This is a genomic window from Pseudomonas sp. YJ42 (genome assembly GCF_047225135.1).
GTDB classification, from domain to species: Bacteria; Pseudomonadota; Gammaproteobacteria; order Pseudomonadales; family Pseudomonadaceae; genus Stutzerimonas; species Stutzerimonas stutzeri_E.
On sequence record NZ_CP178378.1, the window covers coordinates 3445235 to 3502391 of the forward strand.

Here is a 57157-nt window from a genome sequence, read left to right on the forward strand (position 1 = left end):
GGCGGCGCGCCTTGCTGAAGAGGATCAAGGCCAGTTCGGCGGTGACCAGTGCATCGGCGCTGGCGTGATGACGCTGCAGCACCTGCAGACCGAAATGGCTGCACCACTCGTTCAGGCCATTCTCCCGTGGCCGGTTGTCGGGGCAGAGCATCGGCGCGAGCTCGGCCACGTCGATAAATGGATGGCGCAGCTTGTAGCCGAGCGCCTGTCGCAGGGCGCGGGCCAGCATGCGCTGGTCGAATACCGCGTGGTACGCCAGGATCGGACTATCACCAACGAACTCCATGAAATCCAGCAGCGCGTCGACCGGATCATCGCCAGCCTCCAGTTCGCTGGGGGCTATGCCATGGATCAGCACGCTTTCGCTGATCTTCTGCGCCGGCCGCAGCAGGGTCGACAACTGATCGCCCAGGTCGATGGCGCCGTCCTCGATCACCACCGCGCCGATGGACAGGACGATGTCGCGGCGCATATCCAGGCCACTGGTTTCCAGGTCCAGCACCACCAGGCGCTGCTCGCGGAGCGGACAGGTGCCGAGTGCCGCCGGCTCGGGCAGCTGATCGCGTCGTTGCAGTTGTTCCAGGCCGAGGATCGGGCCTCGTAGTTTGAACCAGGGCATATTCATAACTGATAACGCAGGGCCAGGCTGCTCTGCAGGCGCTGGGCCTGACGGAAGGATTCGCGCAAGATGCGTCGATCCAGGTGGTTGAGGCTATCCGGGTCGAGCCGGTTGGAATAGGGCTGTCCGTCGCGTGCCTGCTGCTGGTGCTGCTGCATGCGCGTCTGCTGGATGAAATGGTAGGCCTCTTCATAGGCCGCACCATCCTTTGCGTCGATGACGTCCTTTTCGACCAGTTGGCGCAGCCGGTCGAGGGTATTGCAGGTGGCGATGCCGTGACTCAGCGCGAGTAGGCGTGCACCGTCGACGAAGGGTGTCAGGCCCTGCACCTTGAGATCCAGGGTCGGCTTGCCCTCGCCCTTGCGGGTCACCACGAAATCGCGGAAGCGACCCACTGGCGGTCGGTGGCGCAAGGCGTTGTCGGCGAGCATGCGCTGGAACAGGCGGTTCTCGCCGATTTCCTCGAGCAAGTCGTGACGCAACTGCTCGTAACCTTCACACGGCCCCCAGATAGCCCGCAGGTCGAAATAGATGGTGCTGCTGAGTAGGTTCTCCGGCGTTGACTCGCGAATGAACGAATTGAAGCGGCGTTGCCATTCCTGCCTCGAGAGGCACAGCTGGGGGTTGCTGGCCATGATATTGCCCTTGCACAGGGTAAAGCCGCAGGTGTCCAGGTCCTGGTTGATACGCTCGGCCAGCGGTAGAAGGCGTCCGCGGATATGTGCAGCCTCGGCGGCGTCGGCGGCTTCGAACAGAATGCCGTTGTCCTGATCGGTGTGAAGTGTTTGCTCTCTGCGCCCTTCGCTGCCGAAACACAGCCAGGTGAACGGGACGCCGGGATCGCCGAGCGCGTCGATGGCCAGTTCGATGACGCGGCAGACCGAGTGATCATTGAGCAGCGTGATGATGTGGGTGATCTGCGTCGAGGAGGCGCCGTGCGCCAGCATGTTGTCGACCAGTGGCAGGATGCGGCTGCGGATGATCACCAGCGTCTCGACGCTGTCGGCGTGGGAGATCGCCTGGGCCAGATGGACCAAATCGACCCGCTGCAGGGAGAACAGGTCACGCTCGGAAATCACGCCGCGCAGCGTACCATTCTCGACAATGCAAACGTGGGCGATATGCCGCTCGGTCATAGCGATCGCCGCGTCGAATGCGCTGGCGTCCGGCGGCAGATGGAAAGGGTTTGGCGTCATGAATCGGGAAATCGGCGCGGATAGCTCGGTGGTGCCGTTGGCGATCACGTGCCGGAGATCGCGCAAAGTGAAGATGCCTTGCGGATGCAGTGCCTCATCGGTGATCACGATGCTGCCGACGTTGCTGTCGTTCATCAGGCCGACCGCTTCGGGTAACGGCATGGAGGGCAGGCAGGAAACCGGATGGTGCAACGCCAGCTCGCCGATACGGGTATCCAACGAATACTGCGCGCCGAGGTTTTCCACCGCGCGCATCTGCGCCTGCTGGTTGACCAGGTCCAGCAGGCTGCTGACCCCGCGCATGGCGAAGTCGCGGAACGCGGCGGATTTGGACACCAGCTTGATGAACGCAGGCTTGTTCAACAGGAAACAGAAGGTGTCTTCCGCGGCGAAATGGCCGGTACGGGTGGCGCGCTCGCCCATCAGCGCCGCCATCGGAAAGCATTCGCCGACGATCACTTCGAACGTGGTCTCGGTGCCGCGCTTGCTGGTATGCGGACGCTGACCGTGCACACGCCCCTGCTTGACGATGTAGAAATGCTCGACGACGCCATCATCGGGCGAAATGATGCAGTCGCCCTCACTGTAAAAGCGCAGCTGACAGTTTTCGACCAGGTAGGCGAGATGGCCCGGCTCCATTTGATTGAATGGAGGAAACTTTCGCAGAAACTCCATGGTTCCATGGATGTTCTGCATGACGGCGGTCTTGCCTGCCTCGGCGAAAGCATCGGCTTTGCTCATGGTTTTTGCGTCCATTTTTTGCGCCCAATGGTGGGCTGCAGGTCCGAAGGGGCCCATTGGACGTAAGTCTAGTCGCGGGCAAGGCGCTTTGAGCTGCCAGGCATCAGCTGTATCAGCCGGGTGTGCAGGCAAGAAGCCGCCTGAAGCCGGTTTTCTCGTATGCCACATCGGACCGCAACGGCGCCTTGCCGCGCCTGGGTTGAGGCGCCACGGGTGTCTAAAGCAGCCACGTTATTTGTCGCATGCCGAACTTCAATGCGATTCACGGACTTCAGACATAATAAACCGCCCCGAAGGGCGGTTTATTTGCGGCTGGTCAGCTGTTACAGGCCGTTCTTGGCCTTGAACTCGCGACGGCGGCGGTGCAGGACCGGCTCGGTGTAGCCGTTGGGCTGCTTGGTGCCTTCGAGCACCAGTTCCAGCGCGGCCTGGAAGGCGACGTTGTTGTCGAAGTCCGGGGCCAGGGGGCGGTAGGTCGGATCCCCGGCGTTTTGACGATCCACCACCGGTGCCATGCGCTTGAGGCTTTCGACGACCTGCTCCTCGGTCACCACGCCATGACGCAGCCAGTTGGCCATGTGCTGGCTGGAGATGCGCAGGGTGGCGCGGTCTTCCATCAGTGCGATGTCGTTGATGTCCGGCACCTTCGAGCAACCGACGCCGGCGTCGATCCAGCGGACCACGTAGCCGAGGATGCCCTGCGCGTTGTTGTCCAGTTCGTTGCGCTTTTCCTCGTCGCTCCAGTTGGTGTGCTGTGCCAGCGGAATGGTGAGGATGTCATCGACCGAGGCTTTTTCGCGCTTGGCCAGCTCAGCCTGACGAGCGAACACGTCGACCTTGTGGTAGTGCATGGCGTGCAGCGTCGCGGCGGTAGGCGAGGGGACCCAGGCGGTGTTGGCGCCGGCCATGGGATGACCGATCTTCTGCTCGAGCATGCTCGCCATCAGGTCGGGCATGGCCCACATGCCCTTGCCGATCTGCGCCTTGCCCTGCAGACCGCACGCCAGGCCGACGTCGACGTTGTTGTTTTCGTAGGAGCCGATCCACTTCTCAGTCTTCATCGCCGCCTTGCGAACCACAGGGCCAGCTTCCATGGAGGTGTGAATTTCGTCGCCGGTGCGGTCTAGGAAGCCGGTGTTGATGAACACCACACGCTCGCGCGCTTCCTTGATGCAGGCCTTGAGGTTGACCGTGGTGCGGCGTTCCTCGTCCATGATGCCGACCTTCAGGGTATTACGCGGCAGGCCGAGGACGTCTTCGACGCGACCGAACAGCTCGGTGGTGAAGGCGACTTCTTCCGGGCCGTGCATCTTCGGTTTGACGATGTACATCGAGCCGGTGCGGCTGTTCGCGCGAGTGGTGTTGCCCTTGAGGTTGTGCATCGCGGCCAGGCTGGTGAACAGGCCGTCCATGATGCCTTCGGGCACTTCGTTGCCGTCCTTGTCGAGGATGGCGTCGTTGGTCATCAGGTGGCCGACGTTGCGGATGAACAGCAGGGAGCGGCCATGCAGGGTCAGCTCGCCGTTGCCATCGGCCTGGGTGTAGACGCGGTCCGGGTTCATGGCGCGCGTGATGCGCTTGCCACCCTTGTCCAGCTCCTCGACCAGGTCGCCTTTCATCAGGCCGAGCCAGTTACGGTAGACGAGGGTCTTGTCGTCGGCGTCGACCGCGGCGATGGAGTCTTCGCAGTCCATGATGGTGGTCAGCGCCGATTCCATCAGCACGTCTTTGACACCGGCCGCGTCGGTCTGGCCGATGGGGCTTGCCGGGTCGATCTGGATTTCGAAGTGGATGCCGTTGTGCTTGAGCAGCACCGCGATCGGTGCGTCGGCGGCGCCCTGGAAGCCACGCAGCTGGGCGGGATTCCGCAGACCGCTGGTATTTCCGCTCTTCAGCGCGACGACCAACTTGCCTGCTTCGATGCGGTAGCCGGTGGAGTCGGCGTGCGAGCCGCTTTCCAGCGGCGCGGCCTCATCGAGGAAGGCGCGAGCGTAGGCGATGACCTTGTTGCCGCGGATTTCGTTGTAGCCCGGACCCTTGGTGGCGCCGTCTTCTTCAGAAATCGCATCGGTGCCATAGAGCGCGTCGTACAGCGAGCCCCAGCGGGCGTTGGCCGCGTTCAGGGCGAAGCGCGCGTTCATGATCGGCACCACCAATTGCGGGCCGGCCATGCGGGCGATTTCTTCGTCGACGTTCTGTGTAGTGGCCTGGAAGTCTTCGGCTTCCGGCAGCAGGTAGCCGATGTCCTGCAGGAAGGCCTTGTAGGCCACCGGATCGTGGGCTTGACCGGCGCGGGCCTGGTGCCAGGCATCGATCTGCGCCTGCAGGTCGTCACGCTTGGCCAGCAGCGCGCGGTTCTTCGGCGCCAGGTCGTGGATGACGCTGGAGGCGCCGGCCCAGAAGGCATTGGCATCAACACCAGTACCGGGAATCGCTTCGTTGTTCACGAAGTCGTACAGGACTTTGGCGACCTGCAGGCCACCGACTTCAACGCGCTCAGTCATTACTCGCCTCACTTGGTTCTTCTTCAAATCCGTCGGACAGTTCTTCTTGTAGTCCGGGTCGGCGGATACTACATGAAGCGGTTTGGAAAATCAGTCCGCCAAATGGACCGCTCTTCAACCTCGCGGCGAGCGAGTCAATGCCTGAGTCGGCGGGTTTGAAATGGCTGGCTCGGCGCGGCGACGGCGGTAGATTGTTCTATACCTATGGAGCCGGACGCCACGAGTGAGGTCCATAGCATTCGTTTCCCGGACGACCCGCAGGGGGCGTCCATCCATCATTTGAGGAGCCCAAAATGGATCATCTCGTCCTAACCGTCATTGCCGAAGATCAGCCCGGGCTGGTCGAGCGCGTGGCCAAGTGCATCGCCGAGCATGGCGGTAACTGGCTGGACAGCCGCATGTCGCGCATGGCTGGCCAGTTCGCCGGGATTTTGCGGGTCGCGGTACCGAAGGACGCTCACGCCGGGCTGACCGATGCGCTGCAACGGCTGGAGCAGCAGGGTATTCGGGTGGTGTTTGCGCGCAGCGGCGAGGTGCCCGAACGCAGCTGGCGAATGATCCAGCTTCAGCTCGTAGGCAACGATCGCTCGGGTATCGTGCGCGACATCACCCGCCTGCTGGCGGGGCACGGCATCAATGTCGAAAGCCTGAACACCGACGTCCTGCCCGCGCCGATGACCAACGAGCTGCTGTTTCATGCCGACGCTCGGCTGGCGGTGCCAGCCGAGCTGTCGCTGGATGAACTCCAGCAGCACCTGGAGACATTGGCCGATGAGCTGATGGTGGAATTGAAACTGCAGTCAGCCGAGTAAACGCCTTACCTCACCGACACTTGGCGCATCAGCCGCCAGGCGTCGTAGCTGTATACCGCCAGGCCGGCCCAGATGCAGATGAACGCGAGCTGGCGGTCAGCGGGGAAGGGCTCGTTGAACACCCATACCGCCAATATCAGCAGTAGGGTTGGCGTGATGTACTGCAAGAATCCCAGCGTCGAATAGGGCAGGTGGCGCGCGGCGGCGTTGAAGCACAGCAGCGGCAACAATGTCACCGGCCCGGCTGCGACCAGCCAGAGAGCCTGTGGATCGGTCCAGAACGACCATTCGGTGCTCGGTCCGCTGCCGAAGAAGAACAGCCAGCCCAGGGCGATCGGTAGCAGTAGCCAGGTTTCGACCACCAGGCCCGGCAGCGCCGCCACCGGCGCCTGTTTGCGCAGCAGACCGTAGGTAGCGAAGCTCAGTGCGAGGGCGATCGACACCCAGGGGAAATCCCCGAGCGTGATCAACTGCAGGAGCACACCGACCACCGCCATCGCCACCGCCAGCCACTGCAGCGGTCGTAGCCGTTCGCGCAGTACGATCAACCCGAGCAGCACATTGACCAGTGGGTTGATGTAATAGCCCAGGCTCGCTTCGAGCATGTGGTCGTGATTGACCGCCCAGACGTAAATCAGCCAGTTGGTCGCGATCAGCACGCTGGAGATCATCAGCACGCCGATTCGCCGCGGGTGAGCGAGCAGTTCCTGCCACCAGCCCGGGTGGCGCCACAGCATGAGCACCAGCGTACCGAACAGCGCCGACCAGATGGCGCGCTGGGTGACGATCTCCAGCGCCGCATACTGTTCGATTGACTTGAAGTAGAGCGGAAACATGCCCCAGATGCAGAAGGTCGTCAGACCCAGTAGATACCCTTTACGCAGATCGGCAGTGGCCATGGAAATTCCGAAACGGTGCGGCGGAGAGCCGGCCATTCTGCGCCTCTGCGATGGCATTTGTCTGCCGCGTCGACCAATCCCGGATGTTCTGAAACGTTCACAAACAGGCGGCATTGAACGGAGCCGGTAACAGCCCGTCTCAGGAGGATGATCGAAGGCCGCGGTAGCGGCCCGTCCGCCACGAGGGGAATCGATGAAATTGCAGAACAAAGTCGCACTGGTCACCGGCAGCTCCCAGGGTATCGGTCGTGGCATCGCCGTGCGTCTGGCCGAGGAAGGCGCCGATCTGGTCATCAATGGCCGGCACGATGACGACGAATCCCAGGCAACCCTCGAGCAGGTTCGTGCGCTGGGTCGCCAGGCCTGTTTCATTGCTGCCGATGTCGGGGTCGCCGCCGAATGCCGGCGGCTGGTGGCGCAGTCAATCGAGCAGATGGGGCGTCTCGACATACTCGTCAATAACGCCGGCGTGCAGCGGCATAGTCCGTTTCTCGAGGCCGGCGAAGGCGATTACGACCTGGTGCTCAACGTCAACCTGCGTGGCCCGTTCTTTCTCGCCCAGGCGTTCGCGCGGCATCTGCGCGATGCCGGCCGAGGCGGGCGGATCATCAATAACAGCTCGGTGCATGAGGAGTTGCCGTTTCCCAACTTCACCAGCTACTGCGCCAGCAAGGGTGGGCTGAAGTTGCTTATGCGCAACCTGGCGATCGAGCTGGCGCCGCTGGGGATCACGGTCAATAACGTGGCACCGGGGGCGATCGAGACGCCAATCAACCGGGCCCTGATGAATCAACCCGAGAAACTGGCCGGCCTGCTCGCCAATATTCCCACCGGTCGCCTCGGGCAGCCACGCGATGTGGCTGGTGCGGTGGCGTTTCTCGCCTCGGACGAGGCCGATTACATCACCGGTACTACACTGGTGATTGATGGCGGACTGCTATGGAACTACAGCGAGCAATGACCGACACCGATCTGAGCCCTTTCGATTACGACACCCGTGCGGTTTCTGACGCAGACACCCTGACCCCGGCGGACCGCTATCAGGAATTGTTCGTGGCGGTGCAAACGCAGCGCGTGTTTCCCGACAGCAAGACCTTCGTCGACTGCGCGCCACGCCAGCATCCAGAGCGGATTCTGGACAGCTATCGGACACGTAGCGGCGAGCCCGGTTTCGATCTGAAAGCCTTCGTGCTGGAGCATTTCGAGGTCTACCAGAGGGCACCTACGGAGTTCGTGGCCAACCCCGACGACAGCCTGAGCGAGCACATCGACCGGCTCTGGCCGATACTCACCCGACAGCCGCGGCAGCATCCGGAGTTCTCCTCACTGCTGCCCTTGCCGCACGACTACGTCGTACCGGGCGGCCGTTTCACCGAGATGTACTACTGGGATTCCTACTTCACCATGCTCGGCCTGGACGAGAGCGGGCATTGCGAGTTGCTACGGTCGATGGCCGACAACTTCGCCTACCTGATCGATACCTACGGGCATGTACCAAATGGCAATCGGTCCTATTACCTGAGTCGATCGCAGCCGCCGGTTTTCGCGCTGATGATCGATCTGTTCGAGGATACCGGCGTGCATCGCGCGAGCGATTACCTGCCGCAACTGCGTAAGGAATACGCCTTCTGGACCGAGGGCGCCGATCATCTGCGTCCCGGTGAGGCGCATCGGCGCTGTGTCTGTCTGCCCGACGGCAGCGTGCTCAACCGCTACTGGGACGAGCGCGACACCCCCCGCGAGGAGTCCTATCTCGAAGACGTGGAAACCGCGCGTTCATCGAGCCGGCCGGCGCACGAGGTCTATCGCGACCTGCGCGCCGGTGCCGAATCGGGCTGGGATTTCAGCTCACGCTGGCTGGGCGACCCGCAGCGCCTGTCGAGTATTCGCACCACCAACATCATTCCGGTGGATCTGAACAGCTTCCTGCACAAGGTCGAATGTCAGATTGCTCGACTCAGTGATCAGAAAGGCTGGCATGCATGCGCCAAGACGTTCCGCCAGCGCGCCGATGCGCGCCTGGCGGCGATCAACCTGTATCTGTGGAGCGATCGGGACGGCGCCTATTTCGACTACGACTGGACGCTGCAACAGCAGCGCGACAACCTCACCGCCGCGACCCTGACGCCACTGTTCCTCCGGCTGGCCAGCGATCAACAGGCGGGGCGGGTGGCCGATATCGTTCGTGAACGGCTCCTGGCACCTGGCGGGCTGTCGACCACTGAAATTGCTGACACCGGTGAACAGTGGGACCGCCCCAACGGCTGGGCGCCGTTGCAGTGGATGGGCATTCGCGGGCTGCAGCGCTACGGGCACAACGCCTTGGCGCTGCAGATCGAAGAGCGATGGCTGAAGGTCGTCTCGCTGCTGTTCGAACAGGAAAGCAAGCTGGTGGAGAAGTATGTGCTGCGCCCCAGCGCCGAACATGCCGGCGGTGGCGAATATCCGTTGCAGGATGGTTTCGGTTGGACCAATGGCGTGATCCGCAAACTGATGCAGGATGACCCCAACCACGAGGCCCATCGCTGCCGAGCCGGCCGATGCCGGGCGGAGTGGGCGCCAGAGTGATATCTGTTCGAAGCCCAGCTTGACGTTGGGCTTGTCGGTGGCCGTCGGTAGTGCAATCGACGCGGTGGTTTGACCTCCCATGAGCGTGCGGGGTCCTGGCGCCCACGTTCGACGATCGGTGGGCCGTCAGTTCGCCGTAATTTGGCCTCCACCCATGTGGCGTTGAGTGCTGGCCGTTCCGCCTGTGAAGTTGCTGCACATGGTTTGGCGCATCTTGTACAGACTCGGCGCGTTACGAGGGGCGCCAACATCATCGCGTGGCCGAGTCGAGTCAGCTCAACAATCTTCTAGCTCAGTTGGTTGGCCGAATGGCCAATCCGGTTCGCACCTGCACTTAACCCTTGCGTAGTTGGCCGCTTGTGTCGGTCGTCCCTCATGGGCCAAGCGCTGCCGCACGTAGCGCCAAGGTTCCATCCGAGTACTCAATCCGGTTCGCTGAATGGCCGATGCTGAGCCTGGTGGTTGGTATCCCGTTGCATCTATCAGCTCGAACGAAGCCGGCCGGACGAGGTACCGATCGCAGGCCGAGGCGCTGCGATGCTCGGGGCAGCAGCGGGTCGCCACACCAGCAATCGCACTCAACAGCGTTTAACGAGCTCGTGAAGAACTGGTTCTAGCCTCTTCTAAATAAAAACATTTATCAATATCATGCGCATTAACGTTATTTGAAGGGTTGGTCCCATGAGCCTCGTTGTCGCTTCGCCGCCGTTTTCTTTGCGCCCACTGGCGCTTGGTCTGCCAGTTCTGATTGCCTGCTTCGCCGCCGAGGCTCAGGATACGGTTGAGCTGGAGGCACAACAGATCACTGCGCCACGCGAAGTCGAGCGGGGCAATGGCCCGGTCGAAGGCTATGTCGCAAAACGCAGCGTCAGCGGCACCAAAACTGACACACCAATCGTCGAGACCCCGCAGTCGATCAGCGTGATCACCGCCGACCGCATCCGCGATCAGGGTTCGCTGACCATCCAGGACTCGCTGCGCTATGTCGCCGGCATGCGCGGCGAGGCCTATGGCTTCGACAGTCGTGGCGACTCCGCACTGATTCGCGGTGTGTCTCCGACGACCTTTCTCAATGGCCTGCAGCTGAGCGTCGGTAACTACAACAACACACGCACCGATCCTTTCACGCTGGAACGCGTCGAGGTGATCAAGGGACCGTCGTCCATGCTCTATGGGCAGAGTTCGGTCGGCGGCTTGCTCAATTTCGTCAGCAAGCGTCCGCAGGCCGAACAGAAGAGCGAGCTGCAGCTGCAGTACGGCAGCTTCGACCGCAAGCAGATCGCCTTCGACAGCACCGGTCCGCTGGATGAAGACGGCACGTTGCTCTATCGCGTGGTCGCGATCCAGCGTGACAGCCAGACCCAGGTCGATCACACCAAGGACAACCGCCTGCTATTCATGCCGTCGCTGACCTGGCGTCCCAACGAGCAGTTCGAATGGACTCTGATGGCCAATGTGCAGAAGGACGACGGCGGCACCACCAGCTCCTTTTTGCCGCACCGCGGCACGGTGCTCAGCGCGCCCTATGGCGAGATTGGCAGTGAGCGCTTCGTCAGCGAGCCGGGCTTCGATGAGTACGACAGCGAGCAGAAAGCGCTGACCTCGCAGATGGCCTGGCAGCTTGATGACACCTGGACGCTGCGGCAGAACCTGCGCTGGCAGAAGAGCAAGGTCAGCTATCAGACCATGTACGGTTGGCCGCCGGTACTCGGCGCCGACGACCGCACGGTCAACCGCGTCTGGTCCATTTCCAAGCCGGAAGTCACCATCTGGACGGCCGACCATCAGGCCGAGTCGCGCTTCGACACTGGCGCGCTGCAGCACACCGCGCTGGTGGGTATCGACTACCGGCACGCCGTCACCGATAGCCGGACCGCTCGCGGCGTGGCCACCCCGCTGGACCTCTACGATCCGGTGTACGGCACCTTCGATCCGTCCGGCATCACGCTTTCCGACGTTCCGCAGCAGCGCGTCGCCCAGCAGGGCCTGTACGCTCAGGACCAGATCCGCTACCAGAACTGGCTGATGACCCTCGGCCTGCGCAAGGATTGGGCGGACACGCGAGTCGAGGAGGGCACTCGGCAGAAGGATGACGCGGTCACCGGTCGCGTCGGTCTGACGTACCTGTTCGACAATGGCGTGGCGCCCTACATCAGCTACAGCGAATCCTTCACGCCGATCATCGGTCTGGATAACTTCACTCAGCAGTCCTACAAACCGCTCGAGGGCGAGCAGTGGGAGCTCGGTGTGAAATACCAGCCGGCTGGTAGCAACACGCTGCTCACGGCCGCGGTGTTCGATCTGCGCGAGAAGAACCGCCAGATGCCCAACCCGGCGAATCCTCTCAGCACCATCCAGGCCGGCGAAGCGCGGGTCAAGGGACTGGAGCTCGAAGGGCTGGTCGAGATGAACCCGAACTGGGATCTGATCAGCACCTACACCTACCTGGACAGCGAAGTGGCCAAGGGCCCCTCCGCCCAGCAGGGCAAGCGCATCGCCAGCGTGCCTGAACATATGGCCTCGCTGTGGTCGCAGCACCGCTTCAGCATCGCCGGCATTCCCGGCTTCAGCGCTGGTGCCGGTGTGCGTTACGTCGGCGCCAGCTGGGATGGCACCGATACGCTGAAGACGCCATCGACGACGCTGTTTGACGCCATGCTCGGCTACGCCTATCAGGACTGGGCCTTCACCGTTAACGCCACCAACCTGGAAGACGAGACCTACTACACCACCTGCCTGTCGCGTGGCGACTGCTTCACGGGCAACCGCCGCACCGTGGTGGCGACCGCGAGCTACAGCTTTTGAACGTCGCTGAGCCGCGCGCCGCTTGCCGGCCAGCAAGGGAGGATTCGAGGTGAGTCGCAACGTATCCATAAACCGCTGGAACATCGCGTCGCGTGTGCTCGCGGCGCTGGTCGGCGGCTATGCGGTCGCCTACGCGGTGACCGCCTTTCTGGCGGTCTACCTGCCGCTGGCCCGGCCTGATCGTGTGGTGTTTTCCAGCCTCGCCAGCTTTGCCGTGTGGACGGCGGTGGTGATCTACGTGTTCGCCGCCCGCAGTGCCACGCGGGTATGGCTGTTGATCGTCGGCGTGACCGCGGTGCTGTGCCTGGCCGCGTTCTTTTCCGGCGACTGGAGGGTTCGTCCATGAAACTGCGCCAAAGCATGGCCGGCTTGCACACCTGGGGCGGACTGCTGCCGAGCTGGCTGCTGTTCGTGATCATCTTCGCCGGCACTGTGGCCTGCTTCGACAAAGAACTCACCCGCTGGATGCGCCCCGCGCTACATGATGGTGTGGTCTCGAGCCTGGGCGCGGACGATGTGCGCGGCTGGCTGCAGCAGAACGTCAGCGAAAAGCTCCACGCGTTCTGGATGCACGGCCCGACCGAGCGCGAGCCTTACTGGCGGCTCGGTTGGGAAGTCGATGGCAGCGAGACCTTCAACAACGTCGCCTTCGATCCGCGCGGTACGCAGGCCGTACCGATGCCGGAAACGGTCGGCGGCGAGTTCTTCTTCAAGCTGCACTACAACCTGCACGCCGGCGACATCGGCATGTACATCGTCGGCCTGGCCGGCATGTTCATGCTCGTCGCGCTGGTGTCGGGGGCGATCATCCACCGGCGCATCTTCAAAGACTTTTTCACCCTGCGGCCCAAGGCCAACGGCCAGCGTGCCTGGCTCGATGCGCACAACCTGTTCGGCGTGGTCGGTTTTCCATTCCATCTGGTACTGGCGTATACCGGTGTGGCGATCTTCGCCGCGACCTACATGCCGGCCGCCGCCCAGGTGAGCTATTCCGGCAATGTCATGCAGTACTTCAGTGAGGTGATGGGTAGCTTCGAGCGCGAAGAAGTGCACCAGCCGCCGGCTACCCCGGTGTCCCTCGACGCGCTAATCGCCGAATCGCGCCAGCAATGGGGCGGTGGCGAGGTGGGTTGGGTCAGCGTGCATCATCCCGATGATGCCTCGGCCGTGGTCGACGTCCGCCTTCGTGACCGTTCGCGTATCGGTTCGCCGCAAGACACCCTCAGCTATGACGCCAGTACCGGTGAGCTGCTCAACCGCCAGGACGCCTCCACGGGCTATCGCGCCTACCTCTGGCTGGCGGGGCTGCACATGGCGCAGTTCGGCGGCACGCTGGTGCGTCTGCTTTATCTGCTGATGGGGCTTGCCGGTTGCGCGATGCTGGTCGGCGGGCTGCAGGTCTGGCTGGCTAAACGCGAGCAGCGCGGTGATGCGAGTGTGGTCTGGGTGCGCGCATTGAACGCGTCGGTGTTCGCCGGTCTGCCGCTGGCCAGTCTGGCGCTGCTGTGGGGTAATCGGCTGATCCCGGCGACATTAGCCGAACGTGCCGTGGCCGAAGGCTGGGTGTTCGTCGGCGTCTGGTTGCTGGCTGTGCTCTGGGCCGTTCTGCGCCGCCATCAGAGCCGTCGCCTGCTGCGCGAGCAACTGCTGCTCGGCGCCGTGCTCGCGCTCGGCTTGCCGGTCGTCAACGCGCTGACCTCCGATGGTCATCTGATCGCCAGCGTCGGACGCGGTGACTGGGCCTTGGCGTCGGTCGATCTGTTCATGATCGTCGTGGGGCTGGTCTGTGCGGCCTGCGCCTGGCGCTTGAACACAACGCCGGTTGCCGCTGCGGCGCGCGGTCGGACCACTCGCGTGCAAGAGGCCTGACCATGCTGCTATTGGCTTTCGCAATGGCCTACCTGGGCATGACGCTGCTCTGCCTGGCCATGAACCGCCACCGTGGCGTGCTGTTGCGCGCCGATACGCATCTGCTGGGGATAAGGGGGCTGCGGACGCTGGCTGCGGGCTGCTTCGGCGTTGCTCTGTGGCTATGCATCGCCAGCGAGGGCGGTGAGATGGGAGCGGTTGTCTGGCTTTGCCTGGTGATGCTGGCCGGCATCATGCTGGCGTTGCTGCTCGCCTGGCGGTCACGTTGGGTACTGCCTGTGGTGCCCCTATTGGCGGTCTGCGGCGTTTTGCTGGTGATGTACTAGCGCTGTACCCGGCACTCGTTGAAATCGGTTTCCCGCGTTTCATTCCGCTGGCAGCCGATTCCCCGGATGTCGGCAAATGACTCAAGGCCGGCGATAGGGCGAAGTTACCGCCGGGGACAGATCCAACGTGCCCTTCTCGACGAAGCGCTGCGTGCCGAACAACCCACCGGCCAGCTTGCCGCGCAGCACGTAGGGCACTTCGTTCATGCCGATGTTCTCGGCCAGCCCCAACGCTTGGCGCGCCGCCGAGAAGGCGGAAACCGTCACCGGCACGCCCAGCACGGCTTCGCCGAAGCGCGGCACGCTGCCGCTCGCGTCGCTGACGCCGCTGGCCAGACGCCGGCCGTTGACGTCCAGATCGAGCGCGACCCCGTTGTAATCGAGCGCCATGTCGTTGGGGTTCTGTATTCGCAGCTTGACCTCCATGCGCAGCTCCAGCCCTTCGCCCGGCAGGGGCTGGATGCCGGCGACCTGGACGTTCAGCGGATCGCGCTGGCCGAAGGCCGCGCAGCCGGCCAGGCTCAGTACCAATAGGAACGTGGATAACAAAGAGACAGCGGGTATCGCTCGGTGTATGTGCATAAGGCGTTCTACTCGGATTTCCTGGTGAGGCTGCCCAGGCCCTGCAGCAGCTCCATGGGCAGCGGGAAGACGATCGTCGAGTTCTTGTCGCCTGCGATGTTGCTCAACGTCTGCATGTAGCGCAGCTGCATCGCACCGGGCTGGCGGCCGAGCATCTCGGCCGCCTGCATCAGTTTCTCCGATGCCTGCAATTCGCCCTCTGCATGAATGACCTTGGCGCGCCGCTCGCGTTCCGCCTCGGCCTGGCGCGCGATGGCGCGGATCATCGACTCGTCGAGGTCCACATGCTTGATCTCGACGTTGGCGACCTTGATCCCCCAGGCGTCGGTCTGGGCGTCGAGCACCTGCTGGATGTCGTTGTTGAGCTGCTCGCGCTCGGCCAGCATGTCGTCCAGATCATGCTTGCCCAACACCGCCCGCAGGGTGGTCTGGGCCAACTGACTGGTGGCCGAATGATAATCCTCGACCTGAATGATGGCTTTTTCGGCATCCAGTACCCGGTAATAGACCACGGCGTTGACCTTCACCGACACGTTATCGCGGGAGATCACGTCCTGGGTCGGTACGTCCAGTACCAGCGTGCGCAGATCGACCCGCACCATTTGTTGAATGCCCGGGATGACCAGAATCAGCCCGGGCCCTTTGACTCTCCAGAAGCGGCCCAGCTGGAATACCACGCCACGTTCGTATTCACGCAGGATACGAAAGGCTGATGCCAGCAATGCGATCAGTAGCACCAGCACCGCTATGAAGCTCATTTCAAAACCCATGATTCACCTCTTCTCGATGGGCGGCGCGTCGGCCGCAGTGACGTCCAGTTGCAACCCGCGTCTGGCCACGACGCGGACCTGCTGACCCAGGTGCAGGGGCGAGGGGCTCACCACCTGCCAGTGTTCGCCCTGCAGCTGCACCCAGCCGCAGGCGGGGTCGTTCGTTTCGATTCGGGTCACCGGCGCCAGGCTGCCGACCAGCTCGGCGTCACCACTGACCAGGCGTTGCCGACGTGCCTTGAGCGCCATGCTGACGATGGCGAACAGCAGCAGCGCACTGAGTGCTGCCAGCGTGCCGATCAAGGCCAGGGGAATACCGTAGCCCGGCACGTCGGTGTCGAACAGGATCACCGCGCCGGTGACGAAGGCGGCCACGCCACCCAGACCGAGCACGCCGAAACTGGGTATGAAGGCCTCGGCAACCATGAAGCCCAATCCCAGCAGAATCAGTGCCACGCCGGCGTAGTTCACCGGCAGCAGTTGCAGCGAGTACAACGCCAGCAGCAGGCAGATACCGCCGACCACACCGCCACCGCCGGTGCCCGGGTTGGAAAACTCGAATATCAGGCCGTAGATACCGATCATCATCAGGATCAGTGCCACGCTGGGGTTGGTGATCACCGCCAGCAGGCGCACGCGCCAGTCCGGATCGTAGCGGTCGAGCGTGGCGTTGGCGGTGTGCAGCGTTCGCTCTCCTGCACCGGTCCGAAGGGTCTTGCCATCGAGTTGGGCAAGCAGGTCCGAGAGATCGGTCGCCAAGTAGTCGACCACCTTGAGCTTCAGTGCTTCGTTGGCCGACAGGCTGACTGCTTCGCGCACCGCTTGCTCGGCCCACTCGGCGTTGCGTTCGCGCAATTGCGCCAGGCCGCGAATGTAAGCAGCGGCATCGTTGACCTGTTTGCGGCTCATGGCGTCGCCGTGCTCGGCCCCCGCTGGGGCCGCGTCGGGTTTTTTCTCGGGGGGCGCGCCCGGCGTGCCGCCAATCTGCGCGGGCGTGGCAGCGCCGAGGTTGGTGCCCGGACTCATCGCGGCGACATGGCTGGCGTAGAGCATGTAGGTTCCGGCACTGGCCGCGCGCGCGCCGCTGGGCGTGACATGGGTGGCGATGGGCACGGGGCTGGCGAGAATTTCCTTGATGATCGCGCGCATCGAGCTGTCCAGGCCGCCCGGCGTGTCGAGCTGCAGCACCAACAGCTGCGCATTGGTTTGCGCTGCGCGCTGGATGCCCCTGATGAGGTAGTCGGCACTGGCCGGCCCGATGACCCCATCGACTCGCAGGACGGTGACTGGCGCTGCAGCCAGAGCCGTGCCGGTGCATCCCAGCCACGAGATCAGCAGCAGCGACAGCAGCCTAGCCAGGTGGTCGAAGCGGCGGTGGCGCATGGGCGTGATCCTCCGTGGGCGGCGATTGTCATGACAGTGATCGCGGCAGCACCAAAGAGGATAGTTCAGCTGGCGCGGGGCTCCTGTCGCGTAGCCGATCATTTACCGACCGGATGGAAACGGCCTGAACTCTATCGCGCTATCGGGCCTCACAATTCATAAGGTCGTTGCGCACGAAATATCCTGTCGGCTCGCCATTGAGGAGTATCCATGCGTATTCATCATCTCAACTGTGGCTGCATGTGTCCGCTGGGTGGGCGCCTGTTTGACGGTTTCAGCCCTGGACTGACGGCCAGTCTGGTGTGCCACTGCCTGTTGATCGAGACCGAGCGGCACGGGCTGGTACTGGTCGATACCGGCTTCGGCAACTGCGATGTGTTGGAGCCGCGCAAGCGACTCAGTTCTTTCTTCATTGCGCTCAACAACATCAAGTTCGAGCGTCGTTTAACGGCACTGGAGCAGGTTCGCCAACTGGGCTTCGCCCCTGAAGATGTCCGCCACATTCTCCTGACTCACCTGGATTTCGATCACGCCGGCGGACTGGAGGATTTCCCTGAGGCGCAGGTTCATGTGTTGCAGCGGGAAATCGACGCGGCGCGTGGCACCCATAGTTTCATTGGTCACCAACGTTATCGTCAGCGCCAGTGGGACGCGGTGCGCAACTGGCAGTTCTATCAGCCGGGAGGCGACAGTTGGTTCGGCTTTCAGGCCGTCAGGGAGCTGCGCGGGCTTCCTCCGGAGATTCTGCTGATCCCGCTGACGGGGCACACACATGGACATGCGGGCGTCGCACTGCAGAGCGGCGACGGTTGGTTGCTGCACGCCGGCGACGCCTACTTCTACCGCGACGAAGTGGGCCAGAACGAGCGTCATTGCACGCCGGGACTGCGCTTGTATCAACGCATGATGGAGGTGGATCGTCCGGCGCGCCTGGCCAACCAGCATCGCCTCTGGGCCTTGTCATTGGAGCACAAGGGTGAGGTAACGCTGTTCTGCAGCCACGATGCCAAAGAGTTCGAGCGCATGCATGCGGGAGGGCGCTGATGTCGCCGCAAGACGACCGCACCGGCGGGGCGGTGCGCGCCATGATGGGCTATGTACGCTGGATCGGCCTGGTGGCCTGCTCGCTGGCCGGGCTGGGTTATTTGCTGGTGGGGCATTTCAATATGGCCGGTCTGATGCTCGCTTTGGCGGTGCTGTCGTGGATCAACATCCGGCGCAAGCGCGGTGCGCGACCCGGCTCACCCCCGGCCGACCATTAGCGGGCCGATGGCGAATGCGCTCGCGGCGATACAGACGCGCCACCGGTTTCGACGCCTGCTGCCTGCCTGTCCGCTTCGGTCGCCGCTTAATTCGGTGCCTTTATTGGCCGGTTGGCACGCCAACGCCAAAGGAACCCCCAGGGTTCGATCGGGTCGATTCACAGTAGGCGTTAAGCCAGAACCAGACCTTAGGGGACCATGATGGACCTGATCCGAATCATCTTCGCGATACTGCTGCCTCCGCTGGGGGTGTTTCTACAAGTCGGCTTCGCGGGCGCCTTCTGGCTGAATATCCTGCTGACCCTGCTGGGTTACATCCCGGGGATCATTCACGCAGTGTGGATCATCGCGCGACGCTGAGTCGGACGTTGGTACAAAGCCCGGCCATTCAGCCGGGCTTTTTGTGCTTGTAAGCGGGGCGGTGTAAAGTCCACGGTCGACCGCGTGCGTGAGGCTATCTCACGCGAATCACTTTGAACTTGACGGGATCGGAGCGTTCGTTTCTGCGACGCAGCTCCCGCGCTGCCGTGGGTCACTGCCGCTGCGCAGCACCTGGGAAGGAACCAGATGGGCAACTCTTTCATCGATCAGAACCACTTCAGGCGCATCCTCAACCGCAACGTGGCGGTTCCCCTCGGGTTCGGTTTCCTCAGTGCGTTTTTTTTCAGCGTCATCGTCTATTTCCTGTTGAACGTCAGTCATTGGGTAGAGCGCTCGGTGCTGGGTGTGTCCTACGCCCATGAGATGCTGAAATCGATCGGCGAGCTGGAAGCCTCGATGCGCGGCTATCTCGTGGCCGGCGAGGAGATTTTTCTCGAGCCCTACCGCAGCGAATTACCGGCATTCGGAGACCAGCTCCGGAAGATCAGGCGATACGCAGAAGATGATCCGGTGCAGCTGGGACGTATCAAACGCGTCGAGGAGCTGCATGACCAGTGGGTCGGGTTCGCCGAGGAGGCGATCACCCGTCGCGCGCGGAACGAGCCGGTCTTGGACTACGTGCGAAGCCAGCGCGGACTGGAACTCAAGCGAGAGCAGCGGAGACTGCTCAACGATTTCATCGCCTATGAACGACAGGTTCGCGCCGAACGCACCGATACCGCAGAGTTGGTCACCACCGCGCTGATCGGCGGTTTTCTGCTGTTTAGCCTGATATTCAGCGGTCTGCTGGTTTACTTCGGGCGGCGCGATCTGCTCAGCCTGTCGGATAGCTATGCGCAATCGCTCGAGCAACAGCAGGCGCATGCCGCGGCGTTGGAACAGCAGGCCTGGTATCGCACCGGCCAGACGCTGCTCAGCGAGTCGATGCTCGGCGAGCAAGGGTTGACGACCCTGGGGCAGAACATTCTCAGTTTTCTCGCGCGCTACCTCGACGTGGCCGTCGGGGCGCTTTACGTCGTTCAGGACGGCAAGCTGCAGCGGATCGCGGAGTTCGGTTGGGACAAGGACAAGCTGCACAGCGATCGCACCCTGGTGCTCGGCGAGGGGTTGGTGGGGCAGGTGGCGCTGGAACGTCGGATGATGGGCCTGGACAGCTTGCCGGCTGGGTACCTGAAGGTCAGCTCGGCGCTGGGCAGCACCGATGCCAGGTCCGTGCTGATCGCTCCGGTGGAAGACAGCGGCATGCTCAATGCGGTGTTGGAGATTGGTTTCCTGCGGCCGTTGCGAGATGACGACAACGAGTTGCTGCGGCGCGTCAGCGGCAGCATCGGCTCGGCCATCGAAGCCGCGCGCTATCGTCAGCGGCTGCAGCGAGCCCTGGCCGAAACCCAGCAGCTCAACGAGGAGTTGCAGGTGCAGCAGGAAGAACTGCGCGCCGCCAATGAGGAACTCGAAGAACAATCGAGCGCGTTACGCGAATCGCAAGCACACATGGAAGAACAGCAGGCCGAGCTGGAACAGACCAACGAGCAGCTCGCCGAGCAGGCTCTGGAGCTTGCGCGGCAGCGTGACGAGATGGATCTGAAGAATCAGCGTCTGCATGAAGTCCAGCTGATGCTTGAGGAACGTGCTGACGAATTGCAACGCGCCAGCCGTTACAAGTCGGAATTCCTGGCCAACATGTCCCATGAATTACGTACGCCGCTGAACAGCTCGCTGATTCTCGCCAAGCTGCTGGCCGACAACCCCGAAGGCAACCTGCGCGACGACCAGGTGCAGTTCGCCCGTTCCATCTACTCGGCCGGCAACGATCTGCTCAACCTGATCAACGATATCCTCGATATCGCCAAGGTCGAGGCCGGCAAGCTCGACGTGCGTCCTGAGCTGGTCATCCTGGCGCGAATGGTCGACGGGCTGAAGAGTCTGTTCCTCGCCCAGGCGCTGGACAAATCGCTGCAGTTCGACGTCGAGCTGGGCGATGGCCTGCCGGCCAGCCTCTATACCGATCGTCAGCGGCTCGAACAGGTGCTCAAGAACCTGATGGCGAATGCCTTCAAATTCACCGAAAAAGGCTCGGTCACCCTGCGCGTGACGCGGCATGACGATCGTCAGCTCGCCTTCGCCGTGCAGGATTCAGGTATCGGTATCGCCAAGGACCAGCAGGCGGTGATCTTCGAAGCGTTCCGCCAGGCGGACGGCACCACCAATCGGCGTTACGGTGGGACCGGCCTGGGGTTGTCGATTTCCCGCGAGCTGGCTCAACTGCTGGGCGGCACCATCGAAGTGCACAGCGAACCAGGCGCCGGCAGCGTGTTTACCCTGATCGTCCCGGAGCACTACAGCGAGCCCGTTGCCGATGAGTCAACGACGCGGTTGCCGCCTCCGTCTCTGCCGGAGTCGACCGCCGCTGCGGCCCAGCCCCAGTCCACAGCGCTGGCGGCCGCACCGGCATGGCTAGGCGAACCGTCGGTACCGACGCTGGCTGACGATCGCAACAGAGCACCGTTCAGCGAGCGCTCGGTGCTGGTCATCGAAGACGATCCGCATTTTGCCTGCATCCTGCGCGACCTCGCACACGAGCTGAAGTACAACTGCCTGATCGCGCAAAGCGCCGATGCCGGTTTCGACACCGCCGTGGAGTATCGCCCCGATGCCATCCTGCTGGACATGCGACTGCCCGACCATTCCGGCCTGACCGTGCTCGAGCGTCTCAAGGAAGATCCCATCACCCGGCATATCCCGGTGCATATCGTCTCCGTCGAGGACCGCAAGGAGGCTGCCCTGCAAATGGGGGCAATCGGCTACGCGGTCAAGCCGACCAGCCGAGACGATCTCAAGCAGGTCTTCAGCCGGCTGGACGCGAAGTTGGCGCAGAAAGTGAAGCGCATCCTGTTGGTCGAGGACGATGCCCGGCAGCGCGAAAGCGTGTCGCGGCTGATCGAGGACATCGACGTCGAAATCACCGCGGTGGAATTCGGCGAGCAGGCCCTTGAGCTGCTGCGCTCCACCGTTTTCGACTGCATGATCATCGACCTCAAGCTGCCTGACATGGATGGTTACGAGCTGCTCGAACGCATGGCACGCGAGGAAATCTGTTCTTTTCCACCGGTCATCGTCTACACCGGGCGCAACCTGACACGCGACGAGGAAGCCGCGCTGATGAAGTATTCGCGCTCGATCATCATCAAGGGTGCGCGCTCGCCGGAGCGGCTGCTCGACGAGGTCACGCTGTTCCTGCACAAGGTCGAGTCGGACATGCCACCAGAGCGGCAGAAGATGCTCAAGAGCGTGCGCAGCCGTGAAAAAGCCTTCGAGGGCCGCAAGATCCTGGTGGTCGATGATGACGTGCGCAACGTCTTCGCGCTGACCAGTGCGCTGGAGCAGAAGGGTGCGCTGATCGAGATCGCCCGCAACGGTCACGAAGCCATCGCGCAGTTGCAGAGCGTCGATGACATCGACCTGGTGCTGATGGACATCATGATGCCCGAGATGGACGGCTTCACTGCTATGCAGGAAATCCGCAAGGATTCGCGCTTTGCCAAGCTGCCGATGATCGCGGTGACCGCCAAGGCCATGAAGGACGACCAGGACCGTTGCCTGGTCGCCGGTGCCAATGATTACCTGGCCAAACCCATCGATCTCGATCGCCTGTTCTCGTTGATTCGCGTCTGGTTGCCTAAAGTGGAGCTGCTGTGACATGCCCGAACGCTCCCAGGCCATCGAGCTGAAGCTGCTGATCGATGCGATCTATCTGCGCTACAGCTACGACTTCCGCGATTATTCCGGCGCCTCACTCAAGCGCCGGATACTCTTGGCGCTGAAGCAAATGCGCTGCGATAGCATTTCGGAGCTGCAGCACAGAATCCTCTATGATCCGCAGACGTTCATGGAGCTGCTGCAATTTCTCACCATCCCGGTGAGCGAGATGTTTCGCGATCCGAGTTATTTCCTGGCGCTGCGCGAGCATGTGGTGCCGGTGCTGCGTACCTATCCGTCGTTGAAGATCTGGATCGCAGGTTGCAGCACTGGGGAAGAGGTCTACTCGATGGCGATCCTGCTCAAGGAAGAGGGCTTGCTCGAGCGCACCATTCTCTACGCTACCGATATCAATCCGCGTTCGCTGGAGCAGGCGCGCCGGGGTATTTTCGATATCGGCGACATGCGTCAGTACACCGAGAACTACCAGCGTGCCGGCGGCAAACACAGCCTCAGTAACTACTACACTGCAGCCTATGATTCGGCGATCATGGATAAGTCATTGAAAGAAAAGGTGACTTTTGCCGATCATAGCCTGGCGACGGACAGTGTGTTTGCCGAAACCCAATTGGTTTCCTGCCGCAATGTCCTGATCTACTTCAACAAACCATTGCAGGATCGGGCCTTTGGCCTGTTTCACGATTCTCTGTGTCACCGCGGTTTTCTCGGGCTGGGCAGCAAGGAAACCGTGGAGTTCTCCGGCTACGCTGGACGCTACGAAGCGTTCGACAAGCAGGAAAGGATCTTCCGTAAGCTATGAAACTTAGGGTCATCGACACTTCAACCAATCCCCTGGTCCGGCGCATCGATGCCGTGGTGATCGGCGCCTCCGCGGGTGGTCTGGCCGCGTTGAGTATGTTGGTCGAAGGGCTGACGAGCGATCTGCGCCAGCCGCTGTTGATGGTCCAACACGTGCCGCCGAGCGGGCCGACTCAATTGGCTGAAATCTTTCAGCGAAAGACGGCACTGCGGGTCAAGGAAGCGGATGACAAAGAAGTGGTGCGCGGTGGGACCCTGTACTTCGCGGCGCCTGGTTACCATTTGCTGGTCGAAGCGGATCTGTCCCTGTCGCTCAGCCAGGACGATGCGGTTCATTTTTCTCGTCCCTCGATCGACGTGCTGTTCGAGTCGGCCGCCGATGCCTGGGGCGATCGCGTCGCCGGCATCCTGCTGACCGGCGCCAATGAAGATGGCGCTGCCGGCCTGGAGGCGATCAGGCGCTCCGGCGGCGTCACCATCGTTCAGGATCCCGAGGAAGCCGAGGTTCCGACCATGCCGCTTTCCGCACTCCAGCGCTTTGCGCCGGATTACATCTTGCCCTTGCGCGATATCCATAATTTGTTGCGCGAACTGGAGTGACCCATGCCTGACCACACCGATGAAGCGAACCTGCTGATCGTCGATGATTTGCCGGAAAACCTGCTGGCGCTGGATGCCATTCTCAGGAGTCCGGGCGTTCGCGTTCATCAGGCTGAATCGGCGGAGCAAGCGCTCGAGCTGCTGTTGCAGCATGAGTTCGCGTTGGCCATTCTCGACGTCCAGATGCCTGGCATGGACGGCTTCCAGCTGGCAGAGCTGATGCGTGGTACTGAGCGCACCAAGCACATCCCCATCGTTTTCGTCAGCGCCGCGGGTCGCGAATTGAATTACGCCTTCAAGGGCTACGAGAGCGGTGCGGTGGATTTCATGCACAAGCCTCTCGATACCCATGCGGTGCGCAGCAAGGTCAGCGTGTTCGTCGATCTCTATCGCAATCGCAAGCGAATGGCGCGTCAACTCGAAGCGCTCGAGCTCAGCCGCCGGGAGCAGGAGGTGCTGCTCAACGAACTGCGCAGCACCAAAGCTGAACTGGAAGACGCGGTGCGCATGCGCGATGACTTCATGTCGATCGTTTCCCACGAGCTGAAAACGCCGCTTAACACGCTGATTCTCGAGGTCCAACTGCGCAAGCTGCAGCTTGGCCGAAACAATCTCGCTGCCTTCACTGAAGACAAGCTGCGGCAGATGGTCGACAAGGACGAGCGGCAGATTCAAAGCCTGATCCGCCTGATCGACGACATGCTCGATGTGTCACGGATCCGCACCGGAAAGCTGTCGATCCGCCCCAGCCGCGTCGATCTGGGCAAGCTGACCGCCAGCGTCGTGGAGAACTTCGCGCCGCAAATGGAGGCCAGCGGCTGCACGCTGCTGTTCCAGCGCCCGGAGCCGATCATCGGAGTTTGGGACGAGTTTCGTATCGAGCAGGTGCTGGCGAACCTCCTGACCAATGCGATGCGCTACGGTGCAGGCAAGCCGGTGCAGGTCAACGTTAGCGCCAGCCCGACGACTGCCTGTATTGAAGTGCGCGACCAGGGCATCGGCATCAGCCAGAACAGTCTCGAACGAATCTTCTGCCAGTTCGAGCGCGCCGAAGGCAGCGAGAGCAGTGCCGGGCTCGGGCTTGGATTGTTCATCGCCGAGCAGATCGTCAAGGCGCACGACGGTCGCATTCAAGTGGAAAGCGAAGAGGGCAAGGGCGCGCTGTTTCGCGTCCTGCTGCCGCTGAACGCCGAGGCCTGAGGCGGCCCCGGCCGGCCTTTCAGCGCCAGGTTAGTTGCGGCCAGCCCCTGGCCTCGGCTTGCTCGCGCAGCAGCGGGTCGGGGTTCACTACGTAGGGATGCGCCACCTGCTCGAGCAGCGGCAGGTCGTTGATCGAGTCGGAGTAAAAATGCGCGCCGTCCAGCGATTCGCCGGCCGCGTCGGCCCACTCGCGTAGCCGTGCCACCTTGCCCTCACGGTAAGTCAGAACCCCCCGTGTATTGCCGCTGTAGAAGCCGTGCTGCTCCTCCAGTTGGATCGCCAGCACCTCGTCGATACCGAGCCGTTCGGCGACGGCTCCGACGAGAAATTCCGCTGAAGCGGATATCACCAGAATGCGGTCACCGGCTTTGCGATGCTCGGCGATATGGCGCATAGCATCGCTGTAGATCAGCGGTTCGATCACGTCCTCGACGAACGGCCCGACCACATGGGCGACCTCTTCGGCGGTGCGGCCCACCAGCGGTGCCAGGCTGAACGCCATGTAGTCCTCCATCGCCAGCCGGCCGAACGCGTACTCGGCCATCAATTCGGCGTCCTTGCGCAGGAAGGATTCAGCGTCCACCCAGCCGATCTTGGCCATTTCCTGCGACCAGAGGCTGGCGCAGTCGCCGTCGATCAACGTTTCGTCCAGGTCGAATATCGCCAGTGCCATCAAGCCACCTCGTGAATTGCGGAAGCGTCGATGGTAAGGCCTACCTGGCGGCCGTGGGGATGAAGATCGGCGGCGGAGCGATTGAGCACGTCCACCAATAGCTCGACGCCACGCGCTTCGACCCGATAGCGGATCACATTGCCGAGCAGACTGTGACTTCTGATCACGGCCGCGATCCGGTCGCTACCCTCGGCTGCATTGACGAGAGCGATGGCCTCCGGACGGATCGCCACCTGAGCGTTGATCGGACGCTGCAGTAGTCGTGAGGCCACGTCTGCCGCGAGCAGGTTGTAGTTACCGATGAAGCCCGCCGCAAAGGCATCCACCGGTGATGTGTAGAGCGTCTCGGCGTCGGCGCTCTGGACGATCCGCCCGGCGTTCATCAACAGGATGCGATCCGAGAGGGTCAACGCTTCTTCCTGATCGTGGGTGACGAAGATGGTAGTCAGCCCCAACTCTTTCTGGATGGCACGGATCTGTTCACGCAGATGCTTGCGGATGCGCGCATCGAGCGCCGACAAGGGTTCGTCGAGCAGCAGTAGGCGAGGACGTGTGACCAATGAGCGTGCCAGTGCCACACGCTGGCATTGCCCGCCCGAGAGCTGGCTGGGGTAGCGTCGGGCAAACTCGCCGAGCTCGACCATTGCCAACACCTCGTTTACCCGCCGGGCGCTTTCGTCTCTGGCGACCTTCTGCATGCGCAGGCCGAAAGCGACGTTCTGCTCGACCGTCATGTTGGGGAACAACGCGTAGCTCTGGAACACCATGCCGATCTGGCGCTTCTGCGGTGAAAGCGGCACCAGATCCTCCCCGTCCAGCAGGATCTGTCCGCCGTCGACTTCGGTGAGCCCAGCGATGCAGCGCAGCAGCGTGGACTTGCCGCAGCCAGACGGACCGAGCAGCGTGATCAGCTCGCCCTTGGCGACTTCGCAATCGATATCGCTGAAGACCTGGGTGTCGCCAAAGGCTTTGTGCAGGCTGCGGATGGAAAGGTAACTCATGGGATGTTCCTGTCTAAAAAGCCGCTGCAGTGGTTAAGATGGATCGGGTGGCGTTCCGCGTCAGCCCACGGCTCTACGAAGCCGTCGTGCCGGGCGTTTCGTAAATCGTCAGGACCTGTCTCGGTTCAGCCGGGTCGCCGCCCAAGTGAACACCAGCACGAAGAAAAAGTAGGAAATCACCAGCGCACTGTTGAAGTGGCCGCTGCTGTTTTTCATGTTGTTCAGGTACACCTGTAGGGTTTCGTAGCGCGTGCCCACCAGCAGATTGGCGAACACGAATTCGCCGAACAGAAACGAGAACGACAGGAACAGCGACACCATCAGTCCCTTGCGCAGGTTTGGCAGCACGACAAGGAACGCCGCCTTCCAGGTGCTGGCGCCAAGCAGGTGGGCGGCGTCCATCAGGTCGCGCAGGTTGATCGCCTGCAGGTTGTTGCTTATGGCGCGGTACATGAACGGCAGCGCGATGGTGAAGTAGGCGCCGATCAGGATCCAGGGTGTGCCGACCATCGCCAGCGGCCCCGAGCCATAAAGCTGCAGCAGCCCGACCGAGGACACTACCGGCGGCACCGCGAAGGGCAGCAGGATCAGGATGTTCATTAGCCCGTCGAGCTTTGGGAAGTGGTAATGCACCACGAACAGCAAGGGCAAGATCAGCACCACGGCCAGCGCCAGCGCACCGAAGCAGACCAGCAACGACTGACCGAAGGCATGCAGGAAGCGCTCGTCGCTCCACAACTGCAGGTACCAGTCGATGGTCAGGCCATCGGGCAGGATGGTCGCCGACCAGCTACTTGATATCGAATAGAGGAAGGTCGCGGCCAAGGGCAGCAGCAGGATCAGGAACAACAGCCAGACCACCACGCGGTGGTAAAGCAGGCCGCGCCGGGCTTCAGCGGCTCGCATGGTAGCTCCTCTTCAGCAGCAGTTGGTGCGCCACGGTGATCACTGCCATCAGTCCCACCAGCACCATCGCCAGGGCGCTGGCCATATTCGGGTCCAAAGAGATATCGCCGGAAATCATCGCCGCGATACGGATCGGCAACACGTTGAAGTTGCCGGTGGTGAGGTAATAGACGGTGGCGTAGGCGCCGAGCGCGTTGGCCAGCAGGATGACGAAGGTGCCGAGCAGCGCGGGCGTCAGGACCGGCAGGCCGATGTAACGCCAGTAGCTCCAGGTGCCGGCTCCGAGCAAGGAGGCCGATTCGCGCCAGTCTTCGCGCAGCGCGTCGAACGCCGGGTAGAGCAGCAACACGCCCAGCGGAATCTGGAAATAGGTGTAGAGCACGATCAGGCCGGTCTTGGAGTAGAGATTGAAGTCCTCGATGATTCCGGCCTGCTTCAGCAGGATCGTCAGCGCTCCGTTGAAGCCGAGCAGGATGACGAAGGCGAACGCCAGCGGTACGCCGGCGAAGTTGCTGGTCATGTTGGAGAAAGCCATGACGAAGTCGCGCAGTTTCGAGTCAACCTGGCGCAGCGAGTAGCTGCCGAGAATGGCGATGACGATACCGAACAGGCTGGACCAGAAGGCGATCTGCAGGCTGTGCTTGATGGCCTGAAGATAGAACTTCGAGCCAAAGATCTTTTGAAAATTGGCCAGGCCCCAGCTTTCAGGTGTGTTCAGGCTGTGGACCGTCACCCACAGCAGCGGGGAGATCTGGAAGGCGAAGAAGAAGAGCGCGAAGGGCAGCAGGCAGAGCAGCGCCAGATGCTTGCCGCGCGCTGGTCTGCGGCCGACCGTGGTCGGAGCAGCATGTTCGCGAATGGCCGCGGTCTTGAGGTTGTTCTCAAGCGGCGCGGTCATTTCAGCAGCTCCCGGCATGCCGGCTTGTCATGCGACACGCCGAGCAGTTCGCACAGGGTGCCGCACAGCTCGGTCTGTTTCGGTCGGGCACCCGGATCGAGGCTGAATGCCGAACCCAGTACGAACAGCGGCACCTCACGTTCTTCCGGCAGCAGGCCGTTGTGGGAGCGATCGCTGTTCATGCCGTGGTCGGCGGTGATCAGCACCTGATAGCTATCATCCAGCCAGCGTTGCAGATACTCGGCCAGCAGAACATCAGCGCGGCGCGCGGCGTTGCGGTATTGAGGCGAATCCAGGCCGTGCTTGTGACCGGCGTCGTCGATGTTCATCGGGTGCACCAGCAGGAAGTCGGGGCTGAGCCGCAGCCGTAGGCTTTCCGCGTCGGCAAACAGGTGCGAATCCGGATAGTGATCTTCGTAATAGAAATGGCCGTGCTGTATGGGCAGCTCCGGGGTCTCGCTGTGACGGTCGCGTGCTGCATGAAATGGTGCGCGGTTGTACAGCTCGCTGACCCAATGGTAAGCCGCGGCCGCTGTGATCAATCCGGCATCACGGGCGTAGTGGAAAACGCTGCGCTCGGTGGATAGCCGCACCACATCGTTGTGCACGATGCCGCTCTCGATGGGCGGAACGCCGGTAAGAATGCACTCGTAGAGCGGTCGGGACAGCGCCGGCAGTTCGCATTCCAACCGGTACAAGGCGCCCCGCCCGGCCATGCACCAGGCATGCAAGTGTCCCATGGCATGTTCGGCCACCGAATAGCTCAGGCCGTCGAGGATCACGAGGATGGCTTTGCTCATGGGACGTTCCTGTTAACGGCGATCCGTAGACCGATAGGGTAGGCCGGGCGGCGCTCCGCTTTAGCCCAGCCCTCTCGGGGCCGGTGGGCGAGCCGTCACTCCATTTCGATGATCACGCTTTCCTGCCACTGCTGCGGCAGCGCCTTTGACGTCGCTTCCCAGGCTTCGGCGTTCTCGATGGGTTTGACCTTGGCGTACTGCTCGTTCGGCAGCAGCTTGGCCTGCACCTCGGCCGGCAACGTCAGATGCTCGGCCCGAATAGGTCGCGCATTGCCCTTGGCCAGATTGATCTGCCCTGCGTCGGAGAGGATGTACTCGCGCGCCAGCTTGGCTGCGTTGGGGTGCTTGGCGTACTTGTTGATGATGGTGGTATAGCCGGAGATCACCGAGCCATCGGATGGGATCAACACTTCGAAGCGGCTTGGGTCGATCTGGTCTCGGTAGGACAGGCCATTGAAGTCCCAGACCACGCCCACTTCCACTTCGCCGCGCTCCAGCGTCTGGATGGTCGGGTTCGACAAGGATAAGCGGCCCTGCTTGGCGATCTCGGCAAAATAGTCCAGGCCCGGCTGGATATTCGTCTCGTCGCCGCCGTTGGCGATGGCAGCCGCCAGCACGCCATTCACCGCCTGCGCGGCGGCACTGACGTCACCGATGGCGACCTTGTACTCGCCATCTTTGAGCTCGGCCCAGGAGGTTGGCGCCTTGTTGACCAGCTGCTTGTTGATGATGAAGGCGATCGAGCCGGTGTAGGCCAGCATCCAGTGACCGTCCTTGTCCTTTGCCCAGCCCGGGATCTGCTCCCAGGTGCTCGGCTTATATGGCTGGGTAACGCCCTGCTGCACGGCGATCGGTCCGAACGCCGCGCCGACGTCGCCGATGTCGGCGGTGGCGTTGTCTTTCTCAGCGGCGAACTTGGCGATCTCCTGGGCCGAACTCATGTCGGTGTCCATGTGCTTGAGGCCGTACGTCTTCTCCAGGTCCTGCCAAGTGTCTTTCCAGTTGGCCCAGCTGTCCGGCATGCCGACGCTGTTGACCTCAGCTTCCGCGCGAGCCGCCTCTTCGAGGCCTTTCAGGTCCGTTTGTGCAGCGTTCGCCGATGTCGCCAGGGCGATCGCTGATCCCAGCAGTGAAGCCAGCAGCAGTCGTTTCATCAGAAGCTCCTTTCGCAGGTTGGTCTAGGTCAGCAAGACTGAAGCCAATCTAGGGGGTGCAAATGACATTTTGATGTCGATGCCTCCGCCGCCGCCTCTTGGGGGCGACACCGCGACAGGAGTGCCGTAGCAAGCCTAGCTCAGGCTGGGAACCTTGCGTGGCGTGGCTCTATCGAAATCCGCCGATACGCTTGGAAGGGCCAAAAACAACCGTTGTGGGACCCGCTTTCCGTACCAATGTCACGCGGCAGTCATTTGGCTTGCCTAACCTGCAAAGCGTTTGCGGTTGCAAAATGCGAGAGCAAGCGCTCTGTTCTAGTGCTGGACTAGTCCAGTTGAGGAGAAAGTGATGCGTGACGAGGCACCGCGGGCGGTTACGGCAATCTGTCGGTCCTTGCAGGAGCAGATCGCCCACGGATTGCTGCAGCCTGGCGGGCAGCTGCCATCCGAGCGCAAACTCAGCGAGCTCTTCGATACCACGCGCATCACGCTGCGAGAGGCGCTGGGCCAGCTCGAGTCGCAGGGTTTGATCTATCGGGAGGATCGCCGTGGCTGGTTCGTTTCACCGCCTCGGATCGCCTACAACCCGCTGGTGCGTAGCCACTTCCACGCCATGGTCCATGAGCAGGGTAGGCTCCCGGCAACCGAGATCTTGTCCGCCCGGTTGGTGCCCGCCGCAGCGGAAATCTGCGCCCGACTGGGATTGCCTGCGCTGTCCGGCGTCATCCAGATCCGCCGCGCCCGACGCATCGATGGTCGTCTGGTGCTCTACGTCGAACACTATCTGAACCCCAGCTACTTCCCAGGCATCCTCGACTATGATCTGACCTGCTCGCTAACCGAGCTGTATGCCAGCGAATATGGCATCCACTACGGCCGCGTCCGCTTCGACATGGTCCCCACCGCCCTGCACCCCGAAGCCGCCACGACCCTGCGCACCGCCCCCGGCAGCCCCGCCCTACGCATCACCCGCCTCAACCGCGACCAACATGATCGGTTGATCGATTGCGATGTGGAGTATTGGCGGCACGATGCGATTCATGTGTGTGTGGAAGTGCCGGAGTAGATGGGGCTTTTCCGATCAGGGTGAGTAACGGCTGGGTAATCAGACTTCCAAACCGCGTTCACGCTCCAAGTCGATCAGCCGTGTGGTTGGGCCATTGGGTTGCAGCCGTTCGGTGACGATCTGTGGCCAGCGGTTGCGCGAACGGCGCTTGGCAACGTTGTAGGTGAACTCCTGAATCCAGTCCATAGGGTAGAAAAAAATGTGGCCCACAAACAGTGCGGCGTCGATACCGCTCAAGTAGTTCTTGCCGCCCGCTGCGGCTTTTTTTTCCGCAATGGTTTGGCGTGTATGCGCGAGAAAGCCGGTGGGTTTCATATGGGCGGCGAGCATGGATTTGACGTAGGCATCGGACTCGCTGCGCTGGCCGTTCTCGTCAAACCAGGGGCCATTGTCCATATAAGCACGCAGGTATTCCCAGAAGCCCTTCTGCATTTGCAGGGTCTTGCCCATGGGCAGACCCAGGGAAACCAACAGAGCGTTGTCCGGTTCGCCCAGGCGGCGTACCAGGATTTCCAGCGAGGCATTGCGCATGCCGCCGGTGTGCGGGCCGACCATGACAAATTCGCCGGCCAGCGCCTGAATGCCGTCCCAGGGGCTGTGGTACAGCTCACCGTTATGGTCGAAATAGACCTCGCGAGTGCGGCGGTTGAACAGAATGGGTAAGGGGAGCGGGCGGCGTGTTTCCCAAAAAAAAGGTAGTAGAAAACAAATAAATGCAAAAGGGAGTGCGAGCATAACGCCATCCCACTCACCTCTAACTGCGAAAATCAGGGCGAAAACGCTCATTACAATAGAAACACTTCCTCCCAATACGCCAGTGGCCAGCCCTCGATCTGTATCCCCCCCGGCCTTCAGTGCCAGGTAGTGCTTGGTATGTTCGTCGGTGACGAACATTTCCCAAGGTCTTTCCCCAGTGGTCTGGTCTGCGCGCAGCACCACACTGGGGGCTTGTCCAAAACGGGCGCGAGCTAGCTGGATCAGGTCGCTTACAGCCATGCGAGTTCCTTGATTTCAATGGGTGGCAGAGTCAGACCCTCGACGGGGGAGTAGGACAGCTCGCCGCTGATGGCATTCAATTCGCGTCCATCTTCCTCATGGTAGACGCGGCGGTAGACAGCCACGCCGGGCTCCACCTTGACCCGAGTGCCGCCGTGGCGGTCAAAGTCGCTACCGGTCCACTCCACAGGCTTGCGTGCGCCACCAAGGCCGAAGAAGCCACCCCAAATTTCCGTACCCTTGAAGTGGATCATAGTGTCGGCCAACGCATCCTTGCCGGGCAGGCGTAGCAACAGGTAGGTAATCTGCTGCATGCCGCGATATGGGTTCAGTTCATTGAGGCGGTAGGCCTGAAAGGTGATGGGGAAGACGATCTCGTACAACTCGGTCATCGATTGCTCGTAGCTATTGGCCCAGTCGGCGGGACGGGTGCCGAAGCGGGTGTGCTTGACCCAGGCCTCGAGAGGGGTGTCCAGGGTATATTGCCGCGCAATTACACCGCCGACGATCAGGATGGTGACCCCCAATGCTCGGGCCGCCAAATGCGGCGCTGCACTTACGCCTCTGCCTAAGGCTGCGGCCTCGCCGGCGATCACCGCCGCCCGAGCGGCGCGCACGGCCCGGAAGGTTTTCACATACAGCACCAGATTGGTACCCGAGGCGAGGCTGAGACCGGCATTGATGGTGGCGGTATCCAGATCTCCAGCTTTGTATGCGTCCAGAGTTTCGATGCCATAGACCAGTACATCGAAGCCCGAGGTAACCGATTGCAAAAAGGCAGTTTTGGCACCAACATTTAAAGCCCTTGTCAATGCTGTTTGGGACGATAAGGAATGCGTACCTGCGATCTTAGTAGTTGCCTCCCAGTCAACCTCGGCGACTTTTTGTAAAGTGGCCGAAATGGCGGAAGCAATGCCGACCGTACCCGCAGCAGCGGAAAATGTTGTTTTTAAGTTTTTATCCTGAAGAAACTGTCCTCCACCCCACACAAAATTCACCCCCGCCACCAGCGCTACCAGACACTTGAGCGGCGCCTTTTCCAGCGCCCCTTTGCTGAGACCGAGCATATCCTTCAGGTTGGCATCCGCTGCCAGGTGGCCGCTCAAGGCAGGTAGATTTTTGGCTGGCAGCAGCCGGAAGAACGGCAGAGCGTCGCTTACCGCGATGCTTAGCTGCGTGGGTTTGAGCCGAGCCGGCAGCTTCGGCCTTGTGCTCATCAGATCGCTCATCCACTCGCCCAGTTGACGCTGGCTGACCACTTCGACGGCCAGCCGCTGTTGGCTGCGCGCCAGCGCGGCCGCCAAGTAGAGTTGCCCGGCAGCTTTGGCTTCTTCATTGGAGCGCTGCAGGCCGAACCCGGCAATGGGCGCCAGGGCGGCAAACAAGGCTTCAAGTACAGAGCCTTGAGTGTGCTTGGCCAGCTTCTCTGCGGCTTTGTTGAGCAGCTCTGCCATCTGACGGGCTTCGTCCAGCAAGTCTGCACCGTTGCTTTTTACGCCGTCGGCGAGCCCGGTCAGCGCGTTGATTTCTCCCACGCCCAGGCGTTTGCCCAGCCCCAACAGCGACCATAGCAGCCAGGGTTTGCCGGTTTGTTCGTGGGGCGTCAGGGCGCTGGCGATGGCCTTGGCGCCCGGGCTGGTGGCCGATGGGCCGAGGCAGGCGGCGGCGAAATGCAGTTCCAGCGCCGTACGTGCGCCGGCTTGGCTGATATCGAAGTGGCCGCAGGCCGTGTCCAGGCTGGCCGGCCCGGTCTTCGCCAAGGTGTTGAACCAGTCCGCCCAGAGGCTACTGAGGTGGCGAATATCGGCAGCATGGTCGTCCTCTTCTTGCGTTTGCTCCTGCCAGGCGGCCCTCAGTTTCGAGTAATCGGTGATGCTGCGTAATTGCCCGCCGATTTGCCGGTCGCTCTCGGCCAGAGACTTGAGCACGCCGGCGATGGCCCAATCTTCACCGCGTATTTCGCGGGTGATGTTGAAGGCCTGCTGGCGGGCGCGGACCAGCTCGGCCAAGTCGAGCAACACGCCCCAGGGATCGTCGAGCAGGGCATAGGCCTGCTGTTCGCAACGCTGCATGTCGCCGAGCAGACGGGGCCAGGCGGGTCGATGCGCGGTGGAGGGTTCGCAGCTCCAGCCGTAGCCGTTAGCGTCCATGTAGTCGCCGATTCGCTCGTGAATGGTACGGGCGGGGCCGCTGAAAGGTGCGGCACCAGGGCTTATTTCGCGCATCACCCGTTGGCGTACATCAGGCTTGGTCTTGGCCGCGGCAAACTGCGCGTCGCTCCACTGAGTAGGCGACCAGGCCAGCATGGCGTTCTCGCCCGCGGGCAGTAGCAGATAGGGCAGGCTGCGCCCATCGATAACTTTGCCGGCGCGCGGGGTCTGCGCCAGGGTGGCTTGGTTGACGCGGTACTCAACCAGCTTGCTCAGGCCGCTTTGCCAGACGTACAGCCAACCGTCGCGTAGCAGCCGGGCGGTGTAGTTCAGAGGCCGCCCCTGTAGCTCCAGGTTTTGTGCGTCATCGCCGAGGTAGGGGAACGTACCCTGCAAGGGCGGCAAGCCGTAAGCGCTGGTGTCTACCGCCAGCGTCGGGCCGAGGGCATAGCGCAGTGGCAGCACCGCGCTGAGCAGTGGGCAGGCTGCAGCGGACAGTGGGGTCGAGCGGGACGCTTGGGCGGTCATGTGTCCACATCCTGTGTCGTGTCGTCTTGGCTTGCCAGCGCCTGCAGAAGAGGCCAATCAAGCGTCAGCTGGGCGTCTATACCCTGGTCGGCGACGGCCATATCCTGTTGCGGCTGCTCATTGTGCCAAGCACAGACGACGCCGACCTCATGGCGAAGCCAGATGCGCTCGACACGATGCCAGAAGCCTTCGGGCCACTGGGTCTTCGCCAACCAAGCGCGGTATAGCGGACGAGCGTCGCCCAGACGCAGCCAGAGCTCACGACCATCCGGCGCAAAGACTCGCGCTCGGCGTTGCATGATTCGGTAGAGGTCATCCACCGACACATCGCTCTCCAACCAGACGCCATCCAGTATTTCGCTGCCGGTACTCCAAGCTTCATAGGCTGCGCTGCCAATGGGCGCATCCAGCAGGATGGGACCGGCGTCGGCTATCGGTTCGTAGGGTGTGCCGAGCAATAACGGCCGGGGCTGATGGCTTGGGAACTGTTGGTAGAGCCAGGCAAGCGAGTTTTCATAGCGGGCGCCGTCCAATAGAACGGCTCCGCTGCCGAGGGTGCCGGGAAGACTCATACCTTGTCCTCCACTGAAGCCTTGGCTGCCTCGCAAACTTCGCAGATACCCGCTTGTGTGCTGCGAAACAGAAGATTTTGTTTGACCAGTGCTTCCAGAGGAATCCCCGCCTTATCCGCATCCGCCGGTTTGAGTTTGCCCGGCCGAATCGGCACCGCTCCAGTGCCACTACCCGGACTACCACCCGAATTCATCCTGATCACCGGCCCCACCAGCGTCACGCCGCTACCGTCGAGCTTGATAAGGCTGCCTGCGGCCCTGAAGGTCAGTTCGCTGCCGGCTTCGAGGACGACCTTGAGGCCGCTGGAGAGGTGGATTTCGTTGCCGGCTTCGATGAATTGGCCGGTGCCGATCTTCACGTGTTGGTTGTTGCCCACGGTCAGGTGGTCGTTGGCTTTGACTTCGCTGCGGCGATCGCCATGGGTGGTGCGGTGTTCTTCGGCGCGGAATTCGCTGTAGCTGTTGGCTTCGACGGTGTCATGGCGTTCGTGGCCGATGCGGATTTTCTGGTCGTGCTCGATGTTTTCGTCCCAGTCGCGTTGGGCGTGGAGGTAGATCTGCTCGGCGCCCTTGCGGTCTTCGATGCGCAGTTCGTTGTAGCCGTCGCCACCTGGACTGCTGAGGGTTTTGAAGACGCTGCGGGTCTTGTTCGCAGGCAGGTCGTAGGGAACCGCATTCTCCTTGTGGTAGAGACAGCCGGTGATCAGTGGCTGGTCGGGATCACCCTCAAGGAAGGTGATCAGTACTTCCATGCCAACGCGGGGAATGGCGATACCGCCGTAATGGTCGCCGGCCCAGCTCGATGAAACGCGCAGCCAGCAGCTGGTTTTGTCGTCGGCTTGGCCGTGGCGATCCCAGAAGAATTGCACCCTTACTCGACCGTATTCGTCGCAGTGAATCTCTTCACCGGCTGGCCCGGTGACAACCGCACTCTGGCTGCCAAGGATGCGTGGCTTGGGGTGGTTGAGAGCGGGGCGGAATGGGACGGCCCACGGCGTGGCGGTGAAATGGTTGCGATAGCCTTGGTAGAAATCGGTGCTGGCAAGAGCCCCTTCACCGCAGCCTTCGTCCCGGAGGGGAGAGTGGGTCGGAACGTGCAGGCTGGACGCGTTGGCGACCGACTCCTCCAGTACCTGCGGTTGTTTGCCTTCGTGATGAATTTCGGTGAGCAGCCATAGCTGATTCCAGTCACCGCGCGGATGATCGCTGAGTGAGAGGAAGTGGCCGCTGACCAGCTTCGGCTGATCGCTATCGCCCTCGGCCAGTTCGAAATCGTGGCGGTGGCGTTCCAAGGCGCGGCGGGACAGGTGTTTGCCACGCTCGCGATCGACGAAGCGCCCTGGGTAGACGTAGTCCTCGAGGTCGGGCTGAGTGCCGCTCTGAGCCGCCGCCTCCATCGTCAGACGTGGCTTTTCGAAATCGTAATCACGACGGGTGACGCGGCCGGTACGGGTTTCGATGCGCACCCCGAAGCGCTTGATTACCGGCTCGTCGGCGACCAGGCCGCTGTCCTGCTGATACGCGGCCGGCGTAAGGCTGGGAAATACCGTCTGGTCGTCGCCGAAAACCAGCATATGGCCGGATTCGCTGTGTCGGAAATGGTAGTGAATACCTTCTTCCTCGCAGAGGCGCTGGATGAATTGCAGATCGGTTTCGTCGTATTGAACGCAATAGTCTCGCTCGGGGTAGATCACCGGACCGAGGTCGAAACGATGACTGTCGCCGGCGAGAATGCCGTGCTCCTCCAGGACCTGGGCAATGATCCGCGGCACCGAGAGGTGCTGGAAGATGCGCTGGTTGGTCCGGTGCGCCAGATAGGCAAGCCTCGGGACAATGATCAGCTGGTAGCGCGTCAGGCGTTCGCCGGACTCGCCTTGGGCGGCGCGATAGACCTGGCCGTGGATGCCGCCACCATCCCTGGCGAATGTCAGGAACGCGGACTGCTGAAGCAGGCTTTCTAGATCCAGATCCGGACGCTCGCTGACCAGCTCCAGTTCGAAGCGGTAGGGCTGGCTGATGGCTTCTTTACCGCTGAATTCGAGCACTTGAAAGTCATGCTCGATGCCTTCGATGTGCAGGGAAAAGTGCTTTTGATTGGCGGGGGCGAACATCCTTGTTCCTCCTGGATCCGTCCATGGTGTGCGCCAGGGCGCATGCGGGGGTTTGATGTACCACGCATCGACGGCGTTGCGGTGCGCTGGGTCGCGCATTGTTTCGCCGCGGTTTCAATTTCTATTACTGCTTCGCAAAAAAGCTTCAGCCGGGACGTGCCCGGCCAAAGCCATTGATGCGGTGATCGCCTTAGCTGGCGATCGGGGTGCGCCAGTCGTCGGAGCCGGAAGTACCGGAGACTTCGTGGGTCCAGACGATCTTGCGGTAGGTGAAGTACACGTCTTCCAGGTGGGTGAAGTGCGACATGTTCGGATCCTGGCAGTTGGGCATGCGCGACTGCACGTCGACGATCACCGCATCTTCCAGTTCGATGGTGAAGTAGTGTTCCTGGGTGCCGGTGGACGAGGTGCGGTACCACTCCAAGCGGCATTTGTTCAGACGCTCACCGGAGGTCAGAGCGTTGAAAATCAGCGGCGACGACTTGTCGAACACCTTGGTGATCATCAGCGGCTTGTGCACGCGCTGGCCGGTGGGCTGGCCCGATTGCGGATCGCGCGGAATGATGACCTGATGCTGGAATGCCTGCACTAGGATCTGGTCTTCGTGTCCTTCCTGGAAGATATTGCCGACCGAGTCCTCGGTGAAAGTGCCTGCAGTGATCAGGCCTTGCTTGGTGCCTTCGAGGGAAAGATACGCGGGTGTTGGCATGGGTGCTCTCCTTGCTTCGTTGAATGCCGGAATGGCTGATCAATTCGTACAAGGAGCATGCCACCTAAATAAAACACATATTTATCAAATGCTTGCGTCTTTACTTGGAGAGCGTTCGGCTGACCTTGCGGGGCGCTTCACATTTAGTTGGGCAACATCCTGCCGACTCTGTGCAAGGTTTGGCGCATAGAGACGGCAGGCCCGTCACCACGGGCTGGGACGCCCGCAGAGCTGTCTCGGCAGGCGGTGCTTTGCGCAGTATTTTGCGCAAGGCCAAGGCTCAGGAGGAGCAACTGATCTCCAGATGCTTACCCCATTCTGGTGGGCGCTCCGCGTAGCGATCCATGCCGGGTTGCTCGTCGAAGGGGCGGCTGAGCACGGCATGCAGTTCACGAACCGGGCCGTAATCGCCTGTTTCTGCGGCCTCGATTGCCTGCTGGGCTAGATAGTTGCGCAGGATGTACTTCGGGTTGACCGCATGCATGCGTGCTTGCCGCACGGTCTGGTCGTCCCCTTCACGTTGAGTGCGCTGGAGGTAGCCCGCGGCCCAGTCGTCGAACGCTTTGATGTCGATGAAATCCTCACGTAGCCGAGCCAGGGCCTGCTCGGGTGAGTGATCGCCGAGTTCGCGGAAGAAGTTCGTGTAGTCGATGGAGCTGTCCTGCATCAGTTGCAGCAGACGCTGCACCAGCGCCTTATCGTCGTCCTCGGCACTCCGAAAGCCTAGGCGCCGGCGCATCAGGTCGAGCCAGGCGGCTTCGTAGATTGGCAGGAACAGGTTCATCGTCGCGCGCAATTGCTCGATCGCGATAAAGGGCGTCAGCGCCTGGGCCAGTGCGGCCAGATTCCAGTGTGCGATGGGCACCTGATTCTCGTAGGAATAGCGTCCGGCGTCGTCGGAATGGTTACAGATGAAGCGCGCATCGAAGTCATCGAGGAACGCGTAGGGGCCGAAATCGAAGGTGATGCCGAGGATCGACATGTTGTCGGTGTTCATCACTCCGTGGCAGAAGCCATAGGCCTGCCAGTAAGCGATCAGCTCGGCGGTGCGCTCCAGCACTTGGCGGAAGAACGAGTGGTAAGGCTCGGGGTGCTCGAGGCAGTCGGCGAAGTGGGATTCGACGACGTGATCGAGCAGCTGCTTCAGTTCGTCGTGCTGCTTGGTGTAGTAGAAGAATTCGAAGTTGCCAAAGCGTACGTGGCTCTGGGCCAAACGCAGCAGCATGGCGCCGCGCTCCTGGCGTTCGCGATAGACCGGCGTATCCGAGCCTGTTACGCAGAGCGCGCGCGAGCTCGGGATACCCAGCGCGTGCAAATGCTCACTGGCGAGGAATTCGCGAATAGATGAACGCAGCACGGCACGGCCATCGCCCATGCGCGAATAAGGCGTCTTGCCCGCGCCCTTGAGGTGTAGATCCCAGTGCTCGCCGGCCTCGTTGACCACCTCTCCGAGCAGCAGGCCACGACCGTCGCCCAGGCGCGGGTTGTAGCTGCCGAACTGGTGACCGGAGTAGACCATCGCCCGCGGTTCGGCGGTGCTCCAGAGTTTGTGACCGGAAAACAGCTCGGCGAACAACGGATCGTCAGCCACTGCCGGATCGAGATCGAGCAGCGCCATGGCCGCTTCGCTGGCGATCACCAGGCGCGGTGCCTCCAGCGGCTGCGGCGTCACTTCGGTGGAGAACACGTCGCCCAGTCGAGCGAAGCGGTTGTCGAAATTCAGCTCGGTGAGAGTCTTCACAGGTGCTCCGGCGCTGTACTGTGCCGCGCCCGGAGAGCGGGCGCGTTTGAGTTTGGAGGCCGAGTCGGTAACGACGTTCCTCAGACTGGACTGTCGGCGGGCGGCTGCGCGGGCTTGTCATCAGCCTGCCGGGTTCCGGGAGTGGTACCCAGCTGCAGCACTTTGCCATCGAAATTCTTCAGGAACACGTCGACCTGGCGGAAGGCGATGCTGATGCCGGCCTTGGCGAACTCGCGGTCGATGAAGCGGTTGATTTCGTCGGTGGCCGGGTTGCGGTCGCCGAGATCGCGCACGTGAATACGCAACTCGTGGTCCAGCGTGCTCTCGCCAAAAGTCAGGAAAAACACGAGCGGTTCCGGCTCCTTGAGCACGCGCGGGTTGTCCTGGGCCGCCTTGTACAGCAGCTTCTTGACCATATCCAGATCGGATCCGTAGGCGACACCGACCTTGATGGTCACCCGGGTGACGGTGTCGCTCAGTGACCAGTTGACCAGCTGGCCAGTGATGAAGGTCTTGTTCGGGACGATAATGTCCTTGCGGTCGAAATCGGTGATGGTCGTCGCACGAATGCGGATCCGGCTGACCGTGCCAGACAGATTGCCGATCGTCACCACGTCGCCGATGCGTACCGGACGCTCGAACAGAATGATCAAGCCGGAAATGAAGTTGGCGAAGATTTCCTGCATGCCGAAGCCGAGCCCCACCGACAGCGCGGCGACCAGCCACTGCAGCTTGTCCCAGCTGACCCCGAGCGTCGACAGGGTGGAGACGATGCCAACACCTGCCAGCAGATAAGACAGCAATGTTGTGGTGGCGTAGGCGCTGCCTTGCGCGAGGTGCAGTTTCGACAGCACCAGAACCTCCAGCAGACCTGGCAGGTTGCGCGCCAACGCCACGGTGATGGCGACGATAAGCAGCGCGCCGAGTAGGTTGTTCAGCGTGATCGCATTGGTGGTGGCGGTCTCGCCGCTGCCGCTGGTGTATTCGTACAGCACCACGTTATCCAGATAGGACACCACGCTGATCAGGTCAGACCAGACCCAATACAGCACCGCAAAGAACAGGCCGAACATGGCCAGACGCGTCAGTCGCAGCGACTGCTGGTTGACCTGTTCGATATTCAGCCCGGCCTCGCCGGTGGACTCGCTGGTGTCCGTCCCGTCCTCCACCTGGGCTTCGCGCTTGGCCAGCGCGCGCTGGTAGGCCAGGCGTCTGGCGGCAACGGTCAGGCCGCGAATGAGCGTGGCCTCGATGACGATCCAGGCGAGCAGCAGGTACAGGGTATCGATCAGTCGGCCGGTCAGCTTCAGCGCCGTGTAGTAATAGCCGAAGCCCACCGCCACGATCAGCGCCAGCGGCAGGATGCTGAACAGCAAGCCGATGAAACGCCTTACCGGCGGCGCGTTCTGGCTCGATGGGCCCTTGAGCAACAGTCGGGTCAGGCGCCAGCTCATCAGCGCGTAGCAGGTGAGGACCACGACGATTCCGATCACATCATCGACCAGGCCACCCGGCTGCAGCTCCGCGATGGCCACCACCGCGACCAGTGCCATCACCACCAGGCCCAGCCGGCGAATTTCATTGCGCAGGAAGACCACCTGTGGGCGGAACCAGCCAAAATGAGTCTCGGCCACGCGGTTCGGCGAGAGCATCCGATAGGCGCTGTAGAACACCAGCCAGGCCTGCGCCATCTGGTAGAACGCGGCGCCGAGGCTGATGTTCTGGCCGCGTCCGTCCATTTGCAGAACGTAGCCGCAAAGCGCCAGGAACAGCGTACCGGGAAGCGCCAGCAGAAGGTTCAGCAGCAGCGCCAACGGCGTATGCAACTGGCTGTCGTTGCGAAAATGACCGATGTCGTTGCTGAGCGAGTCGAGCTTGGCGTTGATGGCATTGCGGCGCCAGAGCAGCAAACCGATTACCAGCAACAGAGGCACGAAGAACAGCGGCCGTTCCAGCAATCCGGCGCCGAGCGCCTCGAACACCGAGCCCCATGGCATCGCTCGCAGCTGCCGATCCAGCAGTGTCGGTACGCTCTTGAACCAGTCCAGATCCAGCGGCCTGTTGCTCGGGATCCAGAACATCTGCTCGTCGAGCGTTTCGCGCATAGCCTGGGCTTTGGTCTGCAACTGGCGCTGGTTCAACTGCAGCGTAATCGACTCGCTGAGCAGGGCGTTGAGTTCATGGTTGAGTCGGTCGAGCAACTCGCTGCGGGTGCGTAACAGCTCCAGCAATGCACTACGCAGCTCCGGCGTGACTTCACTCGGCGGCAGCTTGGCGAGCTGCTGATCGACATAGTCTTCGACGTTGCCACTGACTTCGCGCCGTTGACTCAGCTCGAACTGATACAGACGGATGTCGGCGATCTCATCGGCCAGGTTCTTGTCCAGTTTCAGCTGCGGTAGCGCCTGCTGCTGCTGATACAGCACCTTCGAGAGCAGCAGGCTACCCTCGAGCACGGCGATCTGTTCTTCGAGCGCTTGATCAGCCTGGTTCAGCGTGTCGAGCTGCTGACGGGTTTGCAGGTTCTGTTGGGTCAGGTCGTTGAGCCGCTCGGTAGCGCGCAGCAGGTAGCCCGAAAGCCGGCGATTCTCGGCGCTTTCCGCGGGAAGCAGCTTGTCTGAACCCGCCTTCTCGGCTTTCAGCGAGAACTCGGCGACGGTTTGTTCCGACTCTTCCCGGCGCTTGTTATTGATCGCCGTCTGTAAAGCCATGGTTTCCTGTTCGGCGCGCGCGATGCGCTCGGACAGCAGGTCGCGCCGCGCGACGCCGAGGTCCTGCAGCTGGCTGTTGCCGGCCAGTTCGTTGCGGCGCAGTTCGATCTGCGCGTTAAGTGCGGTTTTCTCGGCGCCGAGCAACGCACGGCGCTCGTCGCTCAAGGGCTTGCCGCCCTCACGACCGCCCTTGAGCAGCGTGTTGATTTCCTCGATTCGTGTCTGATGCTTGCTGATATCCGCCTGAGCGCGTTCCGGACGCGTCTGCGCGCTGATGATCATGCTATTGGCGGCGGTCAGCGCCGTTTGCCAGGTTGACATCTGCTCGACGCGCTCGGCCAGCCGCTGCTCGAGCTCGGAGACCGACAGCTTGGCCAGCTTGGCCGCCATGTCACTGGTATCGCTGCTTTTGAGTTTGCTCAGTTCCTGCTGGGCCGCGGCGATTTCCTTCGACGCCCCGGCGAGCTCAGTCTTGAGATCAGCCAAACGCTGACGCGCGGTCTCGGCTTGCTCCGTAAATCGCTGGGCACTTTCGCTCACGCTGGGTTGGGCGTCTTTCGGGGCCTCTGCTTCGGCTGCCTGGTTGTTGGGCAGACCGGGTACCGCGGGGGCGGCTTGAACGAAAGCGAAAGGCGAAGCGATGACGAGCAGTGTCGTCAGCATGAAGGTGCGCAAGGAGGCCATGGGTACTATCGAAAGGCAGAAATGAGTGCAGAGTCTAAGGGCTGCCGATGGCCGAGGCGAGTCCACAGATCGGAACGTCTCACCTCGCAGCTTATCGCTCGGCGCCCTCGTCAGAAGTGCAAACTGGGGCCTGGCGTGTTGCCCTCCGGAAACTTCAGGCCGACCTTGCGCACTTCGCCATGCTCCATCGAGGCGATGGTCCAGATCAGGCCATTCCACTCGATCTGATCGCCGACGACGGGCTTGCCGCCGACACGTTCGGCCATGAATTGACCGATCTGCTGATTGCCATCCACATCGCCCAGCTTCAATCCGTAGAGGGCTGCGAGGGCGCTCATCTGGGCTTCGCTCTCAAGGATGAAATCGCCAAAGAAACGCATGTCGCGACCGCGCTGTGGCGCTTCGCTGAACAGCTTGCCGAGGGCCGGCAGGTCTTCCTCATGGCCGATTACGCAAAGGATGTCGTCAACCTGCAGGCGGGTACTGCCGGACGGATGCAGCAGCGCCTTGCCGCGAAACAGCGCGGCGATGCGCGTGCCGGTCGGCATCTTCAGTTCACGCAGGGCGGCGCCCACGCACCATTTCTTGGCCGTCAGCCGATAAATGAACATTTCCCACTGGCTGGTCGTGTGGATCTGTAAGCCCGCACGTGAAATCGGCAGAGGCGACGGCGGGACCTCGACTTTGGCCTTCTTCGCCGCCCAGGTCAGCGTCGTGCCTTGTAGCAGCAGCGAGACCAGCACGATGAAGAAGGCGACGTTGAAGAACAGCTGGGCATTCTCCAGACCCGCCATCAACGGAAATACCGCGAGGATCACCGGTACTGCACCGCGCAGGCCTATCCAGGAAATGAACAGGCGCTCGCGCAGGTGGAAACTGCGAAACGGCAGCAAGCCGATGAACACCGCAAGCGGGCGGGCGAAAAGGATCATCCACAGCGACAGCGCGAGCGCCGGCAGGGCGATCGGCAGCAAATTACTGGGAGTCAGCAGCAGGCCGAGCACCAGGAACATGCCGATCTGGCTCAGCCAGGCCAGGCCGTCGAACATGTGCAGAATACCGTGACGGTTGCGAATGGGCCGGTTGCCCAGTAGCAGGCCGCAGACGTAGACCGCGAGAATGCCGCTGCCACCAATGGCGCCGGACAGCGCATAGATCATGATGCCGCCGGCCACCGCCAGCAGCGGATAGAGCCCATCCGCCACTGACAGCCGATTGATCAGATGTAACAGCAACCAGCCTCCGGACAGGCCAAGCAGGGTGCCGATGCCGAACTGTTGCAGCAGGTTGACGAAAAAGCTCCAGCCGAAGCCGGTCTGGCCAGACGCGAGCATGTCGATCAGGGCGACGGTGAGGAACATGGCCATGGGGTCGTTGCTGCCCGACTCGATTTCCAACGTCGAGCCGACGCGCTCGTTGAGCCCGCGACCGTTGAGCAGGTTGAACACCACGGCCGCATCCGTCGAGCCGACGATGGCGCCGATCAGCAGCCCTTGCATCAGCGGCAGGTCGAACAGCCAGGCGGCCGCCAGGCCGGTCAGCCCCGAGGTGATCACCACCCCGGCAGTGGCCAATGAAAAGGCCGGCCACAGGGCTACGCGGAAGGTCGCGGCGCGGGTACGCATGCCGCCGTCGAGCAGGATGATCGCCAGGGCCAGGTTGCTGATCAGAAAGGCCAGCGAATAATCGTCGAAGACGATCCCGCCGATGCCGTCGACCCCGGCGAGCATGCCCACCGCAAGGAAAATCACCAGAATCGGCACGCCGAGGCGTGTCGATAGGGAGCTCATCAGGATGCTCGCCGCAACCAACAGGGCACCGACAAAAAACAGTTGGTTGATGTTGCCGATATCCAAGCGCGCTCTCCGTGGGTTAGTGCCGCTGGCGAACATGCAGGGCGCATGCCAGCGATTCTAACCTGCTGATTTGGCGAGCTGTCAAAAAAGGCCGAAGGCGCGATGGGCGCAATAGGCGGACACGGAACCCAGTTGAGGACCTTAGGTTGCGGTAGGCCGCACGGCACGCACCCGAGGTCGGGGCGCGCCGTGCGCGGAGGTTAGAACCAGCTGTCCTGCATGCTCAGGCAGGTATCGTCGCGGCTGGCGAGAATTGCCAGTTCGTGGTGGCAGCTCGGCACTTCCCACGTCAAAAAGTAGCGTGCCGCCTGCAGCTTGCCGCGGTAGAAGTCCGTGTCGGCCTCTTTGCCGCCCGCCAGTCCTTGCTCGGCGTGGATCGCCTGTTCCAGCCAGCGCCAGCCGATCACCGCATGGCCGAACACCTTGAGGTACAGCGCCGAGTTGGCCAATGCGAGATTGACCTTGCCGGTCATCAGATCACCCAGCAGCGTCTGGGTCACCTCCGTCAGGCGCGCCATCAATTGCTCCAGTGGCTGGCGCAGCGCATCCAGAGAGCCGAACGCTGCGGCGCGTTTGCAAGTGCCCTGGATCAGGCCGACCAGCTGACGCAGGCCGGCGCCGCCGTTCTGGCTCAGCTTGCGCGCCAGCAGATCGAGCGACTGGATGCCGTGGGTGCCCTCGTGAATGGGATTCAGTCGGTTGTCTCGATAATACTGCTCGACCGGGTATTCGCGGGTATAGCCATGGCCGCCGAGGATCTGAATCGCCAGCTCGTTGGCCTTGAGGCAGAACTCGGAGGGCCAGGACTTGACGATCGGCGTAAGCAGGTCCAGTAGCTCATGGGCGCTGATGCGTTCTTCCTCGGTCTGCGCGGTCTGCTGCTCGTCGACCAGGCGCGCGGCATACAGGCCCAGATCGAAGGCGCCTTCGACGTAGGCTTTCTGCGTCAGCAGCATGCGCTTGATATCGGTGTGCTGGATGATCGGTACCTGCGCCGAAGCTGGATTCTTGCCGTCCGGCAGACGCCCCTGCGGACGTTCGCGGGCATAGTTCAGCGAATACAGGTAACCGGCGTAGCCGAGCATGATCGCGCCCATGCCGACGCCGATGCGCGCATCGTTCATCATCTGGAACATGTACGACAGGCCCTTGTGCGGCTCGCCTACCAGGTAGCCGACACAGTTGCCGTTGTCGCCGAAGTTGAGCGCGGTGGAGGTGGTGCCACGCCAGCCCATCTTGTGGAACAGCCCAGCCAGGATCACATCGTTTCGGTCGCCCAGCGAGCCGTCATCGTTCACCAGGAATTTCGGCACGATGAACAGGCTGATGCCCTTCACGCCAGGTGGGGCGTCCGGCAGCTTGGCCAGCACCATGTGCACGATGTTTTCCGACAGCGGATGATCGCCACCGGATATGAAAATCTTGTTGCCCTTCAGGCGATAGGTGCCGTCGCCGGCCGGCTCGGCGCGGGTACGCAGGTCGGACAGGGATGAACCGGCATGGGGTTCGGTCAGCGCCATGGTGCCGAAGAAGCGGCCCTCGATCATCGGTTGCAGAAAGCGTTGCTTCTGCTCCTCACTGCCGAACACTTCGATCAGGTGTGAGGCGCCCATCGTCAGCATCGGGTACGAGGAGGTGCCGATATTGGCCGACTGGAAATGCGCGAAACAGGCCCGTGAGAGCAGATTGGGCAACTGCATGCCGCCATCGTCGAAGCTGCGCGAGGCGTTGTGAAAGCCGGCTTCAATGAACGCATCGACGGCGGGCTTTACCTCCGGAATCAGCACGGCTTCGCCGTCCTTGTAGATCGGCTCGTTCTCGTCGGCCTTGCGGTTGTGGGGAGCGAAGAGGTTCTCGGCGATGCTGCGGGCGGTGTCCAGCGCGGCGTTGAAGGTTTCGCGGTTGTGGTCGGCGAAGCGCTCGCGCTGGGTCAGGGCCTCGGCATCGAGCACTTCATAGAGTTCGAAGGCCAGGTTGCGTGGGCAAAGCAGCGTCTCGGACATGAAAATTCCTCCGTTTTATGCGGCCGAGTCTAAGGAGGCGTCGAGATGAATGCCTAGCACCATACATTCGAGTGATAAAGCGACACACAAATGCCTAGTGGTGCTTGTCAGGCCCGGCTCACCGTGGCCTTGCGCAGAAGTACTCGATAAACCGGGCCAAATGACCGTCACCGATGCCGGCGGCGATCAAGTGGTTTTCGGCGCATGCCAGATGGTCTTCGATGCGTTGGCTAGCCGCATCTCGACCCAGCAGGGCAACGACGGTGCTCTTGCCGGCATCCTTGCCGGCGTCCTTGCCGATCTGCTGGGGGCTAAGCTGATCGGCTAGATCATCGAGCAACTGGAAGGCCTGCCCCAGTTCGTTGGCGAAACCGTTGAGGTGAAAGGTGCGAGTAGCGCTAGCTCCGGCTAGCAGCGCGGCGAACTCGACTGCCGCGGTAAATAGAGGGCACGTTTTCAGGCGATTGGTATGGGCGATGGCCTCGAGCTGTCGTGCCTGTCTTCCCTCGCGCAGGTCATGGAACTGACCACGACTCAGACCCTGCGAGCCAGTCGCTTGGGCGAGCAGTCGCACCAGCTGGCTGCGGGTATCCGCAGCGATGTCTCCGGGTGAGGCGACTATGCTGAAGGCGTGGCTGAGCAGCGCCACTGAGCCCAGAACGGCGGCATCCTCGCCATACTGCCGATGGATCGTCGGTCTGCCGCGTCGTAGCTCGGCGTTGTCCATGCATGGCATGTCATCCAAGAACAGCGACGCGGCGTGGACCATTTCCAGCGCGCACGCAAGATCGAGCCCGACGGCCACGGCTGGCTCGTCCTGCAGATCCTTGAGTGCCAGCAGCAGAAGCAGCGGCCGGGTCCGCTTGCCGGGGGCGAGGGTTCCTTCTCGCATGGCGGTGCCGAGCACGTCCGACGACGGCGCCTGCGGCAACCATTCATCCAGCCTTTCGTCAATTTGCGCACGTAACGCTCTAACCGTCTGGTCGAAGTCGTGTTGCGTGTTCGGCAAGACAATGGCCACAGGTGATCTCCTGTTCGGGCTCTCAATAGCGAGGCAAATCTTGTACATTATTTTCGATATGTACAGGTTCGGCACTTTTTAATGACCACAGTCGTCAACATAAGGTCATCGAGCGAGGCGCTGCATGGATAACGAAATGATTGCCGGACGTAAAAACGATCACCTGGATATCGTGCTGGGCCCCAGTCGCGGCGGCGCCGTGGTGAACGCCGGCTATGCCGCGCTGACATTCGAGCATTGCGCCTTGCCGGAATTGCATTTGGACGATATCGACATCCGTACCGAACTGTTTGGCCGGTCCCTTGCGGCGCCGCTGCTGATCAGTTCGATGACTGGCGGTGCGGCCCGGGCCACGCAGATCAACCGCAACCTGGCCGAAGCCGCCGAGACGCTAGGCATCGCGCTTGGCGTCGGCTCGCAGCGCATCGCACTGGAAACCGGCGCCGATCAGGGGCTGACCCGACAGTTACGCCAGCTGGCCCCGAATATCCCGCTGCTGGCTAATTTCGGCGCCGCGCAGCTGGTGGCCGGCTACGGCCTGGACCAGGCACAGAGGGCGGTCGACATGATCCAGGCCGACGCCCTGATCATTCACTTCAATCCGTTGCAGGAAGCCGTACAGGTGGGCGGCGACCGTGACTGGCGCGGCGTGCTGCAAGCGATCGAAGCCTTGGCGGCACGCCTGCCGGTACCGCTGGTAGCCAAGGAGGTCGGCGCGGGGATCTCGCCCAGGGTTGCGCAGCGGCTGTTGGATGCCGGGGTTGCGGTCATTGACGTTGCCGGGGCTGGTGGCACTAGCTGGGCCGCGGTCGAAGCCGAGCGCATTCTCGACCCGAAGCAGCGCGCCATTGCTCAGGCGTTCGCCGGATGGGGCATCCCCAACGTGCAGGCGATCGCTGGGGTGCGCCGCGCGTGCCCGGAGGCGCGCTTGATCGCATCGGGTGGCATTCGCGACGGCATCGATGCGGCCAAGGCGATCCGCCTCGGTGCCGATTTGGTCGGTCAGGCCGCGGGCGTGCTGGACGCGGCGTTGATCGGGCCACACGCGGTCGTCGATCATTTCCAGGTGTTGATTCAGCAACTTCGCATTGCCTGCTTTTGCACGGGTTCGGCCGACCTTGCAGCGCTGGCACGAGCGCCGCTGCTACCGGCCTTCGATCCGAGCGGTTTCTGATGCCACCGCTGCGCCGTGGTCCGGACAGGAAAGGTGCCCGTCGATGACGCATTTCGCGGTGATTTCGCCGCCGTTCCTGAGTCATCTGCGAGCTTTGGAGGCGATCGCGTCTGAGCTGCTCGACCGAGGTCATCGGGTTACTTTCGTGCAGCAAGCGGACCTTGCCGCGGCATTGCGCAATCCAGCCCTGGGATTCGCTCAGACCGGCGCATGCTCGCATCCGCCCGGTTCGCTCAAAGCGGTCATCGACCGCGCGGCGCGTCCGGGCGGGCCATGGGGCATCCGCCGGGTCATCGCGGACATGGCTGCCGCCACCGAAATGTTCTGCCGCGACGCACCGCCGCTGCTGCGTTCCATCGGTGTCGAGGCGCTGATTGTCGACCAGATGGAGCCCGCAGGCGGACTGCTGGCCGAGCACCTCGATTTGCCTTTCGTGTCGGTGGCCTGTGCGTTACCGGTCAACCGCGAGGCGCTGGTGCCGCTGCCCGTGATGCCCTGGCGCTACCAGCCCACACCCTGGGGCGAGCAGTTGAACCTGCACAGCAGCAAGGTCTACGACCGCGCGATGAAAGCGCACGCCGAGGTCATTGCGCGTCACGCCGCAGCGTTCGGTCTGCCGCCTCGTCAGCGCCTTGATGAGTGCCTGTCGCCACTGCTGCAACTGAGCCAGACGACAACGGGCTTCGACTTTCCGCGTGCCAGGCTGCCCGCGCATTTTCACGCTGTCGGCCCGCTGCGTCCGGCGCTGACCAATGAGCCCGTGCTGGAGCTGCCGGTCGCTACCGACCGGCCGTTCGTGTTCGCCTCGCTGGGCACCCTGCAGGGCGATCGCTTCGGACTGTTCGAACGCATCGCCGCGGCCTGTCGAGAGCTCGACCTGCAGCTACTGATCGCTCATTGCGGCCGGCTTGATACACGCCAGGAGCAGCGCCTGCTCAAGGCCGGGGCCGCCTGGGTCACCGATTTCGCCCCGCAGCGGGCGGTGCTTGCGCGGGCCGATGCGCTGATCACCCATGCCGGTTTGAACACTGTGCTTGATGCGCTGGAGGCGGGCGTGCCGAGCCTGGTACTTCCGATCGCCTTCGATCAACCGGGCGTCGCCGCGCGGGTGGTGCATGCGGGCGCAGGACTGAAGCTCGATCCTCGCCTGGCCAGCCGACGACGCATGGTGCATGCGCTGCGCCGGTTGCTCCGCGAGCCCGGCTTTGCCCAGCGCGCGCGTGTGCTGGGTGAGGAGGTGCGTGCGGCGGGCGGCGCGTCTCGGGCGGCGCAGCTGATCGAGCAGACGTTAAAGGGCAGAGCGCATGCCGCACCGGGAGCTGAACATGAGTGATGCGGACCTGATTCTCGTCGGCGGCGGCCTGGCCAACGGCCTGTTGGCGCTGCGCCTGCGCCAGCAACGCCCCGATCTGCGCCTGCTGGTGCTGGAGCAAGCCGGTACCCTAGGCGGCAACCACACCTGGTCGTTTCATGAGCATGACCTCACGCCCGCGCAGCGAACCTGGCTGGAACCGCTGGTGACGTATCGCTGGCCGAGCTACGAGGTGATATTCCCCGGTCTCAGCCGACGGCTCGAGAGCGGCTACGCCAGCATCGTTTCCCTTCGGTTTCACCAGCACCTGATGGCTGAGCTGGCGGATGAGGTACGGCTGAGCGCATCGGTCAGCCAGGTCGACGTCCGACAGGTGCGCCTCGCCTCGGGCGAGGTGCTGAACGCCGCTGCGGTGATCGACGGTCGCGGCGTGCGGCAGACCAATCAGCTGGCCCTAGGTTTTCAGAAATTTCTCGGCCAAGAAGTACGGCTGCAACGGCCGCATGGTTTGACCCAGCCAATCATCATGGATGCCGGTGTCGCCCAGCACGACGGCTATCGCTTCGTCTATGTGCTGCCGCTCAGCGTCGACAGCCTGCTGATCGAAGACACCTACTACGCCGACGGCGACGCGGTGGCGCCGGAGGCACTGCGCGCCAATATCCAGCGCTACGCCGAGGGCCGTGGCTGGGCGATCCGCGAGGTGCTGCGCGAGGAGCAGGGCGTGCTGCCCATCGTGCTGTCCGGCGATATCGCGGCGTTCTGGAACGAGGCGCGTGGCGTGCCGCAGAGCGGGCTGTCGGCTGCGCTGTTCCACCCCACCACGGGCTATTCGCTGCCCGATGCGGTGCGCCTGGCCGATCACCTGGTTGCCCTCGATCGTTGGGATGCAGGCAGCCTGTTCGCCGCGATTCGCGACTACTCCACCCTGCAGTGGCGCCGGCGCGGCTTCTTCCGCCTGCTCAATCGCATGCTGTTCATGGCCGGCCCGGCAGATTGCCGCTGGGCGGTGATGCAGCGCTTCTACCGCCTGCGCGAGCCACTGATCCAGCGCTTCTACGCGGCCAACCTGACCACCTGGGACCGCTTGCGCATCGTCTCTGGCAAATCTCCCGTGCCGGTGGGCGAGGCGCTGCGGGCGCTGGCCGCCAGCAATCTGCACAAGGACAGACGATGAACCAGGCAACAGGCGGTGTGAGGCGGGCGGTGGTGATCGGCGCCGGCTTCGGCGGGCTGGCGTTGGCCATCCGCCTGCAGCGCGCCTGCATCCAGACCACGCTGCTGGAGAAGCGCGACAAGCCGGGTGGCCGCGCCTACGTCTACCACGACCAGGGCTTCACCTTCGATGCCGGGCCGACGGTGATTACCGATCCGCCGGCGTTGGAAGAACTCTTCAGCGGCGCCGGCAAGCGCATGGCCGACTATGTCGAGCTGCTGCCGGTCAGCCCCTTCTACCGGCTGTACTGGGAGGACGGCTACAGCTTCGACTACGTCAACGACCAGGCCCAGCTGGACCGGCAGATCCACGCGCTCAACCCTCGTGACGTGGCCGGCTATCAGCGCTTTCTCGCCTATTCGCGGGCGGTGTACGAGGAGGGCTACGTCAAGCTCGGCACCGTGCCCTTCCTGTCGTTTCGCAGCATGATCGGCGTCGCCCCGCAGCTGGCCAAGCTGCAGGCCTGGCGCAACGTGTACAGCATGGTGGCCAAGTTCGTGGAGAACGATCGGCTGCGTCAGGCGCTGTCTTTTCATTCGCTGCTAGTGGGCGGTAATCCTTTCGAGACCTCGTCGATCTATGCGCTGATCCATGCGCTGGAGCGCCAGGGCGGCGTCTGGTTTCCACGCGGCGGCACCGGTGCGCTGGTGCAGGGTATGGTCCGGCTGTTCGAAGATCTTGGGGGCAAGCTGGAGCTGAATGCCGAAGTGGCACGTATCGAGCTGGAGGCTGGACGCGCGAAGGCCGTGATCACGGGTGACGGTCGCCGCTTCGACACCGATGCGGTGGCTTCCAACGCGGATGTGGTTAACACCTACAAGCAGCTGCTCGGGCATGAGGAGCGTGGTCGCGACGAGGCCAAACGGCTCTCCGGCAAGCGTTTCTCGATGTCCCTGTTCGTCATCCATTTCGGTCTCAAGCGCCGTCATGAGCACCTGCAGCATCACACGGTGTGCTTCGGCCCGCGCTATCGCGAGCTGATCGACGAGATCTTCAAGCGTGCGACGCTGGCTGACGACTTCTCCCTCTACCTGCATGCGCCCTGCGTCACCGACTCGTCGCTGGCGCCGGAGGGCTGCGCCAGTCATTACGTGCTCGCCCCCGTGCCGCACCTGGGCACGGCGGATATCGACTGGGCGGAGGAGGGGCCGAAATATCGCGACCGCATCTTCGAGTACCTGGAGCGGCATTACATGCCGGGGCTGCGCGGCGATCTCGTGACCCACCGCATCTTCACGCCGCAGGATTTTCGCGATGAGCTCAACGCCCATCTCGGCTCGGCGTTTTCGCTGGAGCCGATCCTCACCCAGAGTGCCTGGTTCCGCCCACACAACCGCGATGACGTGATTCCCAACCTCTATATCGTCGGCGCCGGCACCCATCCGGGCGCGGGCGTGCCGGGTGTGGTCGGGTCGGCCAAGGCCACCGCGGGGTTGATGCTGGAGGATTTCATATCAAGGGGGCAGGGCGGATGAACGACCGGGTAATCGATCACTCGACCCAGGCTATGAACGTGGGCTCCAAGAGCTTCGCTGCGGCGGCGAAGCTGTTCGACGAGCGCACTCGCCAGAGCGCCGTGATGCTCTACGCCTGGTGCCGTCATTGCGACGATGTGATCGATGGTCAGACGCTGGGTCATGGCCAGGTCGAGGGTGATCGCTCCACCGGCGAAGCGCGCCTGGCCGAGCTGGTGGACCTCACGGAACGCGCCTATGCCGGCGAGCCGATGCGCGATCCGGCCTTCGCCGCCTTCCAGCAGGTGATTCAGCGTCACCGGATCCCTCGGGAGCATCCGCTGGAGCATCTGGCCGGCTTTCGCATGGATGTGCAGGACTACCGCTACCAGACCCTCGACGACACGCTGCTTTATTGCTATCGCGTCGCCGGCGTGGTGGGCCTGATGATGGCGCGGGTGATGGGTGCAGAGGCGGAGCCGACCCTGGACCGCGCCTGTGATCTGGGCCTGGCCTTTCAGCTGACCAATATTGCGCGGGATATCGTCGAGGACGCCCAGATCGGGCGCGTCTATTTGCCGGCCGATTGGTTGGCCGAAGCCGGCATTCCCGAAGACGAGGTCGCGCTGCCGGCCCATCGCGCGGCATTAGCGGCGTTGGCGGCGCGGCTGGTGGACCTGGCCGAACCCTACTACCTGTCGGCGTCCCAGGGGCTTCGCGACCTGCCGCTACGCTCGGCCTGGTCGATCGCCACCGCCCACGGCGTCTACCGGCGGATCGGCGTCGAAGTGAAGGCGCGGGGCGCGGCGGCCTGGGACACACGCGTATCGACCAGCAAGGCGCAGAAACTGCAATTCCTGCTGGGCGGCGGGGTGCTGGCGCTCGCGTCGCGGCGGATGCAGATCACGCCGCGTCCCGATTCGCTATGGACGCGTCCGCGCTAAATATCCCACGTCAGGTAGCAGCTTGTCGTCTCGCTAGTGATTCAACGGTCGCTGGTCTTGCGCAACGGGCCATCGTGCAGCTCGCGCAGCTGTTGTTTGAGCACCGGCAATGGCGGCGCATAAAGAAAGCCGAATGACACGCAGCGCTCCTTGCCTTCGACCGCATGGTGCAGACGGTGGGCCTGGTAGAGGCGCTTGAGATAGCCGTTGCGCGGCACGTAGCGCAGTGGCCAGCGGTGGTGCACCAGGCCGTCATGGGCGACGAAGTAGAGGAAGCCGTAGCCCGTCATGCCGGCACCGATCCATTCCAGCGGGTGGTAACCGGCAGTGCCCAGGGCGATCAGCAGGATCGCCACGCCGGCGAACACCATCGCATATAGGTCGTTTTTCTCAAACCAGCCGTTGCGTGGCTCGTGGTGGGACTTGTGCCAGCCCCAGCCCCAGCCATGCATTACGTACTTATGCGCCCACCAGGCGAACAACTCCATGCCGACCAGCGTGGCAAGAAATACCAGGGAGTTGGTCAGTACGGTCATTTTCGATCCGTTGCTTCGGCAGGTCGCACCAGTCTACGCGTCGCATCGCGCGCGTCGACCCGACTCCGACACCTGGCGCTGGCTATTTCAGTCTGACCAACCCACCGCCAGCGAATGGGTCAGCTGCGCTGCTGGGACGGCCTGGCAGCCGCTTGCATTCTGCCCCGCCCAGAGTGGTGAAAAATCGCTGATGCCCTGGGGCTCGGCAGCGGCGCGCAGACTGCCAATCGCATTGCTGGCCAAAGGAAAGGCCGGCACTGCCTCGGGTCGTGGGCCGAGTTCGCGGATCAGTCGGTTGACCATGCCGCGCGCCGGCCGACCGGAAAACAGCGTGGTCAGCACCGTACGTTCCGCCGCTGGGCTCTGCAATGCCTGACGATGCAGCGCGCTGGTGCGGCTCTCGTCGCACAGCAGGTAAGCCGTGCCGACCTGTACGCCGGCCGCACCGAGTGCCCGCGCCGCGGCGACACCGCGCGCATCGGCGATGCCGCCGGCAGCAATCACCGGCACATCCAGCGCGGCCACCAACTGCGGCAACAGGGCGAAGGTGCCGACCTGGCCGTCGATATCCGCGCTGAGAAACATCCCTCGATGGCCACCGGCTTCGACACCCTGGGCGATGACCGCATCGACGCCTTGATTCTGCAGCCAGTGGCCTTCTTCGAGCGTCGTGGCGCTGGAGAGAATCCTCGCGCCGGTTGCCTTGACCCGCCTGAGCAGGTCCGGGGCAGGCAGGCCGAAATGAAAACTGACCACCGCCGGACGGTAACGCTCGACCACCTCAGCCATCGCTGCATCGAAGGGCTTGCGTGTCGCGCCGCTGGGAATGCTCATCGGGTCGATCTGGTGCTCTAGGAGAAAGGACGTCAACACGTCCAGCCACGCCTGTTCCCGTTCCGGCTCGATGGCTGGCGGCTGGTGGCAGAAGAAGTTGACGTTGTATGGCCGGTCGGTCAGTGCCGTCATAGCGCTGAGCTCGGCATCCAGCGAGTCGGCGTTGAGCATGCCCGCGGGAATCGAACCCAGGCCGCCGGCCATTGACACCGCGGCGGCGAGCTGATGGTTCTGCGAGCCGGCCATCGGCGCCTGGATGATCGGAAGGGTGATGCGCAAGAGGTCGCGGATGTCCATCTGGGCTCCTTGTCGGCTGGGCAGGGCTGTTCACTGTAGCAGCCGATTATCGAAGAGTTGCATCGGCGTTCGCGTTGATCTGCGAGCAGCCCCTGCGAATCGCCGCGCCGCACGGTTAGACTGTGCGCTCTTCAGGAGTGCCCGATGAATTACCGCCACGCTTTTCACGCCGGCAATCACGCCGACGTGTTCAAACACCTCGTCCTGTCCCGGCTGTTCGCTTTGCTCGCGCGCAAGGAAGCGCCGTTCGCCTACCTCGACAGCCATGCCGGCGTCGGTCTGTATGACCTCGCCGGTGATCAGGCCAGCCGCACCGGCGAATGGCTGCAAGGCATCGCCCGGCTGTGGCAAGCAGACGACGCTCCGGCAGCGACCGAGGACTATCTGAACGTGATCCGCGCGCTCAATCCGGACGGCGTGCTGCGCTACTACCCGGGATCGCCGGAACTGGCCCGGCAGCTAAGCCGTCCGCAGGATCGTCTGCAGCTCAACGAGAAACACCCCGAGGATGGCCGTCTGCTGAAGGACAACATGGCCGGTGATCGCCGTGTCGCGGTGCATCTGGGAGAGGGCTGGCACGTGCCGCGGGCGTTGATGCCGACTCAGGAAAAACGCGTGGCGTTGCTAATCGATCCGCCCTTCGAGCAGGCAGACGAATTGACCCGCTGCGTGCAGGCGCTCACCGAAGCGCTCGGACGCATGCGCCAGACAATCGGCGTTATCTGGTACCCGATCAAGGATGAGCGTCAGCTCAAACGCTTCTATCAGCAGTTGTCGC

General features: G+C 62.6%; 46 protein-coding genes (2 of these 46 cut by a window edge). 21 read left to right on the top strand and 25 right to left on the bottom strand.

The features are described from left to right. The 3 genes from ACL0K2_RS15850 to ACL0K2_RS15860 all read right to left on the bottom strand — a co-directional run. Nucleotides 1-625, bottom strand: the 5' portion of a protein-coding gene (locus ACL0K2_RS15850; protein ID WP_413042991.1) for a PolC-type DNA polymerase III. The gene continues 74 nt to the left of window position 1, outside the view; 625 of the gene's 699 nt are visible here — the first part of the coding sequence; its start codon is at nt 623-625; its stop codon lies beyond the left edge, outside the window. Continuing rightward, entirely contained in the window at nt 622-2556 is a 1935-nt protein-coding gene (locus ACL0K2_RS15855; protein WP_413042992.1) for a putative nucleotidyltransferase substrate binding domain-containing protein, read from the bottom strand. The genes ACL0K2_RS15850 and ACL0K2_RS15855 overlap by 4 nt, the downstream gene beginning before the upstream one ends. A gap of 323 nt (nt 2557-2879) precedes the next feature. Next, a complete protein-coding gene (locus tag ACL0K2_RS15860) occupies nt 2880-5060 on the bottom strand; it encodes a malate synthase G (protein WP_239611201.1) in 2181 nt (726 codons plus the stop codon). A gap of 293 nt (nt 5061-5353) precedes the next feature. On the opposite strand from ACL0K2_RS15860, the gene ACL0K2_RS15865 reads away from it, so the two are divergent. Continuing rightward, nucleotides 5354-5872: a glycine cleavage system protein R gene (locus ACL0K2_RS15865; protein WP_045163932.1), complete on the top strand. Its 519-nt coding sequence runs from the start codon at nt 5354-5356 to the stop codon at nt 5870-5872. 5 nt (nt 5873-5877) lie between these two features. On the opposite strand, the gene rarD is transcribed toward ACL0K2_RS15865, so the two are convergent. After that, nucleotides 5878-6771 carry an EamA family transporter RarD gene (rarD, locus tag ACL0K2_RS15870; protein ID WP_239611199.1) on the bottom strand — a complete coding sequence of 298 codons (894 nt, stop codon included), beginning with the start codon at nt 6769-6771 and terminating at the stop codon, nt 5878-5880. 193 nt (nt 6772-6964) lie between these two features. On the opposite strand from rarD, the gene ACL0K2_RS15875 reads away from it, so the two are divergent. From ACL0K2_RS15875 to ACL0K2_RS15900, 6 genes are all read left to right on the top strand, one after another. Further along, nucleotides 6965-7732 carry an SDR family NAD(P)-dependent oxidoreductase gene (locus ACL0K2_RS15875; protein WP_045163930.1) on the top strand — a complete coding sequence of 256 codons (768 nt, stop codon included), beginning with the start codon at nt 6965-6967 and terminating at the stop codon, nt 7730-7732. Then, nucleotides 7729-9339 carry an alpha,alpha-trehalase TreF gene (gene treF, locus ACL0K2_RS15880; protein ID WP_239611198.1) on the top strand — a complete coding sequence of 537 codons (1611 nt, stop codon included), beginning with the start codon at nt 7729-7731 and terminating at the stop codon, nt 9337-9339. The genes ACL0K2_RS15875 and treF overlap by 4 nt, the downstream gene beginning before the upstream one ends. A 681-nt stretch (nt 9340-10020) precedes the next feature. Next, on the top strand, nt 10021-12144 hold the full coding sequence (locus ACL0K2_RS15885) for a TonB-dependent siderophore receptor (RefSeq protein ID WP_239611197.1): 2124 nt from the start codon (nt 10021-10023) through the stop codon (nt 12142-12144). A 49-nt stretch (nt 12145-12193) separates the two neighbouring features. Next, a complete protein-coding gene (locus tag ACL0K2_RS15890; RefSeq protein WP_239611196.1) occupies nt 12194-12490 on the top strand; it encodes a DUF3649 domain-containing protein in 297 nt (98 codons plus the stop codon). Beyond that, the gene (locus ACL0K2_RS15895) at nt 12487-14013 is read left to right on the top strand and encodes a PepSY-associated TM helix domain-containing protein (protein WP_413042993.1); all 1527 of its coding nucleotides are present in this window, start codon (nt 12487-12489) and stop codon (nt 14011-14013) included. Before ACL0K2_RS15890 ends, ACL0K2_RS15895 begins: the two co-directional genes overlap by 4 nt. Before the next feature lie 2 nt (nt 14014-14015). Next, nucleotides 14016-14339, top strand: coding sequence for a DUF3325 domain-containing protein (locus tag ACL0K2_RS15900; protein ID WP_413042994.1), 324 nt, complete (start codon nt 14016-14018; stop codon nt 14337-14339). An 81-nt stretch (nt 14340-14420) separates the two neighbouring features. Here ACL0K2_RS15900 and ACL0K2_RS15905 read toward each other — a convergent pair whose 3' ends face one another. From ACL0K2_RS15905 to ACL0K2_RS15915, 3 genes are read right to left on the bottom strand one after another with little or no spacing between them, the layout of a single operon-like run. Then, a complete protein-coding gene (locus ACL0K2_RS15905) occupies nt 14421-14921 on the bottom strand; it encodes an LEA type 2 family protein (protein ID WP_413042995.1) in 501 nt (166 codons plus the stop codon). An 8-nt stretch (nt 14922-14929) separates the two neighbouring features. Continuing rightward, nucleotides 14930-15691: a slipin family protein gene (locus tag ACL0K2_RS15910; RefSeq protein WP_045163923.1), complete on the bottom strand. Its 762-nt coding sequence runs from the start codon at nt 15689-15691 to the stop codon at nt 14930-14932. Between the two features lie 3 nt (nt 15692-15694). Further along, nucleotides 15695-17074 (bottom strand): NfeD family protein, encoded by a 1380-nt coding sequence (locus ACL0K2_RS15915; protein WP_413042996.1) that lies wholly within the window; start codon nt 17072-17074, stop codon nt 15695-15697. Between the two features lie 210 nt (nt 17075-17284). Between ACL0K2_RS15915 and ACL0K2_RS15920 the strand changes: the two genes are divergently transcribed. The 7 genes from ACL0K2_RS15920 (at nt 17285) to ACL0K2_RS15950 (ending at nt 25032) form a co-directional block, all read left to right on the top strand. Further along, on the top strand, nt 17285-18118 hold the full coding sequence (locus ACL0K2_RS15920; RefSeq protein ID WP_413042997.1) for an MBL fold metallo-hydrolase: 834 nt from the start codon (nt 17285-17287) through the stop codon (nt 18116-18118). Further along, a complete protein-coding gene (locus tag ACL0K2_RS15925; protein WP_045163920.1) occupies nt 18118-18336 on the top strand; it encodes a hypothetical protein in 219 nt (72 codons plus the stop codon). Before ACL0K2_RS15920 ends, ACL0K2_RS15925 begins: the two co-directional genes overlap by 1 nt. A gap of 201 nt (nt 18337-18537) precedes the next feature. Next, nucleotides 18538-18696: a YqaE/Pmp3 family membrane protein gene (locus tag ACL0K2_RS15930; RefSeq protein WP_003286662.1), complete on the top strand. Its 159-nt coding sequence runs from the start codon at nt 18538-18540 to the stop codon at nt 18694-18696. Between the two features lie 207 nt (nt 18697-18903). Beyond that, nucleotides 18904-22413, top strand: a complete 3510-nt coding sequence (locus ACL0K2_RS15935) for a response regulator (RefSeq protein ID WP_413042998.1) — start codon at nt 18904-18906, stop codon at nt 22411-22413. A 1-nt stretch (nt 22414) separates the two neighbouring features. Next, nucleotides 22415-23233 (top strand): CheR family methyltransferase, encoded by an 819-nt coding sequence (locus ACL0K2_RS15940; RefSeq protein WP_413042999.1) that lies wholly within the window; start codon nt 22415-22417, stop codon nt 23231-23233. Further along, a complete protein-coding gene (locus ACL0K2_RS15945) occupies nt 23230-23832 on the top strand; it encodes a chemotaxis protein CheB (RefSeq protein ID WP_413043000.1) in 603 nt (200 codons plus the stop codon). The genes ACL0K2_RS15940 and ACL0K2_RS15945 overlap by 4 nt, the downstream gene beginning before the upstream one ends. 3 nt (nt 23833-23835) lie before the next feature. Continuing rightward, complete coding sequence (locus ACL0K2_RS15950; RefSeq protein WP_045163916.1) at nt 23836-25032, top strand: hybrid sensor histidine kinase/response regulator; 1197 nt, start codon at nt 23836-23838, stop codon at nt 25030-25032. A 19-nt stretch (nt 25033-25051) separates the two neighbouring features. On the opposite strand, the gene ACL0K2_RS15955 is transcribed toward ACL0K2_RS15950, so the two are convergent. From ACL0K2_RS15955 to ACL0K2_RS15980, 6 genes are all read right to left on the bottom strand, one after another. Then, on the bottom strand, nt 25052-25705 hold the full coding sequence (locus ACL0K2_RS15955; RefSeq protein ID WP_045163915.1) for an HAD family hydrolase: 654 nt from the start codon (nt 25703-25705) through the stop codon (nt 25052-25054). Beyond that, a complete protein-coding gene (locus ACL0K2_RS15960; protein WP_413043001.1) occupies nt 25705-26706 on the bottom strand; it encodes an ABC transporter ATP-binding protein in 1002 nt (333 codons plus the stop codon). The genes ACL0K2_RS15955 and ACL0K2_RS15960 overlap by 1 nt, the downstream gene beginning before the upstream one ends. Before the next feature lie 108 nt (nt 26707-26814). Continuing rightward, the gene (locus ACL0K2_RS15965) at nt 26815-27612 is read right to left on the bottom strand and encodes an ABC transporter permease (protein WP_413043002.1); all 798 of its coding nucleotides are present in this window, start codon (nt 27610-27612) and stop codon (nt 26815-26817) included. Then, nucleotides 27599-28510 (bottom strand): ABC transporter permease, encoded by a 912-nt coding sequence (locus tag ACL0K2_RS15970; protein ID WP_413043003.1) that lies wholly within the window; start codon nt 28508-28510, stop codon nt 27599-27601. The genes ACL0K2_RS15965 and ACL0K2_RS15970 overlap by 14 nt, the downstream gene beginning before the upstream one ends. Further along, nucleotides 28507-29310 carry an alkaline phosphatase family protein gene (locus ACL0K2_RS15975; RefSeq protein WP_413043004.1) on the bottom strand — a complete coding sequence of 268 codons (804 nt, stop codon included), beginning with the start codon at nt 29308-29310 and terminating at the stop codon, nt 28507-28509. The genes ACL0K2_RS15970 and ACL0K2_RS15975 overlap by 4 nt, the downstream gene beginning before the upstream one ends. A gap of 95 nt (nt 29311-29405) precedes the next feature. Then, entirely contained in the window at nt 29406-30464 is a 1059-nt protein-coding gene (locus ACL0K2_RS15980) for an ABC transporter substrate-binding protein (protein ID WP_413043005.1), read from the bottom strand. A gap of 349 nt (nt 30465-30813) precedes the next feature. Between ACL0K2_RS15980 and ACL0K2_RS15985 the strand changes: the two genes are divergently transcribed. After that, the gene (locus ACL0K2_RS15985) at nt 30814-31530 is read left to right on the top strand and encodes a UTRA domain-containing protein (RefSeq protein WP_045163910.1); all 717 of its coding nucleotides are present in this window, start codon (nt 30814-30816) and stop codon (nt 31528-31530) included. A 39-nt stretch (nt 31531-31569) separates the two neighbouring features. On the opposite strand, the gene ACL0K2_RS15990 is transcribed toward ACL0K2_RS15985, so the two are convergent. The 10 genes from ACL0K2_RS15990 to ACL0K2_RS16035 all read right to left on the bottom strand — a co-directional run bounded on the left by ACL0K2_RS15990 (nt 31570) and on the right by ACL0K2_RS16035 (nt 48612). Next, on the bottom strand, nt 31570-32526 hold the full coding sequence (locus ACL0K2_RS15990) for a hypothetical protein (RefSeq protein WP_413043006.1): 957 nt from the start codon (nt 32524-32526) through the stop codon (nt 31570-31572). Continuing rightward, nucleotides 32517-35204: a toxin VasX gene (locus ACL0K2_RS15995; RefSeq protein WP_413043007.1), complete on the bottom strand. Its 2688-nt coding sequence runs from the start codon at nt 35202-35204 to the stop codon at nt 32517-32519. The genes ACL0K2_RS15990 and ACL0K2_RS15995 overlap by 10 nt, the downstream gene beginning before the upstream one ends. Next, entirely contained in the window at nt 35201-35776 is a 576-nt protein-coding gene (locus ACL0K2_RS16000) for a DUF4123 domain-containing protein (protein WP_413043008.1), read from the bottom strand. The genes ACL0K2_RS15995 and ACL0K2_RS16000 overlap by 4 nt, the downstream gene beginning before the upstream one ends. Continuing rightward, on the bottom strand, nt 35773-37887 hold the full coding sequence (locus tag ACL0K2_RS16005; RefSeq protein WP_413043009.1) for a type VI secretion system tip protein VgrG: 2115 nt from the start codon (nt 37885-37887) through the stop codon (nt 35773-35775). The genes ACL0K2_RS16000 and ACL0K2_RS16005 overlap by 4 nt, the downstream gene beginning before the upstream one ends. A gap of 190 nt (nt 37888-38077) precedes the next feature. Next, nucleotides 38078-38596, bottom strand: a complete 519-nt coding sequence (locus ACL0K2_RS16010; protein WP_021206448.1) for an Hcp family type VI secretion system effector — start codon at nt 38594-38596, stop codon at nt 38078-38080. A gap of 280 nt (nt 38597-38876) precedes the next feature. Then, nucleotides 38877-40337 carry a protein adenylyltransferase SelO gene (gene selO / locus ACL0K2_RS16015; RefSeq protein WP_413043010.1) on the bottom strand — a complete coding sequence of 487 codons (1461 nt, stop codon included), beginning with the start codon at nt 40335-40337 and terminating at the stop codon, nt 38877-38879. Between the two features lie 80 nt (nt 40338-40417). Next, nucleotides 40418-43732, bottom strand: coding sequence for a mechanosensitive channel MscK (gene mscK / locus ACL0K2_RS16020; RefSeq protein ID WP_413043011.1), 3315 nt, complete (start codon nt 43730-43732; stop codon nt 40418-40420). A gap of 110 nt (nt 43733-43842) precedes the next feature. After that, complete coding sequence (locus ACL0K2_RS16025; RefSeq protein WP_045163903.1) at nt 43843-45588, bottom strand: potassium/proton antiporter; 1746 nt, start codon at nt 45586-45588, stop codon at nt 43843-43845. A gap of 200 nt (nt 45589-45788) precedes the next feature. Continuing rightward, nucleotides 45789-47591 (bottom strand): acyl-CoA dehydrogenase, encoded by a 1803-nt coding sequence (locus tag ACL0K2_RS16030; protein WP_413043012.1) that lies wholly within the window; start codon nt 47589-47591, stop codon nt 45789-45791. A gap of 118 nt (nt 47592-47709) precedes the next feature. Further along, nucleotides 47710-48612 carry a polyprenyl synthetase family protein gene (locus tag ACL0K2_RS16035; protein ID WP_413043013.1) on the bottom strand — a complete coding sequence of 301 codons (903 nt, stop codon included), beginning with the start codon at nt 48610-48612 and terminating at the stop codon, nt 47710-47712. A gap of 124 nt (nt 48613-48736) precedes the next feature. Here ACL0K2_RS16035 and fni point away from each other — a divergent pair, with 124 nt between their 5' ends. Genes fni through crtB form a run of 5 tightly spaced genes read left to right on the top strand, consistent with a single transcriptional unit; the run spans nt 48737 to nt 54712 of the window. After that, the gene (gene fni / locus ACL0K2_RS16040; protein ID WP_413043014.1) at nt 48737-49786 is read left to right on the top strand and encodes a type 2 isopentenyl-diphosphate Delta-isomerase; all 1050 of its coding nucleotides are present in this window, start codon (nt 48737-48739) and stop codon (nt 49784-49786) included. A gap of 43 nt (nt 49787-49829) precedes the next feature. Continuing rightward, nucleotides 49830-51119, top strand: a complete 1290-nt coding sequence (locus ACL0K2_RS16045) for a glycosyltransferase (RefSeq protein WP_239611173.1) — start codon at nt 49830-49832, stop codon at nt 51117-51119. Then, nucleotides 51112-52275, top strand: coding sequence for a lycopene beta-cyclase CrtY (gene crtY / locus ACL0K2_RS16050; protein WP_239611172.1), 1164 nt, complete (start codon nt 51112-51114; stop codon nt 52273-52275). The genes ACL0K2_RS16045 and crtY overlap by 8 nt, the downstream gene beginning before the upstream one ends. Continuing rightward, entirely contained in the window at nt 52272-53789 is a 1518-nt protein-coding gene (locus ACL0K2_RS16055; RefSeq protein ID WP_413043015.1) for a phytoene desaturase, read from the top strand. The genes crtY and ACL0K2_RS16055 overlap by 4 nt, the downstream gene beginning before the upstream one ends. Next, nucleotides 53786-54712 carry a 15-cis-phytoene synthase CrtB gene (gene crtB, locus ACL0K2_RS16060; RefSeq protein ID WP_413043016.1) on the top strand — a complete coding sequence of 309 codons (927 nt, stop codon included), beginning with the start codon at nt 53786-53788 and terminating at the stop codon, nt 54710-54712. The genes ACL0K2_RS16055 and crtB overlap by 4 nt, the downstream gene beginning before the upstream one ends. 41 nt (nt 54713-54753) lie before the next feature. Here the strand turns inward: crtB and ACL0K2_RS16065 are convergent, their stop codons facing one another. After that, nucleotides 54754-55248 (bottom strand): sterol desaturase family protein, encoded by a 495-nt coding sequence (locus tag ACL0K2_RS16065; protein WP_045163896.1) that lies wholly within the window; start codon nt 55246-55248, stop codon nt 54754-54756. A gap of 87 nt (nt 55249-55335) precedes the next feature. Further along, entirely contained in the window at nt 55336-56379 is a 1044-nt protein-coding gene (locus tag ACL0K2_RS16070; RefSeq protein ID WP_413043017.1) for an NAD(P)H-dependent flavin oxidoreductase, read from the bottom strand. A 144-nt stretch (nt 56380-56523) separates the two neighbouring features. Between ACL0K2_RS16070 and ACL0K2_RS16075 the strand changes: the two genes are divergently transcribed. After that, a protein-coding gene (locus ACL0K2_RS16075) for a 23S rRNA (adenine(2030)-N(6))-methyltransferase RlmJ (RefSeq protein ID WP_045163894.1) crosses the window boundary here: on the top strand, nt 56524-57157 show its 5' portion. 209 nt of this gene lie beyond the right edge of the window; the window shows 634 of its 843 coding nt (coding positions 1-634); its start codon is at nt 56524-56526; the stop codon falls past the right edge of the window.

Excerpts from the sequence above, each read along its gene's own strand:
- ACL0K2_RS15855 (WP_413042992.1), bottom strand. The coding sequence starts at position 2,556 with ATGAGCAAAGCCGATGCTTTCGCCGAGGCAGGCAAGACCGCCGTCATG.
- ACL0K2_RS15860 (WP_239611201.1), bottom strand. The coding sequence starts at position 5,060 with ATGACTGAGCGCGTTGAAGTCGGTGGCCTGCAGGTCGCCAAAGTCCTG.
- ACL0K2_RS15865 (WP_045163932.1), top strand. The coding sequence starts at position 5,354 with ATGGATCATCTCGTCCTAACCGTCATTGCCGAAGATCAGCCCGGGCTG.
- rarD (WP_239611199.1), bottom strand. The coding sequence starts at position 6,771 with ATGGCCACTGCCGATCTGCGTAAAGGGTATCTACTGGGTCTGACGACC.
- ACL0K2_RS15875 (WP_045163930.1), top strand. The coding sequence starts at position 6,965 with ATGAAATTGCAGAACAAAGTCGCACTGGTCACCGGCAGCTCCCAGGGT.
- treF (WP_239611198.1), top strand. The coding sequence starts at position 7,729 with ATGACCGACACCGATCTGAGCCCTTTCGATTACGACACCCGTGCGGTT.
- ACL0K2_RS15885 (WP_239611197.1), top strand. The coding sequence starts at position 10,021 with ATGAGCCTCGTTGTCGCTTCGCCGCCGTTTTCTTTGCGCCCACTGGCG.
- ACL0K2_RS15895 (WP_413042993.1), top strand. The coding sequence starts at position 12,487 with ATGAAACTGCGCCAAAGCATGGCCGGCTTGCACACCTGGGGCGGACTG.
- ACL0K2_RS15900 (WP_413042994.1), top strand. The coding sequence starts at position 14,016 with ATGCTGCTATTGGCTTTCGCAATGGCCTACCTGGGCATGACGCTGCTC.
- ACL0K2_RS15905 (WP_413042995.1), bottom strand. The coding sequence starts at position 14,921 with ATGCACATACACCGAGCGATACCCGCTGTCTCTTTGTTATCCACGTTC.
- ACL0K2_RS15910 (WP_045163923.1), bottom strand. The coding sequence starts at position 15,691 with ATGGGTTTTGAAATGAGCTTCATAGCGGTGCTGGTGCTACTGATCGCA.
- ACL0K2_RS15915 (WP_413042996.1), bottom strand. The coding sequence starts at position 17,074 with ATGCGCCACCGCCGCTTCGACCACCTGGCTAGGCTGCTGTCGCTGCTG.
- ACL0K2_RS15920 (WP_413042997.1), top strand. The coding sequence starts at position 17,285 with ATGCGTATTCATCATCTCAACTGTGGCTGCATGTGTCCGCTGGGTGGG.
- ACL0K2_RS15925 (WP_045163920.1), top strand. The coding sequence starts at position 18,118 with ATGTCGCCGCAAGACGACCGCACCGGCGGGGCGGTGCGCGCCATGATG.
- ACL0K2_RS15930 (WP_003286662.1), top strand. The coding sequence starts at position 18,538 with ATGGACCTGATCCGAATCATCTTCGCGATACTGCTGCCTCCGCTGGGG.
- ACL0K2_RS15935 (WP_413042998.1), top strand. The coding sequence starts at position 18,904 with ATGGGCAACTCTTTCATCGATCAGAACCACTTCAGGCGCATCCTCAAC.
- ACL0K2_RS15940 (WP_413042999.1), top strand. The coding sequence starts at position 22,415 with ATGCCCGAACGCTCCCAGGCCATCGAGCTGAAGCTGCTGATCGATGCG.
- ACL0K2_RS15945 (WP_413043000.1), top strand. The coding sequence starts at position 23,230 with ATGAAACTTAGGGTCATCGACACTTCAACCAATCCCCTGGTCCGGCGC.
- ACL0K2_RS15950 (WP_045163916.1), top strand. The coding sequence starts at position 23,836 with ATGCCTGACCACACCGATGAAGCGAACCTGCTGATCGTCGATGATTTG.
- ACL0K2_RS15955 (WP_045163915.1), bottom strand. The coding sequence starts at position 25,705 with ATGGCACTGGCGATATTCGACCTGGACGAAACGTTGATCGACGGCGAC.
- ACL0K2_RS15960 (WP_413043001.1), bottom strand. The coding sequence starts at position 26,706 with ATGAGTTACCTTTCCATCCGCAGCCTGCACAAAGCCTTTGGCGACACC.
- ACL0K2_RS15965 (WP_413043002.1), bottom strand. The coding sequence starts at position 27,612 with ATGCGAGCCGCTGAAGCCCGGCGCGGCCTGCTTTACCACCGCGTGGTG.
- ACL0K2_RS15970 (WP_413043003.1), bottom strand. The coding sequence starts at position 28,510 with ATGACCGCGCCGCTTGAGAACAACCTCAAGACCGCGGCCATTCGCGAA.
- ACL0K2_RS15975 (WP_413043004.1), bottom strand. The coding sequence starts at position 29,310 with ATGAGCAAAGCCATCCTCGTGATCCTCGACGGCCTGAGCTATTCGGTG.
- ACL0K2_RS15980 (WP_413043005.1), bottom strand. The coding sequence starts at position 30,464 with ATGAAACGACTGCTGCTGGCTTCACTGCTGGGATCAGCGATCGCCCTG.
- ACL0K2_RS15985 (WP_045163910.1), top strand. The coding sequence starts at position 30,814 with ATGCGTGACGAGGCACCGCGGGCGGTTACGGCAATCTGTCGGTCCTTG.
- ACL0K2_RS15990 (WP_413043006.1), bottom strand. The coding sequence starts at position 32,526 with ATGGCTGTAAGCGACCTGATCCAGCTAGCTCGCGCCCGTTTTGGACAA.
- ACL0K2_RS15995 (WP_413043007.1), bottom strand. The coding sequence starts at position 35,204 with ATGACCGCCCAAGCGTCCCGCTCGACCCCACTGTCCGCTGCAGCCTGC.
- ACL0K2_RS16000 (WP_413043008.1), bottom strand. The coding sequence starts at position 35,776 with ATGAGTCTTCCCGGCACCCTCGGCAGCGGAGCCGTTCTATTGGACGGC.
- ACL0K2_RS16005 (WP_413043009.1), bottom strand. The coding sequence starts at position 37,887 with ATGTTCGCCCCCGCCAATCAAAAGCACTTTTCCCTGCACATCGAAGGC.
- ACL0K2_RS16010 (WP_021206448.1), bottom strand. The coding sequence starts at position 38,596 with ATGCCAACACCCGCGTATCTTTCCCTCGAAGGCACCAAGCAAGGCCTG.
- mscK (WP_413043011.1), bottom strand. The coding sequence starts at position 43,732 with ATGGCCTCCTTGCGCACCTTCATGCTGACGACACTGCTCGTCATCGCT.
- ACL0K2_RS16030 (WP_413043012.1), bottom strand. The coding sequence starts at position 47,591 with ATGTCCGAGACGCTGCTTTGCCCACGCAACCTGGCCTTCGAACTCTAT.
- fni (WP_413043014.1), top strand. The coding sequence starts at position 48,737 with ATGGATAACGAAATGATTGCCGGACGTAAAAACGATCACCTGGATATC.
- ACL0K2_RS16045 (WP_239611173.1), top strand. The coding sequence starts at position 49,830 with ATGACGCATTTCGCGGTGATTTCGCCGCCGTTCCTGAGTCATCTGCGA.
- crtY (WP_239611172.1), top strand. The coding sequence starts at position 51,112 with ATGAGTGATGCGGACCTGATTCTCGTCGGCGGCGGCCTGGCCAACGGC.
- ACL0K2_RS16055 (WP_413043015.1), top strand. The coding sequence starts at position 52,272 with ATGAACCAGGCAACAGGCGGTGTGAGGCGGGCGGTGGTGATCGGCGCC.
- crtB (WP_413043016.1), top strand. The coding sequence starts at position 53,786 with ATGAACGACCGGGTAATCGATCACTCGACCCAGGCTATGAACGTGGGC.
- ACL0K2_RS16065 (WP_045163896.1), bottom strand. The coding sequence starts at position 55,248 with ATGACCGTACTGACCAACTCCCTGGTATTTCTTGCCACGCTGGTCGGC.
- ACL0K2_RS16070 (WP_413043017.1), bottom strand. The coding sequence starts at position 56,379 with ATGGACATCCGCGACCTCTTGCGCATCACCCTTCCGATCATCCAGGCG.